Annotated in this window: 50 protein-coding genes, 8 tRNA genes and 1 other RNA gene (1 of these 59 only partly in view); 30 read left to right on the top strand and 29 right to left on the bottom strand. The window is 72.0% G+C overall.

Annotated elements, in window-relative coordinates; translation table 11 throughout:
- Positions 1 to 913: the 5' portion of a universal stress protein gene (locus tag NLX94_RS08220; protein ID WP_254381951.1), read on the bottom strand. Its footprint begins 47 nt before the window's first position; only the first 913 of its 960 coding nucleotides appear in the window; it begins with the start codon at positions 911 to 913; its stop codon lies beyond the left edge, outside the window.
- Between the two features lie 193 nt (positions 914 to 1,106).
- Between NLX94_RS08220 and upp the strand changes: the two genes are divergently transcribed.
- On the top strand, positions 1,107 to 1,742 hold the full coding sequence (gene upp, locus NLX94_RS08215) for a uracil phosphoribosyltransferase (protein WP_254381950.1): 636 nt from the start codon (positions 1,107 to 1,109) through the stop codon (positions 1,740 to 1,742).
- A 101-nt stretch (positions 1,743 to 1,843) separates the two neighbouring features.
- Here the strand turns inward: upp and NLX94_RS08210 are convergent, their stop codons facing one another.
- A complete protein-coding gene (locus NLX94_RS08210) occupies positions 1,844 to 2,494 on the bottom strand; it encodes a LytR C-terminal domain-containing protein (protein WP_254381949.1) in 651 nt (216 codons plus the stop codon).
- A 132-nt stretch (positions 2,495 to 2,626) separates the two neighbouring features.
- Complete coding sequence (locus NLX94_RS08205) at positions 2,627 to 2,923, bottom strand: type II toxin-antitoxin system VapB family antitoxin (RefSeq protein ID WP_112446725.1); 297 nt, start codon at positions 2,921 to 2,923, stop codon at positions 2,627 to 2,629.
- 88 nt (positions 2,924 to 3,011) lie between these two features.
- Here NLX94_RS08205 and NLX94_RS08200 point away from each other — a divergent pair, with 88 nt between their 5' ends.
- Positions 3,012 to 4,604: a helicase HerA-like domain-containing protein gene (locus NLX94_RS08200; protein WP_254381948.1), complete on the top strand. Its 1,593-nt coding sequence runs from the start codon at positions 3,012 to 3,014 to the stop codon at positions 4,602 to 4,604.
- Positions 4,605 to 4,685: 81 nt separating this feature from the next.
- Entirely contained in the window at positions 4,686 to 5,621 is a 936-nt protein-coding gene (opcA, locus tag NLX94_RS08195) for a glucose-6-phosphate dehydrogenase assembly protein OpcA (protein ID WP_254381947.1), read from the top strand.
- On the opposite strand, the gene NLX94_RS08190 is transcribed toward opcA, so the two are convergent.
- Both NLX94_RS08190 and NLX94_RS08185 read right to left on the bottom strand, forming a co-directional pair.
- Positions 5,567 to 6,043: a cupin domain-containing protein gene (locus tag NLX94_RS08190; protein ID WP_254381946.1), complete on the bottom strand. Its 477-nt coding sequence runs from the start codon at positions 6,041 to 6,043 to the stop codon at positions 5,567 to 5,569. The two genes, opcA and NLX94_RS08190, sit on opposite strands and share 55 nt — an antisense overlap.
- A gap of 54 nt (positions 6,044 to 6,097) precedes the next feature.
- A complete protein-coding gene (locus tag NLX94_RS08185; RefSeq protein ID WP_254381945.1) occupies positions 6,098 to 6,748 on the bottom strand; it encodes an HhH-GPD-type base excision DNA repair protein in 651 nt (216 codons plus the stop codon).
- Between the two features lie 108 nt (positions 6,749 to 6,856).
- Between NLX94_RS08185 and NLX94_RS08180 the strand changes: the two genes are divergently transcribed.
- On the top strand, positions 6,857 to 7,669 hold the full coding sequence (locus tag NLX94_RS08180; protein WP_254381944.1) for a VOC family protein: 813 nt from the start codon (positions 6,857 to 6,859) through the stop codon (positions 7,667 to 7,669).
- Positions 7,670 to 7,691: 22 nt separating this feature from the next.
- On the opposite strand, the gene NLX94_RS08175 is transcribed toward NLX94_RS08180, so the two are convergent.
- Entirely contained in the window at positions 7,692 to 8,039 is a 348-nt protein-coding gene (locus NLX94_RS08175; protein ID WP_254381943.1) for a DoxX family protein, read from the bottom strand.
- 270 nt (positions 8,040 to 8,309) lie between these two features.
- Here NLX94_RS08175 and NLX94_RS08170 point away from each other — a divergent pair, with 270 nt between their 5' ends.
- Entirely contained in the window at positions 8,310 to 8,729 is a 420-nt protein-coding gene (locus tag NLX94_RS08170) for a molybdopterin-binding protein (protein ID WP_254381942.1), read from the top strand.
- A 10-nt stretch (positions 8,730 to 8,739) separates the two neighbouring features.
- Here NLX94_RS08170 and NLX94_RS08165 read toward each other — a convergent pair whose 3' ends face one another.
- The 3 genes from NLX94_RS08165 to NLX94_RS08155 form a co-directional block, all read right to left on the bottom strand.
- Entirely contained in the window at positions 8,740 to 9,186 is a 447-nt protein-coding gene (locus tag NLX94_RS08165) for a molybdopterin-dependent oxidoreductase (RefSeq protein ID WP_254381941.1), read from the bottom strand.
- Positions 9,187 to 9,302: 116 nt separating this feature from the next.
- Positions 9,303 to 12,104, bottom strand: coding sequence for a molybdopterin-dependent oxidoreductase (locus tag NLX94_RS08160; protein WP_254381940.1), 2,802 nt, complete (start codon positions 12,102 to 12,104; stop codon positions 9,303 to 9,305).
- Entirely contained in the window at positions 12,101 to 12,949 is an 849-nt protein-coding gene (locus NLX94_RS08155; protein ID WP_254381939.1) for a xanthine dehydrogenase family protein subunit M, read from the bottom strand. The genes NLX94_RS08160 and NLX94_RS08155 overlap by 4 nt, the downstream gene beginning before the upstream one ends.
- Positions 12,950 to 13,205: 256 nt before the next feature.
- Here NLX94_RS08155 and NLX94_RS08150 point away from each other — a divergent pair, with 256 nt between their 5' ends.
- Both NLX94_RS08150 and NLX94_RS08145 read left to right on the top strand, forming a co-directional pair.
- Complete coding sequence (locus tag NLX94_RS08150; protein ID WP_254381938.1) at positions 13,206 to 14,684, top strand: PucR family transcriptional regulator; 1,479 nt, start codon at positions 13,206 to 13,208, stop codon at positions 14,682 to 14,684.
- A 147-nt stretch (positions 14,685 to 14,831) separates the two neighbouring features.
- Complete coding sequence (locus NLX94_RS08145; RefSeq protein WP_254381937.1) at positions 14,832 to 15,668, top strand: universal stress protein; 837 nt, start codon at positions 14,832 to 14,834, stop codon at positions 15,666 to 15,668.
- A gap of 5 nt (positions 15,669 to 15,673) precedes the next feature.
- Here the strand turns inward: NLX94_RS08145 and NLX94_RS08140 are convergent, their stop codons facing one another.
- From NLX94_RS08140 to NLX94_RS08125, 4 genes are all read right to left on the bottom strand, one after another.
- On the bottom strand, positions 15,674 to 16,435 hold the full coding sequence (locus NLX94_RS08140; RefSeq protein ID WP_254381936.1) for an ATP-grasp domain-containing protein: 762 nt from the start codon (positions 16,433 to 16,435) through the stop codon (positions 15,674 to 15,676).
- A gap of 50 nt (positions 16,436 to 16,485) precedes the next feature.
- Entirely contained in the window at positions 16,486 to 18,186 is a 1,701-nt protein-coding gene (aspT, locus tag NLX94_RS08135) for an aspartate-alanine antiporter (protein ID WP_254381935.1), read from the bottom strand.
- A gap of 110 nt (positions 18,187 to 18,296) precedes the next feature.
- Positions 18,297 to 19,190 (bottom strand): RNA polymerase sigma-70 factor, encoded by an 894-nt coding sequence (locus NLX94_RS08130; RefSeq protein ID WP_254381934.1) that lies wholly within the window; start codon positions 19,188 to 19,190, stop codon positions 18,297 to 18,299.
- 110 nt (positions 19,191 to 19,300) lie between these two features.
- A tRNA-Ser gene (locus NLX94_RS08125) sits at positions 19,301 to 19,388 on the bottom strand.
- Positions 19,389 to 19,495: 107 nt separating this feature from the next.
- Here NLX94_RS08125 and ffs point away from each other — a divergent pair.
- From ffs to NLX94_RS08095, 6 genes are all read left to right on the top strand, one after another.
- Positions 19,496 to 19,594, top strand: an RNA gene (ffs, locus tag NLX94_RS08120) — signal recognition particle sRNA small type.
- A gap of 65 nt (positions 19,595 to 19,659) precedes the next feature.
- Positions 19,660 to 21,909 carry a DNA polymerase III subunit gamma and tau gene (locus NLX94_RS08115; RefSeq protein WP_254381933.1) on the top strand — a complete coding sequence of 750 codons (2,250 nt, stop codon included), beginning with the start codon at positions 19,660 to 19,662 and terminating at the stop codon, positions 21,907 to 21,909.
- Between the two features lie 60 nt (positions 21,910 to 21,969).
- A complete protein-coding gene (gene purD, locus NLX94_RS08110) occupies positions 21,970 to 23,223 on the top strand; it encodes a phosphoribosylamine--glycine ligase (RefSeq protein WP_254381932.1) in 1,254 nt (417 codons plus the stop codon).
- A gap of 309 nt (positions 23,224 to 23,532) precedes the next feature.
- The gene (locus NLX94_RS08105) at positions 23,533 to 25,140 is read left to right on the top strand and encodes a hypothetical protein (protein ID WP_254381931.1); all 1,608 of its coding nucleotides are present in this window, start codon (positions 23,533 to 23,535) and stop codon (positions 25,138 to 25,140) included.
- Between the two features lie 155 nt (positions 25,141 to 25,295).
- A complete protein-coding gene (locus NLX94_RS08100) occupies positions 25,296 to 26,783 on the top strand; it encodes a N,N-dimethylformamidase beta subunit family domain-containing protein (protein WP_254381930.1) in 1,488 nt (495 codons plus the stop codon).
- Positions 26,784 to 26,882: 99 nt separating this feature from the next.
- Entirely contained in the window at positions 26,883 to 27,785 is a 903-nt protein-coding gene (locus NLX94_RS08095; protein ID WP_254381929.1) for a phosphoribosylaminoimidazolesuccinocarboxamide synthase, read from the top strand.
- Positions 27,786 to 27,893: 108 nt separating this feature from the next.
- Here NLX94_RS08095 and NLX94_RS08090 read toward each other — a convergent pair.
- From NLX94_RS08090 to NLX94_RS08065, 6 genes are all read right to left on the bottom strand, one after another.
- Positions 27,894 to 27,966: transfer RNA gene (locus tag NLX94_RS08090), tRNA-Gly, on the bottom strand.
- Positions 27,967 to 27,990: 24 nt separating this feature from the next.
- Positions 27,991 to 28,602, bottom strand: a complete 612-nt coding sequence (locus NLX94_RS08085) for a response regulator transcription factor (protein ID WP_254381928.1) — start codon at positions 28,600 to 28,602, stop codon at positions 27,991 to 27,993.
- On the bottom strand, positions 28,599 to 29,843 hold the full coding sequence (locus NLX94_RS08080; RefSeq protein ID WP_254381927.1) for a sensor histidine kinase: 1,245 nt from the start codon (positions 29,841 to 29,843) through the stop codon (positions 28,599 to 28,601). Before NLX94_RS08080 ends, NLX94_RS08085 begins: the two co-directional genes overlap by 4 nt.
- 138 nt (positions 29,844 to 29,981) lie before the next feature.
- Positions 29,982 to 30,054 (bottom strand) — tRNA-Gly (locus NLX94_RS08075).
- 78 nt (positions 30,055 to 30,132) lie between these two features.
- Positions 30,133 to 30,204: transfer RNA gene (locus tag NLX94_RS08070), tRNA-Gly, on the bottom strand.
- Positions 30,205 to 30,290: 86 nt separating this feature from the next.
- Positions 30,291 to 30,608, bottom strand: coding sequence for an Lsr2 family protein (locus NLX94_RS08065; RefSeq protein ID WP_254381926.1), 318 nt, complete (start codon positions 30,606 to 30,608; stop codon positions 30,291 to 30,293).
- Between the two features lie 355 nt (positions 30,609 to 30,963).
- Here NLX94_RS08065 and purS point away from each other — a divergent pair, with 355 nt between their 5' ends.
- From purS to NLX94_RS08035, 6 genes are all read left to right on the top strand, one after another.
- A complete protein-coding gene (purS, locus tag NLX94_RS08060; protein ID WP_008740952.1) occupies positions 30,964 to 31,215 on the top strand; it encodes a phosphoribosylformylglycinamidine synthase subunit PurS in 252 nt (83 codons plus the stop codon).
- A 2-nt stretch (positions 31,216 to 31,217) separates the two neighbouring features.
- Positions 31,218 to 31,898 (top strand): phosphoribosylformylglycinamidine synthase subunit PurQ, encoded by a 681-nt coding sequence (gene purQ, locus NLX94_RS08055; protein WP_254381925.1) that lies wholly within the window; start codon positions 31,218 to 31,220, stop codon positions 31,896 to 31,898.
- Positions 31,895 to 34,144, top strand: a complete 2,250-nt coding sequence (purL, locus tag NLX94_RS08050) for a phosphoribosylformylglycinamidine synthase subunit PurL (protein ID WP_254381924.1) — start codon at positions 31,895 to 31,897, stop codon at positions 34,142 to 34,144. The genes purQ and purL overlap by 4 nt, the downstream gene beginning before the upstream one ends.
- Before the next feature lie 123 nt (positions 34,145 to 34,267).
- Positions 34,268 to 34,807, top strand: coding sequence for a hypothetical protein (locus tag NLX94_RS08045; RefSeq protein ID WP_254381923.1), 540 nt, complete (start codon positions 34,268 to 34,270; stop codon positions 34,805 to 34,807).
- 35 nt (positions 34,808 to 34,842) lie between these two features.
- Positions 34,843 to 35,634: a maleylpyruvate isomerase family mycothiol-dependent enzyme gene (locus NLX94_RS08040; protein ID WP_254381922.1), complete on the top strand. Its 792-nt coding sequence runs from the start codon at positions 34,843 to 34,845 to the stop codon at positions 35,632 to 35,634.
- Between the two features lie 72 nt (positions 35,635 to 35,706).
- Complete coding sequence (locus tag NLX94_RS08035) at positions 35,707 to 36,531, top strand: META domain-containing protein (protein ID WP_254381921.1); 825 nt, start codon at positions 35,707 to 35,709, stop codon at positions 36,529 to 36,531.
- A gap of 55 nt (positions 36,532 to 36,586) precedes the next feature.
- Here NLX94_RS08035 and NLX94_RS08030 read toward each other — a convergent pair whose 3' ends face one another.
- Both NLX94_RS08030 and NLX94_RS39590 read right to left on the bottom strand, forming a co-directional pair.
- A complete protein-coding gene (locus NLX94_RS08030; protein WP_254381920.1) occupies positions 36,587 to 38,023 on the bottom strand; it encodes a sulfatase-like hydrolase/transferase in 1,437 nt (478 codons plus the stop codon).
- 141 nt (positions 38,024 to 38,164) lie between these two features.
- Entirely contained in the window at positions 38,165 to 38,260 is a 96-nt protein-coding gene (locus NLX94_RS39590; protein ID WP_323187867.1) for a putative leader peptide, read from the bottom strand.
- A 159-nt stretch (positions 38,261 to 38,419) separates the two neighbouring features.
- Between NLX94_RS39590 and purF the strand changes: the two genes are divergently transcribed.
- Together purF and purM are read left to right on the top strand one after the other, a co-directional pair.
- Complete coding sequence (purF, locus tag NLX94_RS08025) at positions 38,420 to 39,937, top strand: amidophosphoribosyltransferase (RefSeq protein WP_254381919.1); 1,518 nt, start codon at positions 38,420 to 38,422, stop codon at positions 39,935 to 39,937.
- A 153-nt stretch (positions 39,938 to 40,090) separates the two neighbouring features.
- Positions 40,091 to 41,161: a phosphoribosylformylglycinamidine cyclo-ligase gene (gene purM / locus NLX94_RS08020; RefSeq protein WP_254381918.1), complete on the top strand. Its 1,071-nt coding sequence runs from the start codon at positions 40,091 to 40,093 to the stop codon at positions 41,159 to 41,161.
- A 163-nt stretch (positions 41,162 to 41,324) separates the two neighbouring features.
- Here the strand turns inward: purM and NLX94_RS08015 are convergent, their stop codons facing one another.
- Positions 41,325 to 41,588, bottom strand: a complete 264-nt coding sequence (locus tag NLX94_RS08015) for a DUF3073 domain-containing protein (RefSeq protein WP_250751938.1) — start codon at positions 41,586 to 41,588, stop codon at positions 41,325 to 41,327.
- Between the two features lie 298 nt (positions 41,589 to 41,886).
- A complete protein-coding gene (locus tag NLX94_RS08010; RefSeq protein WP_308402404.1) occupies positions 41,887 to 42,984 on the bottom strand; it encodes a Glu/Leu/Phe/Val dehydrogenase dimerization domain-containing protein in 1,098 nt (365 codons plus the stop codon).
- Positions 42,985 to 43,216: 232 nt separating this feature from the next.
- On the opposite strand from NLX94_RS08010, the gene NLX94_RS08005 reads away from it, so the two are divergent.
- On the top strand, positions 43,217 to 44,047 hold the full coding sequence (locus NLX94_RS08005) for a hypothetical protein (protein ID WP_254382404.1): 831 nt from the start codon (positions 43,217 to 43,219) through the stop codon (positions 44,045 to 44,047).
- A gap of 588 nt (positions 44,048 to 44,635) precedes the next feature.
- Positions 44,636 to 44,842 (top strand): developmental transcriptional regulator BldC, encoded by a 207-nt coding sequence (bldC, locus tag NLX94_RS08000; protein ID WP_003949541.1) that lies wholly within the window; start codon positions 44,636 to 44,638, stop codon positions 44,840 to 44,842.
- Positions 44,843 to 45,481: 639 nt separating this feature from the next.
- Here the strand turns inward: bldC and NLX94_RS07995 are convergent.
- Positions 45,482 to 45,555 (bottom strand) — tRNA-Asp (locus NLX94_RS07995).
- Between the two features lie 69 nt (positions 45,556 to 45,624).
- The gene (hrpA, locus tag NLX94_RS07990; RefSeq protein WP_254381916.1) at positions 45,625 to 49,560 is read right to left on the bottom strand and encodes an ATP-dependent RNA helicase HrpA; all 3,936 of its coding nucleotides are present in this window, start codon (positions 49,558 to 49,560) and stop codon (positions 45,625 to 45,627) included.
- Positions 49,561 to 49,768: 208 nt separating this feature from the next.
- Between hrpA and NLX94_RS07985 the strand changes: the two genes are divergently transcribed.
- From NLX94_RS07985 to NLX94_RS07975, 3 genes are all read left to right on the top strand, one after another.
- Positions 49,769 to 50,260 (top strand): hypothetical protein, encoded by a 492-nt coding sequence (locus NLX94_RS07985; RefSeq protein ID WP_254381915.1) that lies wholly within the window; start codon positions 49,769 to 49,771, stop codon positions 50,258 to 50,260.
- Positions 50,261 to 50,327: 67 nt separating this feature from the next.
- Positions 50,328 to 51,074 (top strand): thioredoxin domain-containing protein, encoded by a 747-nt coding sequence (locus NLX94_RS07980; protein ID WP_254381914.1) that lies wholly within the window; start codon positions 50,328 to 50,330, stop codon positions 51,072 to 51,074.
- The gene (locus NLX94_RS07975; RefSeq protein ID WP_254381913.1) at positions 51,071 to 51,910 is read left to right on the top strand and encodes a cytochrome c biogenesis CcdA family protein; all 840 of its coding nucleotides are present in this window, start codon (positions 51,071 to 51,073) and stop codon (positions 51,908 to 51,910) included. The genes NLX94_RS07980 and NLX94_RS07975 overlap by 4 nt, the downstream gene beginning before the upstream one ends.
- Before the next feature lie 42 nt (positions 51,911 to 51,952).
- On the opposite strand, the gene NLX94_RS07970 is transcribed toward NLX94_RS07975, so the two are convergent.
- The 4 genes from NLX94_RS07970 to NLX94_RS07955 all read right to left on the bottom strand — a co-directional run bounded on the left by NLX94_RS07970 (position 51,953) and on the right by NLX94_RS07955 (position 52,710).
- A tRNA-Phe gene (locus tag NLX94_RS07970) sits at positions 51,953 to 52,029 on the bottom strand.
- A gap of 22 nt (positions 52,030 to 52,051) precedes the next feature.
- Positions 52,052 to 52,125, bottom strand: a tRNA-Asp gene (locus NLX94_RS07965).
- 39 nt (positions 52,126 to 52,164) lie between these two features.
- A tRNA-Glu gene (locus tag NLX94_RS07960) sits at positions 52,165 to 52,237 on the bottom strand.
- Between the two features lie 122 nt (positions 52,238 to 52,359).
- Positions 52,360 to 52,710, bottom strand: a complete 351-nt coding sequence (locus NLX94_RS07955; protein ID WP_254381912.1) for a metallopeptidase family protein — start codon at positions 52,708 to 52,710, stop codon at positions 52,360 to 52,362.
- A gap of 80 nt (positions 52,711 to 52,790) precedes the next feature.
- Between NLX94_RS07955 and NLX94_RS07950 the strand changes: the two genes are divergently transcribed.
- From NLX94_RS07950 to NLX94_RS07935, 4 genes are all read left to right on the top strand, one after another.
- Positions 52,791 to 53,237 (top strand): CrcB family protein, encoded by a 447-nt coding sequence (locus tag NLX94_RS07950; RefSeq protein ID WP_254381911.1) that lies wholly within the window; start codon positions 52,791 to 52,793, stop codon positions 53,235 to 53,237.
- Positions 53,234 to 53,608, top strand: coding sequence for a CrcB family protein (locus NLX94_RS07945; RefSeq protein WP_254381910.1), 375 nt, complete (start codon positions 53,234 to 53,236; stop codon positions 53,606 to 53,608). Before NLX94_RS07950 ends, NLX94_RS07945 begins: the two co-directional genes overlap by 4 nt.
- 127 nt (positions 53,609 to 53,735) lie before the next feature.
- Positions 53,736 to 54,317, top strand: coding sequence for a hypothetical protein (locus tag NLX94_RS07940; protein ID WP_254382426.1), 582 nt, complete (start codon positions 53,736 to 53,738; stop codon positions 54,315 to 54,317).
- Positions 54,318 to 54,593: 276 nt separating this feature from the next.
- Positions 54,594 to 56,536 (top strand): DEAD/DEAH box helicase (locus tag NLX94_RS07935; protein ID WP_254381909.1); only part of this gene is annotated, 1,943 nt, incomplete at its 3' end.

The following is a 56,536-nucleotide window of genomic DNA, read 5'->3' as shown; positions in this document are numbered from 1 at the left end:
TCGCCACCGGCCCGTGCGCGTGCTGCAGCACGGCGTTCGCGACCGAGCCCATCATCAGGGACCGGATGTGCCGGCGCGGGTGGTGACGGCCCACGACGACCAGCGCCGCCGAGTTCGAGGTGGCGACGAGGCGCCCGGCCGCGTCCCCGGGCACCGCGGCCTGCTCGACGGGCACGGCCGGGTACTTCGCCCGGAACGGCGCGAGCCGCTCCGTCTGGGAGCGCAGCATCTCCCGCTCGGCCGGCACCGCGTCCTCGTCCTCCCCCGCCAGGGCCTCCGGCGGGATCACGGCGAAGGGGCTGTCGATCACCATCGTCGGCGAGGGCGGGATGCTGTACGCCGACACCACCTGCAGGGTGGTGCCCCGCGCGGCGGCCTCCGTGAACGCGAAGTCCAGGACGTTGTCGGGGGTCTCCGCGGCGTGCAGCCCCAGTACGACCCGCCCCGCCGATGCCTGGGAGGCCACGTCCACTCCGCGCGCCGCGTGCGCGACCACGACCACGGGGCAGGCGGCGCTGGTGGACACGGCGCGGCTGTTCGAGCCCAGCAGCAGTGCGGCGAAGCCGCCGCGGCCCCGGGAGCCCATCACCAGCATCCGGGCGCCCTCCCCGATGTCCCGCAGGGCCTCCGGGACGGAGCCCTCCAGGGTCTCGTAGCGGACTTCGGAGGGGAGCGGGCCGCCGGCGGCCAGGTGGGCCCGTATCCGTGTGCTGACGGGGTCCTCGGTCTCCTCGGGCTCGGTGCGGTCGTAGAGGGAGGAACGGCGTGCCGCGTACAGCTGGGCGCTGTCGGAGAGCACGTGGGCGACGACGAGCCCCGTGCCGTGGCGCACTGCTGCAGCCCTTGCCCACTCCAGGGCCTTGAGGCTGTGTTCGGATCCGTCGACGGCGGCGATCACCATTGCGTGAGTCATCAGTCCAGCGTGCTGGGGGTCCGGGCGGGTCGCATCTCCACGGGTTTCCGGGCGTGGCCGCCGCTTCGGGCGCGAAGGGGTGGGAGCAGCGCGTAGCCTTTTGGGTGTGGGTCGCGTGGTTGCGGCCGTTTTCGCAGGTAGCGGCGGTGCAGGTCGCAGCTTTTGCTGCGGCAGCCGAGTCTTGGAGGATGTTGTGCGTTTGCAGGTCGTGGATCACCCGTTGGTGGCGCACAAACTCACCACTCTGCGCGACAAGCGCACCGACTCCCCCACCTTCCGGCGCCTCGCCGACGAGCTGGTGACCCTGCTCGCGTACGAGGCGACCCGGGACGTGCGGACCGAGCAGGCCGACATCGTCACGCCGGTGGGTCCGACCACCGGCGTGAAGCTCTCCTACCCGCGGCCGCTGGTCGTACCGATCCTGCGCGCCGGTCTCGGCATGCTCGACGGCATGGTGCGGCTGCTGCCGACCGCCGAGGTCGGCTTCCTCGGCATGGTCCGCAACGAGGAGACCCTGGAGGCCTCCACGTACGCGACGCGCATGCCGGAGGACCTCTCGGGCCGCCAGGTCTACGTGGTGGACCCGATGCTCGCCACCGGCGGAACGCTCGTCGCGGCGATCAAGGAGCTCATCAAGCGCGGTGCGGACGACGTGACCGCGGTGGTGCTGCTGGCCGCGCCCGAGGGCGTCGAGATCATGGAGCGCGAGCTGGCGGGCACGCCGGTGACGGTGGTGACGGCCGCGGTGGACGAGCGGCTCAATGAGCAGGGCTACATCGTGCCCGGGCTGGGCGACGCGGGCGACCGCATGTACGGCTCCGCGGAGTAGCGGCGGGCCTTCCCGAGCGTCCGGCGAGCCGGAAGAAGCCCGGCCCCCTCGGGGTGCCGGGCTTCGTCACGTGGTCAGTGCCGCTTCAGCGCTTCAGCGCTTCAGCACTTCTTCGCGGGCGCGGCCGCGGGCTGGGGGTTGGCCAGGGCGGCCAGGGCCTTGTCCGCGTCGGCCTTCGGCGTGAGCTCCTTGAAGCCGTCGCCCAGGATCAGGTCGATGTCCGCGGTCTCGCGCGTGTCGGTCTGCTGGGTGGCGCCGGCGAGGTTGGTGCCGAGGACGGAGAAGGCGGCCTTGTCGGTCTTCGGGGAGCCGATCAGTATCCCGGCGCCCGGGACCTTCTTGTCGAAGTCGGCGGGGGCGTTGCCGACCTTGCCGACGGCGAAGCCGCGGAGCTTGAGCTCGTCGCCCACGGCCTTGGCGAGGCCCGCGCGCGGGGTCGCGTTGTAGACGTTGACGGTGATGCCGCCGGGCGGCGGGAGGACGACCTGTGGTGCGGCGGAGGAGGCGGAGCCCGCCTGGGGAGCGGCGGAGGCGCAGTCCTTGGCCGCGGCGGCCGTCTTGCGTTTGTCCTCGTCGTCGCCGAACACGTCGATGAGCTGCAGGGCCCCGTAGGCGATCAGGGCGAGCCCGATGACCGATCCGAGCACCATGAGGACGATCCTGCGACGGCGTCGAGGGCGGGTCATGCGGGGGTACGCCGCACCCGTGACCTTGTACTTTCCGCCCATGCCAGGGGGAGTGAGCATGCTCATGAGCGCAGCGTAATGCCGAGCGCTGCGGATGCCCACTGAATCATCTGTTGATAGGGCAAGCCTGACCCGAAAGGCGCAACCGGGAGCTATCCGGCACTCGGGAGGGTCTGCCGGGCCTCGGGGGCGGGCGGGTCAGCCCAGTTCGAGGACGCGCGCGTGCAGGACCTGGCGCTGCTGGAGCGCGGCGCGGACGGCGCGGTGCAGGCCGTCCTCCAGGTACAGGTCGCCCTGCCACTTCACGACGTGGGCGAAGAGGTCCCCGTAGAAGGTCGAATCCTCGGCGAGCAGCGTCTCGAGGTCGAGCTGGCCCTTGGTGGTCACAAGCTGATCGAGCCGGACCGGGCGCGGGGCGACGTCCGCCCACTGCCGGGTGGTTTCCCTGCCGTGGTCGGGGTACGGCCGCCTGTTTCCGATGCGCTTGAAGATCACACGGAAAGCCTACCGGGCGGGGGCCTGCGGGCGCAGCCTCGCGACGACGGTGCAAAGGTGGCACATAGTGCTATTTCGGGAGTGATACATGAGCCAGAGCACCGACTCCGCGTCCCCTGTCGCGTCCCCCGCCGGGCAGATCGCCGAGGGGTACGCCTTCACCGGTCCCGCGCTTGATCTGGGGGCCCTGCTCTGGGACGGGACCTGCCTGCCGGAGCACCAGATCCGCATCCCCCTGTCGATGCTCAACCGGCACGGACTGGTCGCGGGTGCCACCGGAACGGGCAAGACCAAGACCCTGCAGCTCATCGCCGAGCAGCTGTCCGCCAACGGCGTTCCGGTCTTCCTCGCGGACATCAAGGGCGATGTCTCGGGGATCTCGGCGCCCGGCGCGACCAACGACAAGATCGAGGAACGGGCCAAGGACGTGGCCCAGGAATGGGAGGGCACCGGATTCCCCAGCGAGTTCTACTCACTGGGCGGGATCGGCCCCGGAATCCCGCTCCGGTCCACCGTGACGAGCTTCGGCCCGGTCCTGATGTCCAAGGTGCTCCAGCTGAACCAGACCCAGGAACAGTCGCTGGGGCTGATCTTCCACTACGCCGACACCAAGGGCCTGGAGCTGATCGACCTCAAGGACCTGCGGGCGGTCGTCGCGTTCCTCGTCTCGGACAAGGGGAAGCCCGAACTCAAGGGCATCGGCGGACTGTCCACGGTGACCGCCGGAGTGATCCTGCGGGCGCTCACCGCCTTCGAACAGCAGGGGGCCGCGGAATTCTTCGGCGAGCCCGAATTCGACACCAGCGAATTCCTCCGTACGGCGGCGGACGGGCGCGGACTGGTCTCCGTACTGGAGCTCCCGGCGGTCCAGGACAAACCGCAGCTCTTCTCCACCTTCCTGATGTGGCTGCTGGCGGATCTCTACACCGATCTCCCGGAAGTCGGCGATCTGGAGAAGCCCAAGCTGGTCTTCTTCTTCGACGAGGCGCACCTGCTGTTCAACGGGGCCTCGAAGGCCTTCCTCGAAGCCATCACGCAGACGGTCCGGCTGATCCGCTCCAAGGGCGTCGGCGTCTTCTTCGTCACCCAGACCCCCAAGGACGTGCCGGCCGACGTGCTGGCGCAGCTCGGCAACCGGGTGCAGCACGCGCTGCGCGCCTTCACCCCGGACGACGCCAAGGCGCTGAAGGCCACGGTGAAGACCTTCCCGAACTCCGAGTACGACCTGGAGGAGCTGCTGACCCAGCTGGGGACGGGCGAGGCGGTGATCACGGTGCTCAGCGAGAAGGGCGCGCCGACCCCGGTGGCGGCGACCCGGCTGCGGGCCCCGCAGTCGCTGATGGGGCCGATCGACGCGGCCGCGCTCGACCAGGCGGTGAAGTCCTCGCTGCTCTGGTCGCGGTACGCGGAGCCCGTCGACCGCGAGTCGGCGTACGAGAAGATCAGCGCCGAGCAGGCGGCGGCGGAGGCGCAAGCCGAGGCAGCGGCCGCCGCGGCGGAGGCGGAGAAGCAGGCGAAGGAGGCCGCGAAGGCCGCGAAGGCCGCGCCCAAGCCGGATCCCTCGCTGGCGGAGCAGGTGGTGGGCAGCGGGCTGTTCCGCTCCCTGGCCAGGTCGATCGGTACGCAGCTGGGGCGCGAGATCTCCCGGTCCATCTTCGGCACGGCCAGGCGGCGCCGCTGAACCTGCCGGGCGGGCCGGTCGGGGGATTCCCGTAACCCGGAGCCGTACCCGGGGCCCCGTCCGGCCTGCGAGACTCGGAACATGCGGACCGAACTCACCGATACGACTTCCAGCAAGGTCAACCGGGCCCTGCTCGACGCACGACGGGCCGTCGGGAGCCCCGCGATGGGGCTGGTGCTCAACCTCCTCGTCGCCACCGACGAGGAGAACGCCTACGACGCCGTCCGCGCGGCCTCCGAGGCCTCGCGGGAGCACCCCTGCCGGATCATCGCGGTGATCAAGCGCACCGCGCGCGGATCCCACCGGCTGCGCCAGAACCGGCTCGACGCCGAGCTGCGGGTCGGCTCCGACGCCGGGTCCGGGGAGATCGTGCTGCTCCGGCTGCACGGGACGCTCACCGAGCACGCGGGCTCCGTGGTGCTCCCCCTGCTGGTGCCGGACGCGCCCGTGGTGGCCTGGTGGCCCGCCGACGCCCCGGACGCGCCCGCGCGGGATCCGCTGGGCGCCCTCGCGCAGCGCCGGATCACGGACGCCGAGGCGGCCGCCGACCCGGTCGGCGCGCTCGACGTCCGGGCCGGCACCTACGAGCCCGGGGACACCGATCTGGCCTGGACCCGCCTGACCCCGTGGCGGTCGCTGCTGGCCGCCGCCCTGGACCAGAAGCCGCTCCCGGTGACGGGCGCGGCCGTGGAGAGCGAGCCCGGGAACGCCAGCTCCGAGCTGCTGGCCCGCTGGCTGGAGGACCGGCTCGGGGTGCCCGTGGCGCGGGTGGCGACCGAGGGTCCGGTCATCACCCGGGTCCTGCTGACGACCACGGCCGGGGAGATCCGCGTGGACCGCCCCGACGGGGCCCTGGCCACCCTGCTGCTGCCGGGCAGCCCCGACCGCAAGGTGGCGCTGAAGATCCGCAGCAGTGCCGAGCTCATAGCGGAGGAGCTGCGAAGGCTCGACGCCGACGAGATCTACGCTTCGGCGCTGCGCTTCAGGCGGCCGGCCCAGGCCTCGCTCTCCGCGTAGTGGTTGTCGTAGACCGGCTGGCTGTCGATGATGTCCTGCACGGTGGCCTCGCCGGCCCGGACCCGGCCGAGCAGCCGGTAGTAGTCGAAGCGGCCCATGCCGGGGGTGAAGCCGACGAAGACCTCAGCGGTGCTGTCCGCGGCCGGGGCGAAGGCGTGCTTCACACCGGGGGGCACGGCGAGGAAGTCGCCCTTGGTCAGGGTGTGTATCTCGTCGCCGAGCAGGACGTCGAGCCTGCCCTCCGTGACGTGGAAGAACTCGGTCGCCTTGGTGTGGAAGTGCACCGGGGCACCCGCGGCGCCGACCTCGAAGGTGGCCGTGTTGCAGGTGAGCTCGGCGGTGTCCGTGAGCAGCGTGATCAGGCTGCCGGGGCCGTCGGAGATGATCTCGGCAGTGGCGGCGCGGGTCAGGTTCTCAGTCATGATCACGAGCTTAGGGGCGGGGTCTGACAACGGGCTCGACACTCGCCCGAACGGTCAATTCCGCTTACTGGAACCGCTGGTGGCCGCTTTCTCCGCCTTCGCGGCGGCCTTCGCCTCCTGCTTGTGCGCGCGCACCTTGGCCAGCGATTCCGGGCCGGTGATGTCCGCCGCCGACCGGTAGACGTGCGCCGGCCCGTACCCGCCGGCCGCCTCGCGCCAGCCGCGCGGCCGCACCCCGAACCGCTTGCCGAGCAGTGCCAGGAAGATCTGCGCCTTCTGCTCCCCGAAGCCGGGCAGTGCCCGCAGCCGCGCCAGCAGCTCGGCCCCGGTGCCCGCGTCGGCCCACACCGCCGCCGCGTCCCCTTCGTAGTGCTCCACCAGGTACGCGCACAGCTGCTGCACCCGCTTCGCCATCGACCCCGGGTAGCGGTGCACCGCCGGCTTCTCCGAGAGCAGGGCGGCGAACGCCTCCGGGTCGTAGGCGGCGATCGCGTGCGCGTCCAGGTCGTCGGAGCCGAGGCGCCGGGCGATCGTCCAGGGCCCCGCGAACGCCCATTCCATGGGGACCTGCTGGTCCAGCAGCATCCCGACCAGCGCGGCGAGCGGGCTGCGCCCGAGGAGCTCGTCGGCCTCCGGCTGCTGGGCGAGCCGGATGGTGACGCCCTTGTCCGTGTCGGGCTCGTGCTTGTCGTTCCTGTCGTCCATGTACCCAGGGTCCCGCGCGGAGGTGCTCCCCGCGCGATTGTCGGACCCCGCGCCTAGCGTGAGTACCGAGACGGGTCACGTCGTACACGACACAGGAGTCGATCGATCATGGCTGAGTTCACGGAAGGCGCGCCCTGCTGGGTGGACGCGATGTTCTCCGACCTGGAGGGCGCGAAGACCTTCTACGCCGATGTGCTGGGCTGGACCTTCGGAGAGTCCAGCAGCGAGTACGGGAACTACACGCAGGCCTACTCCGACGGCAAGGCCGTCGCGGCGGTGGTGCCGCCGATGCCGGGGGCGGAGGGCCATTCGCAATGGTGTCTCTACCTCTCCTCGCCCGATGCCGAGGCCACGGCCGCGAAGATCAAGGCGGCCGGTGGCGAGCTCCTGATGGAGCCGATGCAGGTCGGCTCCTTCGGCACGATGGCCATCGCGAAGGAGCCGAGCGGCGCCGTCTTCGGCGTCTGGCAGCCGGGCGACCACAAGGGCTTCGAGAAGACGGGCGAGCCGGGCGCGTACTGCTGGGCCGAGTTCTTCTCGCGCGACGTGGCCAAGGCGGACGCGTTCCTCCCGCAGGTCTTCCCGTACGGGTCCCAGCAGATGGACGCCGGCGACGACCCCGAGATGGCCGGCATGGACTTCAAGGTCTTCAGCCTGGGCGGCCCGGAGAACGCGGTGCTGGGCCGGATGAACATGGGCACCGACTTCCCGCCGGAGATCCCCTCCTACGTCCAGGTCTACTTCGCCGTCCCGGACTGCGACGAGGCGGTCGCCAAGACCCAGGCGCACGGAGGGAAGCTGCACTTCGGCCCGATGGACAGCCCCTTCGGCCGCTTCGCGGCGGTGACGGACCCGCAGGGCGCGGCGTTCGCCGTGATCGACGTGGCGAAGACGGTCGGCGAGATGCCGAAGTTCGGCTGACGGGCGGAGTTCGGCTGACGCCCTACGCGGCGAAGCCGAGGGTGAAGGCGGCGACGACCGGGGCCATGTAGATCACCGGGAAGGGGGCGTGGGCGTAGGCCCGGGCCCGGAGCACGGTGATCACGGCGCCGGTGTAGTAGAGGACCAGGCCGATGCCGGCCGCGATCCCGACGGCCGGGACGAAGAGCCCGGCCAACAGGCCCAGGGCTCCGGCCGCCTTGGCCGCACCGAGCGGGGTCCACCAGGCCCGGGGGACCCCGTACTGCTCCATGGCCTCCACCACCCAGGGGGCGCGGCGCAGGAGCGAGTACCCCGAGAAGCCCGACATGGCGGCGGCGAGGACGGCGACGACGGTGGCGGCGATCTGCATGAGGGGCTCCTCGGTAGGCGGTGCGGTGCGGTGATTTCTCTTCCTCACCGCACTGACCCGCGCCGCCCCGCGTGTGTGACAGGAACCCGGGAGAAACTCCGGAGATTCTTCTTCCCGCGCATCGGCCAGCCGCCCGGGTGGTTCCGGGTGGCGGATGCGACGGGTCGTCAGCAAGCCGGCGCCGGGCCGCATAGCGTCGATCCCGTACGGCTCGCGGATCCCCCCGGGCCGTGCGCACGGAACCGTCTACTGCAAGAGGTCGTACCACTCATGAGCCTGAGCATCCGCAACCAGATCGCCGGCACCGTCACCTCCGTCACCTCGGGCGAGGCCATGACGACGGTCAAGGTCCGCCTGGAAGGCGGCCAGGACATCACCGCGGCGATCACCACCGACGCCGTCAAGGACCTCGGCCTCGCCGCGGGCTCCTCCGTGAAGGCGCTGGTCAAGGCCACCGAAGTCGCCCTGGCCACCGGCGCCGTCGACGGCATCTCCATCCGCAACCAGATCGCCGGCACCGTGGTCGACGTCTCCGCCGGCGGCGCCATGGCGTCCGTCCGGGTGGACGTGAACGGCGGCGGGCTGACCGCCGCCATCACCAAGGACGCCGTCGAGGCGCTCGGCCTGACCGCCGGGTCCTCCGTCGTCGCGCTGATCAAGTCGACCGAGATCTCCCTCGCGACGGCCTGAGGCCCCCGCCCTACAGGCCCAGGCTCGGCGGCGACAGCGCGCCGAACCACACGTGCGTGACCGCGCTGACGTAGCGCGCCCCGCACCGGTCCGAGGGGACCACCAGCTGCGCACCCGCCCCGTCGAGGTCCTCACCGTCGAGGCGGGTCGCCAGCAGCACCGGGCTCCCGCCGAAGTCGGCGTCCAACTCGGCCCAGGACAGCATCGAATGGTGTCCGTCCCCGCCGGTCACCGCGAGCAGGAATCGCGAACGGTCCTTGCGGCGGCGGGCGTCGAAGGCCGGACCGGCGTCCGAGACGACCTCCCGGAGCAACGCCCCCTCGAACACGTGGTGTTGCGGACCGTTGGTCGCGCAGTCGAACGTGACCGCGGCCCGGTGCTGTGCCCAGTCCCGCAGGTCCGCGACGCTGAGCGTGGCCGGGTGGTCCAGGTCTCCGTGCAGCATGAGTTTGGCCATGGGTCAGTCATGCCCGGCGCCGCGGCCCGCAGAACCTCATCTGCGAGGTTGGTCTCATGATATGAGCCGCAACTGTACGGGACTTCGTCGAATCCGCCTGGCAAATCTGACTGTTGTCAGCGCCCGCCCCCGGCTTCGTGGATCTTCTGCCAGACCACGTCCCGCGTCACCGGCATCTCCGTGAACCGGACCCCCGTCGCGTCCCGCAGCGCGTTGGCGAAGGCGGGGCCCACCGGGTTGAAGGGGCTCTCGGACATGGACTTGGCGCCGAGGGGGCCGATCGAGTCCGAGGTCTCCATGAAGTGGACCTCGGTGCGCGGGACGTCCGCGTACTGCGGGAGGCGGTAGCGGCGGAAGGCGGCCGTGGTGACCTCCCCGCGCTCGTCCACCCGTACGGTCTCGAAGAGGGTGGCGCCCAGGGCCTGGGCCACCCCGCCCTCGACCTGGCCGCGGCACTGCATCGGATTCATGACCTTGCCCGCGTCCGCCGCGTGGACGCTGCGCAGGATCTTCATCTCGCCCGTTCCGGGGTCGACCGCGAGGCGGAACCACTGGGCGTTGAAGGCCACCGAGCGCGGGGAGCCGCCCCAGTGCCCGTCGGCCGCGATCTCGTCGAGCCTGCCCTTCTCGTACGCGGCCTCGTACAGCTCCTTGAGGGTGACGACGCGGCCCGCGCAGTCGAAGGCCTCGGCCCCGAGCTTGCACAGGTGCCGGGCCACGCCCGTGTGGCGGGCGGCGAAGGTCTTGAGGCGCTCCGCGAGGGAGTCGGCGGCCAGCATCACCGCCTTTCCCGCTACCACGGTGCCGGCCGAGCCGAAGGCGCCGGTGTCGTGGCGGACCACGTCCGTGTCCGACTGGCGGACCGCGATCCGGTCGACCGTGGTGTTCAGCGCGCCCGCGGTGATCTGCTGGTGGACGGTGGTGGTGCCGTTGCCGAACTCCGCCGTGCCCACCGCGATGTCGTACGTGCCGTCGCGCAGCAGGCTGACCCGTGCGTCGGCGAAGTGGCCGCCGGGCGGCCCGGTCGCGATCATCGCGACCGCCGAGCCCGTCCCGGTGAGCCAGCCCTCGGGGACGTCCTCGTGGCTGCGGTCCTCGGCGATGGCCTTGCGGACGACGTCCATGCACTGCTTCATCCCGTACGAGGCGATGAAGAGGTCCTCCTCGTGGCCGATGGGGGTCACCATGGGGTCGCCGGGGCCGATGACGTTCTTCTCGCGCAGGACGAGCGGGTCCATATCGAGCCGGATCGCGAGCTCGTCCATCACCGATTCGAGGGCGAAGAGGACCTGGCCCAGGCCGTAGCCGCGGAAGGCGCCCGCCGGTACGCCGTTGGTGTAGACGGAGTACGCCTCCACCTCCTTGTTCGGCGCCTTGTAGACGGCGAAGGACTCGCCGACGCTGTGGAACATGACCGCGGGGCCGTGGTTGCCGTAGGCGCCGGTGTTGGAGAGCACGCGGATGCGCAGCGCGGTGAGGGTGCCGTCCTTCTTGGCGCCGATCTTGATGGTGATCTTGAAGGGGTGGCGGGTGGTGGCGCCGTAGAACTGCTCGGCCCGGGTGAATTCGAGTTTCACCGGGCGCCGCAGCTTCAGGGCGGCGAGGACGACGATGTCCTCGGTCAGCATCTCCTGCTTGCCGCCGAACCCGCCGCCCACGCGGCCCGCGACGACGCGGACCTCGTCCTCGTTCAGGTCGTAGAGGGCGCACAGCGCCCGCCGGGTCAGGAAGGGGGCCTGGGTGGAGGAGCGGACGGTGATGCGCTCGCCGTCGCCGTCCTCCCTGGGCTCGAAGTACGCGACGCTGCCGTGGGTCTCCAGGCTGGCGTGCTGCACGCGCTGGGTCAGATAAGTCTCCTCGTGGACGACGTCCGCCTCCGCATACCCCTTCTCCATGTCGCCGAGGGTGTTGTGGACCTCGCCGCACACGTTGTTCTCGGCGCGGAAGATCCCCGACTCGGGGCCCTTGGGGTGCAGGACGGGGGCGCCCGGCAGCATGGCCTCCTCCGGGTCGGTCACGTACGGCAGTTCCTCGTACGTGACCACCACGCGGCGGCAGCCCTCCTCGGCGGCCTGCTCGCTGTCGGCGACCACGGCGGCCACGCGCTGCCCGACGAAGCGGACCACGTCGTCCAGGACCCGGGTGTCCATCGGGTCCTCGGTGGGGTGCTCGTGACGGGCCGAGGAGTACAGCCGGTCCGGGGCGTCGTGATGGGTGAACACCGCGTGGACCCCGGGCACTTGGAGGGCATCGGTGGTGTCGATGGAGACGATGCGGGCGTGCGGGTGCGGGGAGCGCAGCAGCTTCATGTGGAGCAGGCCGGGGACGGCGACGTCGAAGGTGTAGCGGGCGGTGCCGGTGACGACCTGGGGGCCGGCGGGGGCGCCCGGGGACTTGCCGACGGCCTGCCCGGCCCCGGGGGCCTCGGTGTGCTTGACCCCGCGCACGGCGTCCTCGATGGCGCGGTACCCGGTGCAGCGGCAGATGTTGCCCTTGAAGGCGCGGGGGAGGTCGTCGAGCTTGCCGTCGTCGTGGGCGGTGCCCTGCTCGGCCTGGAGGGCGGAGGTGGTCATCAGGAAGCCGGCGGTGCAGAAACCGCACTGGAAGCCCTGGGCGTCGAGGAACTGCTGCTGGACGGGGTGGAGTTCCCCGCCGGGCGAGCACAGTCCCTCGACGGTGGTGACGGAGCGGCCCCCGGCGCGGACGGCCGGGTAGAGGCAGCTGTGGACCGGCTGCCCGTCGACGTGGACGGTGCAGGCCCCGCAGTCGCCCTGGTCGCAGCCCTTCTTCACGCCGAACCAGCCGCGGTCGCGGAGGTAGGTGCGCAGGCACTGGCCGGGGCGGGGCTCCTCGGTGAAGTGCTGCTTGTTGATGTCGATCCCGTAGCCGCTGTCGCCGCCGCTGCTGCTGCTGGTCATCGCAGTCCCTCCGGAGCGCCGTCGCCGTCACAGTCGGCCGTCAGTTCGCGGCGGACCTCCTCCGCCAGGCGCAGGCCCATGTGGCGCCGCCAGGCGGGCAGTCCGTGGATGTCGTCGTACCACTCGTCGGGCCGGACGGTGTCGTCGATCGTCCGGCGCAGTTCGGCCGCCGTGGGCGGCAGTGCGAACCAGAAGCGGAAGGGGCGGGTGGTGGCGGCCGAGACCGTGACGGCGAGGGAGCCGTCCTGGGGGTCGTAGGCGCCGATGACGAGGGCGCCGGAGCGGCCGAGACCGTAGAGGGAGGCCTGCCGGAAGGCGGTACGGGAGTCCAGGGCGCGGGCGGGCAGCCGCACCGAGCGCAGCAGCTCGCCGTCGCGCAGGTCCTTGACGCCGGCTCCGCGGATGAAGTCGGTGACGGGCAGGCGGCGGGTGGAGCCGTCCTGGCCCTGGAGGAGCGCGGTGCCGTCGAGGGCGGCGGTCAGGGAGATCACCGGGCCGGCGGGCAGGCCGTTGCAGAGGTTGCCGCCGACGGTCGCCATGTTCCAGATCTTGAAGCTGGCGAGGAAGGCCCGGCAGCACTGTTCGAAGAGCGGCGCGGCCGTGGCGGGCAGGGTCCGGCCGAAGCGGGACAGCTCGGTGATGGTGCAGGTGGCGGCGATGTCCAGGGAGCCGTCGGGGTGCCAGGACAGCGGGGGCCAGCCCATCCGGGAGAGGTCGACGAGACGGCGGAGGTGGGGCTGGGGCTCGGAGAAGAGGTACGTCCCGCCACCGAGCCAGGCGTCACCCGGACGCCAGGGTTCGCGGCGGCGTGCGTCGCGTACGTCGAGCACCGTGTTGAGGTCCATTTCCCGCCATCCTTTCCGTCGTCGTCTCGTCGGCCGAGCCGTCGGCCGTGTCGCTCTTTTCGGCCTTTCGTCAGTGAAACAACGGGCCGGGGGTCGGGACGACTGGTCCCCGACACGGAAAAACACCAGGGCCGCCAGGGTGTCTCTGGTGAATCATCCAAGAGGCTGTTCGGATAGTTGCCCTTGCATTTACCATGACAACTCTCATATTCGCCTCGCGATTGTGGGCTGCCACCCGCCGCAAGGAGTCCCCGTCATGCACGTCCTCGACCTGCTCCAGTCCGACAACCTCGGCCTCACCCTGCTGTGGGGCGAGCAGTCCCTTCTCGGCCAGGAGGTCAGCGGGGTGACCGCCACCGACCTGGAGGAGCCGGGCCGGTTCCTGGGCCCCGGAGAGCTCGTGCTCAGCGGCCTCGTGTGGTGGCGCCCGGGGGCGTCGGCCGCCGCCAGGACCGACCGCTTCGTCGCCGCCCTCGCCGACGCCGGGGCGCGGGCGCTGCTGGCCGGCGAGGAGACCCACGGAGGAGTGCCCGAGGAACTCGTCGCCGCCTGCCGGGCCCACCGGGTGCCGCTGGTGGCCGTGCCCGCCCGGACCAGCTTCCGGGCCGTCACCGAAGCGGTGTACCTGCGCCAGTGGGGCGACCTCAGCCGGCGCCCCACCCGGCACTTCGCGCTTCCCGAGAACGTGCGCAGCGAGCTCAGCCGGCTCCTGGAGGGCGGGGCCGGACCGGCGGAGCTGCTGGACCGGGCCTGTGCGCACCTGGGCCGGCTGCCCTGCTACCTGCTGACCGCCAGCGGCCGCACGGTGGCCCGTACCCCGTCCGCGCCCGCGATCCCGGCGCAGCGGGCCGCCTCCGCCGCGAAGGGCGGGGTCTCGCTGGGCGTCGAGGCCGAGAGCTCCCCGTACGACGCCTGGCTGCTGCACGTCCCGGACCCGGACGCGGCGCCGCCGCGGGTGCTCCACGAGATCGCCGGGGTCTTCGCGCAGTACCGCGACGGCCGGGCCCGCCCGGAGGCCGCGCGCCGGGCCGCCGGAGGGGAGCTGCTCGCCCTGGTGGCGGCCGGGGCCGAACCGGACCTGCTCGGCGCCGCGCTCCAGGCGGCCGGACTGCCCGCGGGGGGCCCGTACCGCGTGCTGACGGCGACCGACGGGGACGCGCTGGCGGAGGCACTGGGCCACCTGGAGGGCGCCCGGTGGGCGGCGGGGCCGGGCGGGGCGGTGCTGTACGAGGGGCCGGAGGAGGGTGCCTCCCCCGAAGCGGAGGCCGCCACCACCGGGCTCGCCGACCAACTGCGCACCGTGTGGCCGCTGCTCCAGGCGTGCGCCGGCCCGGACACCGACCTGCGGCTCGGTGTCGGCGCGCAGACGGCCTCGGCCGAGGGGCTACGCGCGTCACTCGGCCAGGCGCGCTTCGCGCTGACGGCGACGGACGGGGCGGTCGCGGTCCGCGGGGTCGAGCAGCTGGACACCCTGGCGGAACTGCTGTCGGGGGTCCCGCCGGAGGTCCGCGGGGTGTTCGGGGCGCGGACGCTGGGCGCGCTCGGGGACGGGATGCTGCGCGAGACCCTGGAGGTGTTCCTCGCGAACAACTGCTCGTGGACGCGCACCGCGGAGGCGCTGCACCTGCACGTGAACACGGTCCACTACCGGATCGAGCGCGTGGAGGCCCTCACCGGCCGCGACCTGTCGCGCCTCGACCACAAGCTGGACCTGTACGCGGCACTGCGCTGCTAGCAGGCCGGGCCGATCAGAAAGCCGGCTCGATGGCATGCGCGCAGCCCAGTGGGGAGAAAAACCTCCCATCCGCACCTTTAACCGGGTAAAAGGTGCGAAGGGCGTAGCGTCGTAGGAGCGACCGTGCAAGAAGGAAGGGTGCCGCCCATGTCCGTCCCGCCCACCCCGCCCGTGCTCCCCGTGGCCCCCGTTCTCGTCGGGTTCGACGGGTCGCCCCGCAGCCTCTCCGCCGCCCGGTGGGCCGCCCGTGAGGCCCTGGCGGCCGGGGCTCCGCTCCGGCTGCTCCACGTGGGCCAGGCCTGGCCGACGATCCAGCCGATCTCCCCGGAGTTCCAGCCCGTGCTCGGCGCGAACGAGTCCGCGGCCCGGGTCGTCCTGTCCTCCCTCGCCGAGGAACTCCGCGCCGCCCACCCCGGCCTGACCGTCGAGACGGCCACCGCCGAGGGCGGACCCGGCAACGAGATCCCGCGGGCGGCCGCCCAGTCGCACGCCGGGCTGATCGTGCTCGGCGCGAGCGGCGAGGAACGCCACGTGGTGCCGCTGCTCGGCTCCACCGCCCTGCACGTGGCGGGGCGGGCCGGGGTCCCGGTCGTCCTGGTACGGGAGCCCGCCGGCAGCGCGCCGCACGGACGCGGGGTCGTCGTCGGGGTGGACCCGGCGGGCGACCACGGCGCGGTCCTCGACTTCGCGTACGCCTGGGCGGCACGGCACGGCCTCCCGCTGTGCGCGGTGCACGCCGGCCCGTCGGACCCGGAGCCGCTCCGCGCGGCGGTGGCCGCCGCCGGCGCCCCGTACCCGGGGGTGCCTGCGGAGTGCGTGACCCGCCCCGGCGACCCGGCGGAGGTCCTGCTCGCCGAGTCCGCCGAGGCGGACCTCCTGGTCGTGGGCCGCCGCCGCCACCGCCCCCTCCACGGCATGGGCCCCACGGACCACGCGGCGGCCCACCACGCCCACAGCCCGGTGGCCCTGATCCCCCACGGCTAGGCCGTTCAGCCGCGGACGAACCGGAGGTCGGCCTCCGCGACCCGCTCCCGGGGGCCGGCCGAGCGGAGCACCACGTCGAGCACGCGTTCCGGATCGGCGGCATAGCAGTTCGAGAACCACGCCATGTTGGCCTCCACGACCACCACGGTGCCGCCGGCGAAGCCGACGTCGACGGTTACGGCGGTCGGCAGGCCCGCACCCGCCGCCGTGAGCAGCCGGCCCGCGAAGGCCCGTACGTCCGCGGCCCGCGGGTCCTCCTCCAGCGGGGCGGGGTCCAGCCGGCCGTGGACGGCGTAGCGGCTTCCCGCGGCGATCTCCCCGTCCAGCAGGAACAGCCGGTACTCGGCGGCGAAGTCGACCACCTCGGAGACCAGCACCGGGGTGCCGGGCGGGAGTTCGGGCAGGGCGGAGCCGTCCGCGTACACGGAGGGCGGGAAGGACTTCTCCCGCGGCGGCTTCACGAAGGCGGGCCCCCGCAGCGATTCCCGGGCCTCGCCCAGGCTGGTCAGCCGGATCCCGCGGCCGGTGGCCCACTCCGGCAGCCCGGCCAGCCAGTCGTCCGGCGGCTCCAGCAGCCCGATCCCGAGCGCCGGGGCCACCCGCGCCCCGGCCGCCGGCCCACCGCGCCAGTGCACACGGCGTCCGGCCAGGTCCTCGGCACCGTCATCGAGCCCCCGCACCTCCATCCCCCGCCGCGCGGCCGCCCCGGCGAGCAGCCCGGCCGTCGTGGTCCGCCGTCCGGGCACCAGGAACACCGCGTTGTCCATGGGGCCATGGTGATCGCCGACGGGGCGGACAGGAAGGCCGGGCGGCCCGCTCACCGCCGCAGCAGCACGATCACCGACCCCCACATCGTCAGCAGCACGTTGCCCAGGGCGTACGGGACCGTCGTCCCCAGGGCCGGGATCTGGCTGCGCGCGCGTTCCGTCAGGGCGCCCAGCGCGGCCGTCGTGGTCTGGGCTCCGGCGAGGGCGCCGAGCAGGATCGGGAGGGGGAGCCGCTGCACGAAGTGCCCGTAGGCGAATCCGGCCAGCAGCGGCACGGTCGTCACGACCGCGCCCCAGAGCAGCAGCGGCCAGCCGGCCTCGCGCAGGCCCGGGACGAAGCTCGGGCCGGCGTTGAGGCCGACGACCGTGACGAACACGCACAGCCCGAGCGTGCCCATCAGCCACTGCGCCGCCGACGGCAGGTTCCCGTAGGTGGGGTACTTGCTCCGGATCCAGCCGAAGACCAGCCCCATCAGCAGCGCCCCGGTGGAGGTGGACAGCGACAGCGGCGCGCCGGCCGCGTGCAGCGCCGGGATGCCGAGGCAGCCGCCGAGGAAGAGCCCGAGCGCGATCCACACCATGTCGGTCGCGAAGCTGGTCGGCACCGGCTTGCCCAGCTCCGCCGCGGCCGCCTCCACCCGGCTGCGCGGCCCCGTGAGGACCAGGGTGTCGCCCCGCTCGACGGTGCTGTCGAGCCGCACCCGCAGGTCGGCGCCGGCCCGCCAGTGCTCGTCGACGAAGACCCCCGGCATGAACTCCTCGTGCCGCAGGGTGCGGATGGTGCGGCCGCTGAGGTTCCGGTCGGTGATGACCACGTGCAGGGTCTCGGTGCGGTAGGCGAGGAGCTCGAAGTCGTCCGTCTCCATGCCGATGTGGGTGCGCGCGTCGTACGCCACGAGGTCGCCGCGGACGGCGCTGACGGCCAGGATGTCGCCGAGCTCGATCCGGGTGCCCGTGTCGTGCTCCAGGATCTCCCCGGCGCGGCGCAGCCGGGTGATGTAGAGCCGCCGCCCGGCGGCCTTCTGCTCCGCCTCGAAGTCCCCGATCGTCCGCCCGGCGAAGGCGGCCACGTCGACGGCGTACGCGCGCAGCACGTGCTTGTAGTAGCCCTCCCCGGCGTCGGGGTCGTCCTCGGCGGCCTCCAGGTCGGCGGCGAGCACGGCGCTCTCCTCCGCGAGGTCCCGGCGCAGCAGGCGGGGCAGGATCCCGGCGAGGAGCAGCGCGGGCAGCACCGTACCGAGGGGGTACGTGACCGCGTAGGCGACGGCGATCAGATGCGACTGGTCCCGGGCCTCGGCCGCACTGACCCCGGGCAGGTGGGCGATGGCGTCGGAGCCGACGCCGATGACGGCGGACTGGGTGAGGCCGCCGCCCAGCAGCCCGGCGGAGAGCCCGGTCCCGTAACCGGCGAGGGTGGCGCAGGCCCAGGCGGCGGCGAGTCCGGTGACGCAGACGATGAGGGCGAGGACGACCTGGGGGAGGCCGTCCTTGCGCAGGGCGCGGAAGAACTGCGGGCCGACGTCGTAGCCGAGGGCGAAGAGGAACATCAGGAAGAAGACGGACTTGATCGGACCGTCGATCTCCACCTTCGCCTGGGAGCCGATGACCAGGCCGGCGACGAGGCATCCGGTGACCGCGCCCAGCGCGATGGACTTGTACCGGACGCGGCCGAGCAGGAAGCCGGCGGCGATGGTCAGGAAGATCAGCAGCTCGGGGTAGGGCTGGAAGACCTCCGCCCGGAGCCAGTCCATCCACGCCACCCGCGCTCACCCGCCTCCGGCCCGCTTCCGGCCCGCCTCCGTCCCGTGAAACGGTATGTGCGGGTATCTCCCCCCGCACGTCCAGCGTCGGCAGCCCTCGCTCACGCGTCCTGCGAAGGCTCCCGGAGCTGGGTCGCGAGGAAGGCGAGCTTGTCCGGGTTCAGGACGAGCCGGATGCCGGTGATCCCGCCCTCGCCGATTTCCAGCGCCCCGAACGCGGTCAGCTCGCCGTCCGCCCAGCTGACCACCGCGGGAACGCCGTTCGCCTCGGTGAAGGAGATCCGCGCGCCGTTGACCCACCGGGAGAAGAGGCCGGCCAGGAAACGGGCCGCGTTGTCCCGCCCGGACACCGGCCGGCTCGCCGCGCTCGCCTTGCCGCCGCCGTCCGACCAGACGACCACCTGGTCGGAGAGCAGCTGCTCCAGCTGGGCCAGTGCGCCCTCCGACGCGGCGGCCAGGAACCGGGACAGGAGCTCGTCGTCCTGCTCCCGCGAGGTGGTGAACCGCGGCCGGCCGTCGGCCAGGTGCTGTTTGGCCCGGCGGTAGAGCTGGCGCGCGTTCGCCTCCGAGCAGTCCAGGACGCCCGCGATGTCCCGGTGGCTGTAGTCGAAGGCATCGCGCAGCACCACCGCGGCCCGCTCGGGCGGCGACAGCTGCTCCATCATCGTCAGCACGGCGAAGGACACCGAGTCCCGCTGCTCCGCCGTCTCCATCGGCCCCAGCATCCCGGCGGCGGTCTCCACCGGCTCGGGGATCCAGGGCCCGAAGTACTCCTCGCGCTTGACCCGCGCGGAGGTGAGCCGGTTCAGGCACAGGTTGGTGACCACCTTGGCCAGCCACGCCCCCGGCGCCTCCACCTGGTCGTGATCGGCCCCGTGCCAGCGCAGGTACGCGTCCTGCACCGCGTCCTCGGCCTCGGCCGCCGACCCGAGCATCCGGTACGCCAGCGAGAACATCCGCGATCGGTGGGCCTCGAACTCCTGTGCCGTGTCCATGCCCACAAGCTAGCGCCGCACCCCCGCCGCTTCCCGGGCTCTTCGCGCACAACGCGAAGAGCCCCGCTGCAAGCAGCGGGGCTCTTCGACATATTGCCCGGTGAGAGCAATGGCGGAGGATACGAGATTCGAACTCGTGAGGGGTTGCCCCCAACACGCTTTCCAAGCGTGCGCCCTAGGCCACTAGGCGAATCCTCCGCGGCAAACAATACAAGACGTTGAGGGGTGCTCGCGAACGTGATCGTCGCGGGGAGCTCCCGCCGGGGTCCGGCTCGATTCCGGGGCCCTCCATCCGCTAGGGTGGGGCCAGCCCCTCACGTGGCGCTATCTCACCCAACTCCCCCAGGGCCGGAAGGCAGCAAGGGTAAGTGGGCTCTGGCGGGTGCGTGGGGGGCGCTTTGCGTTCCGGGGCGGGCTCGCGGGCAGCACGGGGCCGCCGTTGTCGGTGGGCCCGGATAACCTCGTAGACGTGTCGTCCCTTGCGCTGTACCGCCGCTACCGCCCCGAGTCGTTCGCCGAGGTCATCGGGCAGGAGCATGTCACTGACCCGCTGATGCAGGCCCTGCGCAACAACCGGGTCAATCACGCGTACCTGTTCAGCGGGCCGCGCGGCTGCGGCAAGACCACCAGCGCGCGCATCCTCGCCCGCTGCCTCAACTGTGAGCAGGGTCCCACTCCCACGCCCTGCGGGGAGTGCCAGTCCTGCCGGGACCTCGCGCGCAACGGGCCGGGCTCCATCGACGTCATCGAGATCGACGCCGCCTCGCACGGTGGTGTGGACGACGCCCGTGACCTGCGCGAGAAGGCCTTCTTCGGGCCCGCCTCCAGCCGGTACAAGATCTACATCATCGACGAGGCGCACATGGTCACCCCGGCGGGCTTCAACGCCCTGCTGAAGGTGGTCGAGGAGCCGCCGGAGCACCTCAAGTTCATCTTCGCCACGACCGAGCCCGAGAAGGTCATCGGGACCATCCGGTCCCGTACGCACCACTACCCCTTCCGGCTCGTTCCCCCCGGCACCCTGCGGGACTACCTCGGCGAGGTCTGCGGCCGTGAGGGCGCCCACGTCGAGGAGGGCGTGCTCCCGCTCGTCGTGCGCGCCGGAGCCGGTTCCGTCCGTGACTCCATGTCCGTCATGGACCAGCTCCTGGCCGGCGCCGCCGAGCAGGGTGTGACGTACGCCATGGCCACCTCGCTCCTCGGGTACACCGACGGGACCCTCCTCGACGCCGTCGTGGACGCCTTCGCCGCCGGGGACGGGGCCGCCGCCTTCGAGATCGTGGACCGGGTGGTGGAGGGCGGCAACGACCCGCGCCGCTTCGTCGCCGACCTGCTGGAGCGGCTGCGCGACCTGGTGATCCTGGCGGCCGTGCCCGACGCCCGGGAGAAGGGGCTCATCGACGCCCCGAACGACGTGGTCGAGCGGATGCAGGCCCAGGCCTCCGTCTTCGGGGCCGCCGAGCTGTCCCGGGCCGCCGACCTGGTCAACACGGGGCTCACCGAGATGCGCGGGGCCACCTCGCCCCGGCTGCAGCTCGAGCTGATCTGCGCCCGCGTGCTGCTGCCCGCCGCCTTCGACGACGAGCGTTCCGTGCAGGCGCGGCTCGACCGGCTGGAGCGCGGCGGCGCGGCCTCCGCCGCTGCCGCCGCCTTCGCCCCGGCCGCCCCCGCCATGGGCTACGTACCCGGGCCGGAGGCCCACGCCATGGCCCCCGCGGCGGTACGGGCCCCCGCGCAGCCGGCGCCGGCGCAGCAGGCTCCCGCGCAGCAGGTCCCGGCACCGGTGCACCAGGCCCCCGCCCCGGCCCCCGTGGCTCCGCCCCAGCCGGTGGCCCCGGCCGCCGCTCCTGCGGCCGCAGCCCCCGCGCCCGGAGCCTGGCCCGGCGCGGCCACCCCCGGAGCCCCCGCGGCCCCGGTCCCGGCCGCGGCTCCGGCCGCCGGTGCCTGGCCCGGTGCTGCGCAGCCCGGCGGCGGAGCCCCCGGAGCCTGGCCCGGCGCGGCCACGCCCGGCGCCCCGGCGGCTCCCGCAGCCGCCCCCGCGGCACCTGCCCAGGCGCCCGCGGCCCCGCCCGCCGCCCCGGACCCCGGCATGGCTGCCGGCGCCGGGCAGGTCCAGGCGATGTGGCCGGCCGTGCTGGACGCCGTCAAGAACCGCCGCCGCTTCACCTGGATCCTGCTCAGCCAGAACGCCCAGGTCGCCGGCTTCGACGGCACCACGCTGCAGCTCGGCTTCCCCAACGCCGGAGCCCGCGACAACTTCGCGAGCAGCGGCAGCGAGGACGTCCTCAAGGCGGCGCTCACCGAGCAGTTCCAGGTCACCTGGAAGATCGAGGCCGTGGTCGGCGGGGGAGCCCAGCCCATGGCCCCCGTGTCCGCGTCCTCCTACGGAGCTCCGCCCGCGCCCGCCTACAACCAGCCGCCGGCCCAGCAGACCTACCAGCAGCCGCAGCAGCAACAGCAGTCCCAGCCGTCGCAGCAGCCCCAGCAGGCGTACCAGCAGCAGCCGCAGCAGTCCCAGGCGCCGCAGCAGTCGTACCAGCCCCAGCAGCCCCCGCAGCAGCACCAGCCGCCCACCCACCAGGCACCCCCGCCGGTCGCCCCCGAGGATGACATCGCGGAGGCCGACGACCCCGACCTCGTCGACACCGCGCTCAGCGGACACGACCTGATCGTGCGCGAGCTCGGAGCCACCGTTGTAGAGGAATATACGAACGAATAGGGGGCCCCGCTTGGGTGCCCGCACGAAGGGCACCCGGGAACGCGGGCTAGTCTTCATCGCGTGAAGGTCCTCGTCATCGGCGGCGGCGCCCGCGAACATGCCCTGTGCCGCTCTCTGTCCCTCGATTCCGACGTCAACGCGCTGTACTGCGCTCCCGGCAACGCCGGCATCGCCGAGGTGGCCGAGCTCCGCCCCGTCGACCAGCTCGACGGCGAAGCCGTCGCCCGCCTCGCCACCGAGCTCCACGCCGACCTGGTCGTCGTCGGCCCGGAGGCCCCGCTCGTCGCCGGGGTCGCCGACGCCGTGCGCGCGGCCGGCATCCCGGTCTTCGGCCCGTCCGGCGAAGCCGCGCAGCTGGAGGGTTCCAAGGCCTTCGCCAAGGACGTGATGGCCGCCGCCGGCGTCCCGACGGCCCGCAGCTACGTGTGCACCACCCCGGAAGAGGTGGACGAGGCCCTCGACGCCTTCGGCGCCCCGTACGTGGTCAAGGACGACGGCCTCGCCGCCGGCAAGGGCGTCGTGGTCACCGACGACCGGGAGGCCGCCCGCGCCCACGCGCTGGGCTGCGACCGCGTGGTCATCGAGGAGTTCCTCGACGGCCCCGAGGTCTCCCTCTTCGCCATCACCGACGGCGTCACCGTGCTCCCCCTCCAGCCCGCGCAGGACTTCAAGCGAGCGCTCGACGGAGACGCGGGCCCCAACACCGGCGGCATGGGCGCGTACTCCCCCCTCCCCTGGGCCGACCCGAAGCTCGTCGACGAGGTCATGGCCTCCGTCCTGCAGCCGACCGTGGACGAACTGCGCCACCGCGGCACCCCCTTCTCCGGGCTGCTCTACGCCGGCCTCGCGATCACCTCGCGCGGAACGCGGGTCATCGAGTTCAACGCCCGCTTCGGCGACCCCGAGACCCAGGTGGTCCTGGCCCGGCTGCGCACCCCGCTCGCGAGCGTGCTGCTGGGCGCCGCCAACGGCACGCTGGACTCGCTGCCGCCGCTCAGCTGGCGCGAGGACGCGGCCGTCACCGTGGTCATCGCCTCCCACAACTACCCGGAGACCCCGCGCACCGGGGACCCCATCACGGGCCTGGCCGAGGTGGCCGCGCAGGACGCCCCGCACGCGTACGTGCTGCACGCCGGGACCCGCGCCGAGGGCGACGCCGTCGTCAGTGCGGGGGGACGGGTGCTGTCGGTGACGGCGACCGGTTCCGATCTGGCGGAGGCCCGTGATCGGGCGTATAAGGCCGTCGCGCGGATCGGGCTCGACGGCTCGCAGTACCGCACGGACATCGCGGCGAAGGCGGCGGAATCCCGCTGACCGGCGGCGTTCAGCGGGATCTGACGGACGCGGGCCCGGTACGCACTCGGTGCGGCCGGGCCCGCGCGCATGTCCGCGTGCGAGTGCATCCGGCCGCGTTCGAACGCACCCAGCTTTACCCAAAGCCATTCCATCGGGTGATCGTCACCCGGTCTGCCTGACGTCCGCCCGCGCCCCAACTATGGTGCGGCGCAAGCATTCCGGCTCTCATTCCGGCACATGGCCCACCGGCATTGCGATGTCAGTGGGCGGTGTCACAGTGGGGGAGTGAGCAACGCCGCCGCATGGCAGAGGGGGTGAGGTCCGGCCGTGTCCGGAACCGGTTCGATCGCTGAAGTGGGTACGCCGTCCGCGCGTTCCCGTGCCTTGGCCGTACTGCGTGTGCGCAGCAGGGCACTGGCCGTCGGGCTGCTGCCCGCCGCCCTGGCCGTGGTGCTGGTGAGCGCCCGTACGACGGGCCGGCTCGCCGGTGACCCCTGGCCGGCCGTGACCCTCGCCGTGTGCGCCGTCGCCGCGTTCGTCCTGCTCGTCGGCGGGATCTTCGCCGCCGTCGTGCTGCGGGCGAGCCCCGCCATGACCCCGACCGTGCCGCTGTCGGAGTCCGCCGCCCCCGATCTCTACCGGCTCGTGCGGGACCTGGCGGACCGGATGGACGTTCCGGCACCCTCCGCCATAGCCCTGACCCCCGACTGCGACAGCTGGCTGGAGGACCGCACGCACGCGGCGCACCGCCGGGCCCGCGGCCGCACGCTCATATCGGGCGGGGCCGGCGGCCCGGAGACCGAGCCCGGCGCCGCCCCGGTGCTGGTGATCGGCTCGCCGTTCCTGTGGTGGATGAGGGTCGCCGAGCTGCGGGCCGTCCTCGCCCCCGTCGTCGCCGGTACGGGCCCCTCCGCGCACCCGGACATAGCCGACGCGCGCGGATTCGTACGGGGCCTCGACGCCGCCGTGGACGTGGGCGGCCGGCGCTTCCTCGGCTGGATCGGCGTCCCCGCCCGGCTGCTGCTGCGGCTGTGCAGGGTGGACGCCGCCGAGATGGAGCGCGGGGTCGCCGCCGCCGCCTCGGACCGTGCACAGGGTGTGGACTACGCGCTGCGCATCGCCGCCCAGGAGCAGGTCGGGCTGGCGTACGCGGGCTGGGACCGGCTGCTGACCCGGGTCGCCCTGCCCGCCTGGCGGATGGGCCGCTGGCCCGCGCACCTGGACGCCGGAGTCGTCTCCGCGCTGACCGAGCTGTCCCGCCGCGACCGGCTGGCCGACGGGTTCACCTCACGCCTCGGCGAGCGCCCGGCCTGCGATCTGCTGGACCAGCCGGGCGCGGTGGACGAGGCCGCCTCGCTGCTGGCCGCGCGGCTGTTCCACGGCGGACCGGCCGAGCCCGGTCCGGACTGGTCGCCGGTGGACTGGGCGGCCTATCCGGAGGAGGTCGTCGACCGCAAGTGGCGCACGGAGGCGGCCCGCCTGCTGGCCGCCCTGGACGCGCTGTCGGCTCCGTCGGCGCCCGCCGCCTCCACGGTGGAGCGGGTCCTGACCCACCTCGCCGACGCCGACGCCGACGCCCTGGCGGGCCGGCTCAGCGGTGACCTGGCACGGGAGTCGGTGCCCGCCGTGGCGGCCGCCGCCGCGGGCCGCGGGTCCGACGCGCTGCCGCTGTTCCCGCTGGAGGCTCCGCGCAGCGGGCGGGACCTGCTGGCGGACCACGTCGTGGCGCTGGTGTGCTGCGCCGCGGTCGACTCCGCCGGAGGCGAACCGGGACTGGACTGGCTGGACGGGCCGGTCCTGCTGGTCGCCGGGGTGCGGCGGGCCGATCTCGCCGGACCGGTGCTGTCGCTGGTGGAGGACCGGGACCCCGGCCCGCTCCGCGACTGGCTCGCGGAGGTCGGCGTACGCCCGGAGAAGCCGGTCCGCCTGGTCTAGGCCCCAGGGCCCCCGCAGCCCCTGGGCCCCCGCGGTCGGGCGCGCCCGGATCCCCGTTGAACTTTTCGCGACGAACGGTGACGGAGTGCGTGCGTTATGTGATGTGCTGGGGTCCGGTCGCGGCGTTCGGGGGAGCGAGGGAGGGGAGCAGCGGTATGGGTGCGGAGCAGATCAGGCGTTGGGAGTCGGGTGCGCTCGCGCACGCGGTGACCGATCCCTTCGGCCAGGGCCCCCTGCCGTGGTTCCGGGGGAGCGAGCTCTACTACGACGACAACGGACAGGTCGTGCCCTGGTACGTGGACCCGGCCGTCGCCGCCGGACCCGGCCAGCAGATTCCCCGTGCCCGCGGCGCGGGCGGCCCCCGCACCGCCGACGACGTGCACCGGCAGATCAAGGGGTTCACCTCCACCGGAGCCGTCGCACCCGGTGAGGCCATCGACTTCCACATCACCGTGGACCCGCCCCAGCAGTTCTCCGTGGACGTCTACCGCATCGGGCACTACGGCGGCGACGGCGCCTCCAAGATCACCACCAGTCCCCGGCTCTCCGGCATCGTCCAGCCCGCGCCGCTGACCGCCGACCGCACCGTCTCCTGCCACCACTGGTGGCTCTCGTGGCGGCTCCAGGTCCCCTCGTACTGGAGCATCGGCGCCTACGTGGCGGTCCTGACGACCGCCGACGGGTACCGCTCGCACATCCCCTTCACGGTGCGCGACGACCACCCGGCCGACCTGCTGCTCCTGCTCCCCGACATCACCTGGCAGGCCTACAACCTCTACCCGGAGGACGGCAGAACGGGCGCGAGCCTCTACCACGCCTGGGACGAGGAGGGCCGGCTGCTCGGCGAGCGCGACGCCGCCATCACCGTCTCCTTCGACCGCCCCTACGCCGGCGCGGGCCTCCCCCTGCACGTGGGCCACGCCTACGACTTCATCCGCTGGGCCGAGCGCTACGGCTACGACCTCGCCTACGCCGACGCCCGCGACCTGCACGCCGGCCGCGTCGACCCCACCCGCTACCGCGGCCTGGTCTTCCCCGGCCACGACGAGTACTGGTCCGGCCCGATGCGCCGCACCGTGGAGCGCGCCCGCGACCACGGGACCTCGCTCGTCTTCCTCTCCGCCAACACCATGTACTGGCAGGTCGAGCTCTCCCCCTCGCCCTCCGGGGTCGACGACCGGCTCCTCACCTGCCGAAAACGCCGCGGCCCCGGCCGCCCCAGCCTCTGGCGCGAGGTGGACCGCCCCGAGCAGCAACTGCTCGGCATCCAGTACGCGGGACGGGTCCCCGAGCCCGCCCCCCTCATCGTGCGCAACGCCACGCACTGGCTCTGGGACTCCACCGGAGCCGCCGAGAACGACGAACTGCCCGGCCTGGTCGCGGGCGAGGCCGACCGGTACTTCCCGCGCACGCAGCTCCCCGAGCACCAGAGCCGGATCCTGCTCGCGCACTCCCCGTACGAGGACGGCGACGGCCACCTCCGCCACCAGGAGACCTCCCTCTACCGGGCCCCCAGCGGCGCGCTCGTCTTCGCGTCCGGCACCTTCGCCTGGTCCCCGGCCCTGGACCGCCCCGGACACGTGGACGAGCGGGTCCAGCGGGCCACCGCCAACCTCCTCGACCGGATCTGCAAGAGGGACTGACCGGCGCCGACCGGCCCCGACCGCAGCCCCGTGGTCCGCGCCCGCGGACCGGTGCGGGAGAATGGGCCGCGCGCTCGTACAGAACCACAGGGAGACTCCGTGCCCGGATTCGTCGAAAAGCCCGAGCCGGTCCAGGTGCCCGGCCTCGTCCACCTCCACACCGGCAAGGTCCGCGACCTCTACCGCGACGAGGACGGAAATCTCGTCATGGTCGCCAGCGACCGCATCTCCGCCGCCGACTGGGTCCTGCCCACGGAGATCCCGGACAAGGGCCGGATCCTGACCCAGCTCTCCCTGTGGTGGTTCGACCAGCTCGCGGACCTCGTCCCGAACCACGTCATCAGCACCGAGCTGCCCGCCGGCGCCCCCGCCGACTGGGCCGGCCGCGCCCTGGTCTGCCGGAACCTCTCCATGGTCCCCGTCGAGTGCGTGGCCCGCGGCTACCTGACCGGCTCGGGCCTCGCCGAGTACGAGAAGACCCGTACGGTCTGCGGACTGGCTCTGCCCGAGGGCCTGGTCGACGGCTCCGAGCTGCCCGCCCCGATCTTCACCCCGGCCGCCAAGGCCGAGGTCGGCGAGCACGACGAGAACGTCTCCTACGAGGAGGTCGCGCGCACCCAGGGCGCCGATACGGCCGCCCTGCTGCGCCAGACCACCCTCGCCGTGTACGGCCGGGCCCGGGACATCGCCCGCGACCGCGGGATCATCCTGGCGGACACCAAGTTCGAGTTCGGCTTCGACCCGGACGGCAACCTGGTCGCCGCCGACGAGGTTCTGACCCCGGACTCCTCCCGCTTCTGGCCGGCCGACCTGTGGGAGCCGGGCCACAGCCAGCCGTCCTTCGACAAGCAGTACGTCCGCGACTGGCTGTCCTCCCCGGCCTCCGGCTGGGACTCCAAGGGCGAACTCCCGCCGCCGGCCCTCCCGCAGGAGGTCGTGGAGCAGACCCGCTCCCGCTACGTCGAGGCCTACGAGCGCCTCACCGGCCACACCTGGGCCTGAGCCCGCAACGAGGTGAGGGGCCCCGGAAACGGGTCCCCTCACCTCGCGCCTTTCGTTCCCGGGAACGAAAGAAGCCCCGGTCCGAGGACCGGGGCTTCTTCACTACTGAGCGGACAACGCGACTCGAACGCGCGACATCCACCTTGGCAAGGTGGTGCTCTACCAACTGAGCTATGTCCGCAGGTGCGCCGTAGCGCGAGAACTACTATACCCAACCCCGGGACCGCGCGAGACGCACTGCCGTGTGCCGGTTCTCGGCGCCCAGCTTCGTGGCCGCCGAGGACAGGTAGTTCCGCACCGTCCCCGGGGACAGCGAGGCCCGCTCCGCGATCTCCGCGATCGGCGCCCCGTCCCCGGCCAGTTCCAGCACCTCGGCCTCGCGGGCGGTCAGCGGGGAGTCCCCCGCGCTGATCGCGTCGGCCGCCAACTCCGGGTCCACATAGCGGCCTCCGGCGTGCACCGTCCGGATCAGCTCGGCCAGCCGCTGCGCCGAGACGGTCTTCGGCGCGAAGGCCCGTACGCCCGCGGCCAGCGCCCGCTTCAGGTGCCCGGGCCGGCCGTGGCTGGTCACGATCATGGTCTTGCAGTCGGGCAGTTCGGCCCGCAGGGATGTGGCCACGCTCACACCGTCGGCCCCCGGCATCTGCAGGTCCAGCACGGCCACGTCCGGCCGGTGCGCCCGCGCCATCGCGAGCGCCTCCGGTCCCGAGGCGGCCTCGGCGACGACCAGCAGATCGTCCTCCAGCCCCAGCAGCGCGGCCAGCGCGCCCCGGATCAGGTGCTCGTCATCGGCCAGCAGTACGCGTACGGGGGTCATGCCCGTGCCTCCAGTTCTCGGATCGGACCGGCCGCCGGGCCGGGGATCTGCGCCCGCAGCCGGAACCGGCCGCCGTCCACCGGGCCGGCCTCCAGCGTGCCGTCCAGCACCGCGAGCCGTTCCCGCAGGCCCGCGAGCCCCGAGCCCGGCGGCCCGGCCGGGGTCCTGGGGGCCCCGTCGTTCTCCACCACCAGCGTGAGCGCGCCCGAGGGGCCCGCCGTCAGCCGGATCACGCAGCTGCGGGCGTCGCCGTGCCGCAGTACGTTCGTCGTCGCCTCGCGCACCACCCAGCCGAGCGCCGACTGGGCCTCGGCGGGCAGCTCGCGGCCCTCTTCGTACTCGACCAGGCAGTCCATCCCGGCCGCGTGCAGGACTCCGCGCGCACCCTCCAGCTCCACCGCGAGGTTCGCCTCGCGGTAGCCGCGGACCACGTCGCGGACCTCCTTCTGGGACTCCCGGGCGATCCGCTGCACCTCGATCATCTGGTCGACGGCTTCGGGGCGTTCGCGCCGGGCGAGCTGCACGGCCAGCTCGCTCTTGAGGGCGATCACCGCCAGATTGCGCCCCATCACGTCGTGCAGGTCCCGGCCGAACCGCAGCCGCTCCTCGGCCACCGCGAGCTGCGCCTGCACCTCGCGGGCCCGGTCCAGCTCGTACACGGCGTCGAGCAGCCAGCCGGAGAACCCGCAGGCCGCGCTGATCAGGGCGCAGGTCAGCAGTACCCCGACGGCCAGCCCCGCGGACTCGGCGGCCGGGACGCCGAAGGCGAGGTACGCCAGGCCGGCGAAGACGGCCGCGGCCGGGGCCACGTAGCGCATCTGCCGGACCTTGCGCAGGCACAGGACCAGCGTGCCGCCGGCGAAGCAGGTCATACCGGCGACGAGAGCCGGGGCCGCCGCGGGGTCGCCGGTGAGGCCGGCCGCGCGCAGGCCGAGCACCCCCAGGGAGGTGGCGGCGGTCAGGGAGGCCACGGCGACCGCGAGCCGCACGGGGCGCTCGCGCCGGCCCAGGATCCAGTCGAGCGACCGCGAGGAGAGGAAGCCGACGAGCACGGAGTGCGCGACCACCGTCAGGAAGAGGACGGCCGGTACCCACGCCGAGCCCTCCCCGGTCCCCGCCCCGAGCGCGGCCAGGCCGATCGACATGATCTCGAGGAGCACGAAGAAGTGGAACGACCAGCGCGTGTACAGCTCGACCTTCCCCGCGCTGCTGCGGTTCTTCCACCAGCCGCTGAGTTTCATGGCCCCAGTCTCGCGGCCGCCGGGCCGGGCATGCCATGACACCTGTCATGGATCTCCGATAACCCGGGGCGGCCGGGCGAAGGGGCGGCCGGGCATACGACAAAGGCCCCGGTCAATGACCGGGGCCTTCATGCGCTGAGCGGACGACGCGACTCGAACGCGCGACATCCACCTTGGCAAGGTGGTGCTCTACCAACTGAGCTACGTCCGCATGCTTCTCACGACAAACTGCCGTGCGATGCGTGCATCACTCTACCTGATCCACAACCGTGGTCGGTAAAGCGAGCAGAGCGGGTGACAGGGATCGCACACTGCGCCTTCCCCCTGGAAGGGGGATGTTCTGCTACTGAACTACACCCGCACGACTTCGGGGTCCGACCTGCGGCCGCGCCCCTTGGCGTGATCCACACACTAGCGGACCGGTAGGGGTGGATGGCAAATCGGCGCTCAGTGAGCGGCGTTGTACTCCTCGTAGACCTTCTTGGGGATGCGTCCGCGGGGCGGGACGTCGAGCTGGTTGGAGCGGGCCCAGGCCCGGACGACCGCCGGGTCGGGGGCGATGGCGGTGTGCTTGAAGGTCTTCCCGGACCGGGCCTGCCGGCGGCCGGCCGCCACGAACGGGGCGAGGCTCTTCCGCAGTTTCTTTGCGTTGGCCACATTGAGGTCGATCTCGTACGACTTACCGTCCAGCCCGAAGACGACCGTTTCCGATGCTTCTCCGCCATCGATGTCGTCGGAGATCGTGACTACTACGCGCTGCGCCACGGATATCGGTCCCTTCGCGCGACGCCGCTCCCCGCTGACGTGCGCGGACGGAGCGGTGATGTCGCCTGTGTGGATGTTTCGGAAGAATGCATCTTTCTGGCGTCGCCGCGCACCGAAAAATGCCGGTGCGGCGGAGGATTCCTTTGTACCCCGATTCTCATTGCATTGCGAAGCCCAGTTAATTGTCTCCGCGTGTCCCGCCGCAATGCCGGACGCGTGGTTTTCCGGGGGATTTTGCGAAGCGTTGGTGAAGCAGAATCCCCCGGAGGATCCTACAAGAGAGATATCTACCCGCGTAGAAATTTCCTCCAGGTACGCTGAGGGAACCGCCTTCGCACCAACCACCTCATCGGGAGTGCCAGTGGCACGCGTCGTAGTCGACGTCATGCTCAAGCCGGAGATCCTCGACCCCCAGGGCCAGGCGGTGCAGCGTGCACTGCCGCGCCTGGGCTTCGAAGGGATCGCCGACGTCCGCCAGGGGAAGCGCTTCGAACTGGAGGTGGAGGGACCGGTCGACCAGGCCGCCCTCGACCGCATCCACAAGATGGCCGAAACCTTCCTCGCCAACACCGTCATCGAAGACTTCACCGTGAAGGTCGAGGCCTGACGGTGACCACTCGCATCGGAGTCGTCACGTTCCCCGGAACGCTCGACGACCGTGACTCGCTGCGCGCCGTGCGCCTCGCGGGAGCCGAGCCCGTATCGCTCTGGCACCGCGACAAGGACCTGCACCAGGTCGACGCGGTCGTCCTCGCGGGCGGCTTCTCCTACGGGGACTACCTGCGCGCCGGAGCCATCTCCCGCTTCTCGCCGGTGATGGAGAGCATCATCGAGCAGGCCAAGGGCGGCATGCCCGTCCTCGGCATCTGCAACGGCTTCCAGATCCTCACCGAGGCCCACCTGCTGCCGGGGGCGATGCTCCGCAACAACCACCTCCACTTCATCTGCCGCGACCAGAAGCTGCGGGTGGAGAACGCGGAGACCGCCTGGACCGGCGACTACACCGTCGGCGAGGAGATCTCCGTACCGCTCAAGAACATGGACGGCCGCTACGTGGCCGACGAGCGCGTGCTGGACGAACTGGAGGCCGAAGGCCGAGTGGCCTTCCGGTACCTCGACGTCAACCCCAACGGCTCGCTGCGCGACATCGCCGGCATCACCAACGCCGCGGGCAACGTCGTCGGCCTCATGCCGCACCCCGAGCACGCGGTCGAGCCGCTGATCGGGACGGGCCGCACCGACGGCCTCCCGTTCTTCACCTCGGTCCTGAAGAAGCTGGTCAGCGCATGAGCCTCGACACCGTCAAGAACGCCACCGAGACCCCGGACGCCTCCCAGCCCTGGAAGGAACTCGGCCTCAAGGAGGACGAGTACGCCCGGATCCGCGAGATCCTCGGCCGCCGTCCCACCGGTGCCGAGCTCGCCATGTACTCCGTCATGTGGTCCGAGCACTGCTCGTACAAGAGCAGCAAGGTCCACCTGAAGCAGTTCGGCGAGAAGGTCCCGCAGAACGACGCCATGCTCGTCGGCATCGGCGAGAACGCCGGAGTCGTCGACGTCGGCCAGGGCTACGCGGTCACCTTCAAGGTCGAGTCGCACAACCACCCGTCGTACATCGAGCCCTACCAGGGCGCGGCCACCGGCATCGGCGGCATCGTCCGCGACATCCTCGCCATGGGCGCCCGCCCGGTCGCCGTCGTCGACCCGCTCCGCTTCGGCGCGGCCGACCACCCCGACACCAAGCGCGTCCTGCCGGGCGTCGTCGCGGGCATCGGCGGCTACGGCAACTGCCTGGGCCTGCCCAACATCGGCGGCGAGGTCGTCTTCGACGCCTGCTACCAGGGCAACCCGCTCGTCAACGCCGGCTGCATCGGCGTCATGAAGCACGAGGACATCCACCTCGCCAAGGCCTCCGGCCCCGGCAACAAGGTCATCCTCTACGGCGCCCGCACCGGCGGCGACGGCATCGGCGGCGTCTCGGTCCTCGCGTCCGAGACCTTCGACGACACCAAGCCCACCAAGCGCCCCGCGGTGCAGGTCGGCGACCCCTTCCAGGAGAAGCTCCTCATCGAGTGCACCCTGGAGATCTTCAAGGAGAAGCTGGTCGCGGGCATCCAGGACCTCGGCGGCGCCGGGCTCTCCTGCGCCACGAGCGAGCTGGCCTCCGCCGGTTCCGGCGGCATGCGCGTGGACCTCGACACCGTCCCGCTGCGCGACGCGACGCTCTCGCCCGAGGAAATCCTCATGAGCGAGTCGCAGGAGCGCATGTGCGCGATCGTCGAGCCGCAGTACGTGGACCGCTTCATGGAGATCTGCGAGAAGTGGGACGTCATCGCCACCGTCATCGGTGAGGTGACCGAGGGCGACCACCTCGAGATCTTCTGGCACGGCGAGCAGATCGTGGACGTGCCCCCGGGCACCGTCGCCCACGAGGGCCCCGTCTACAACCGCCCCTACGCGCGCCCCTCCTGGCAGGACGCCCTGCAGGCGGACGACGCGGGCAAGCTGCCCCGCCCGCAGACCGGCGAGGAGCTGCGCGCGCAGGTCCTGGCCCTGGTCTCGTCGCCGAACCAGGCCTCCAAGTCCTGGATCACCGACCAGTACGACCGCTTCGTCCAGGGCAACACGGTGCTCTCGCAGCCCGAGGACGCCGGCATGGTCCGCATCGACGAGGAGACCAACCTCGGCGTCGCCATGTCCACCGACGGCAACGGCCGCTACGCGAAGCTCGACCCCTACACGGGCGCGCAGCTCGCGCTGGCCGAGTCGTACCGCAACGTGGCCGCGACCGGCGCCAAGCCCCTCGCGATCTCCGACTGCCTGAACTTCGGCTCCCCCGAGGACCCGGACGTCATGTGGCAGTTCGCCGAGGCCACCCGCGGTCTCGCGGACGGCTGCCTGGAGCTGGGCACCCCGGTGACCGGCGGCAACGTCTCGCTGTACAACCAGACGGGCGACATCGCGATCCACCCGACCCCGGTCGTGGCGGTCCTCGGTGTGATCGACGACGTCAACCGCCGTACGCCGATGGCGTTCGCGGAGGCCGGCCAGCTCCTGTACCTGCTCGGCGACACCGCCGAGGAGTTCGGCGGCTCGGCCTGGTCCGAGGTGGTCCACCAGCACCTCGGCGGCATGCCGCCCAAGGTGGACCTGGGCCGCGAGAAGCTCCTCGCGGAGATCCTCATCTCGGCCTCGCGCGACGGCATGATCGACGCCGCGCACGACCTGTCCGACGGCGGCGTGATCCAGGCGCTCACCGAGTCCTGCCTCAAGGGCGGCAACGGTGCGCGGATCGTGGTGCCCGAGGCGCTGGACGCCTTCACCTTCCTGTTCTCCGAGTCCGCGGGCCGGGCCATCGTGGCCGTCCCGCGCAGCGAGGAGCTCCGCTTCACCGACATGTGCGGTGCGCGGGGCCTGCCGGCGACCCGGATCGGTGTGGTCGACGGCGAGGAGATCGAGATCCAGGGCGAGTTCACGCTCCCGCTGGCGGAGCTCCGTACCGCCCACGAGGCGACGATCCCGGCGCTGCTCGCCTGATCCGCAGCCGCTCTTCGTGAGCCGAGCCCCCGCCTGGAACCGTTTCCGGGCGGGGGCTCGTCCGTTCCTGCAAGGAGCCCGCGCCGACGGCGGTGGCGGGGCCGGCGGGGGAACGGGGTTCGGATGGCGCAGAGTTGGGGCCGATGGCTCATCGGGGTCGGAGCGCCGGTGATCGTGGCCGCCGCGGGGGTGGGCGGCTGGCTCCTCTACGACAACACCGGGGAGCGCGCACGGAGCCGGGCGGAGATCATCGAGAACTGCCAGGGACTGGTCGACCCGGACGCGGTGATGGGGTTCGGCATGTCCAGGGTCGAGGCGGGCGCCTCGGCGGAGAACGCGTGCGTACTGCTGCGCGAGGTGACCTTCGAGGGTGAGGAACACATGCAGGAGTTCGCCTCCCTCACGGTGGAGACCTTCAAGGACCCCCAACCGGGCGAGAGCCGGTTCGAGTGGGACCTGCGCAGCGTCACGGCGACCGTGAAGTGCGCCGACCCGGCCAAGTCCGGTGGAGTGACCTTCCTGCGGGCGACCGCCGCCAACGTGAGCGACGGCGGGGGCCGCGGCGAGCCCGGCTTCCTGTCCGGGCTGGCCCGCGAGGGAGCCCTGCGCGCCGCGGCGAAGGCGGGCTGCGAGACCGGGCTGCCCGCCGTCCCGGATATCTGACGGCGCCCGCGGCCCGCTCGGCGTAGGGTCGGCCCATGCCGCCCGCCAAGAAGAAGCCGCGCACCTACGATCCCGCCCGGACCCGTACGGCCGTCCTCGCACAGTTCGGCCATGTACGCGACGCCGTGCGGGAGTTGGACGCCGAGCAGCTCGCCCGGCCGAGCGGGGTCGGCGACTGGTCCGTCGCCGAGCTGGCCGCGCACATCGCGTGGATCGCCGACTCGCTGGCGGCCGGTCTGGCCCGGCCGCCCGCCGCCGTCGCCGAGCTGCCCGCCGTCGAGTGGCCCTTCGCGACGGCCTCGCTCGCAGGGAAGATCGCCGAGGCGGCCAAGGAGACCCTGGAGGGGGCTCCGCTCGCCGAGCTCTACGACCGGACCGGCGCCCGCCTGGCGGAGGCACTGGAGGCGAACCCGGGCAGCCGCGTGCTGGACCTGTGGATCGGGGCCATGACCCTGGCCGACTTCCTGGTCACCCGGACCGTCGAGCTCGTCGTCCACACCGATGACCTGAGCCGTGCCACCGGAGTGGACATCCCCGTGGACCGGCAGGCCCTGGCGGCCTGCACCCGGCTGCTCTCCGACGCCCTCGCGCTCAAGGCTCCGGGCGGGGCGGTGGAGTTCCGCGTCCCGCCGTTCGCCGTGGTGCAGTGCGTCGAGGGGCCCCGGCACACCCGCGGCACCCCGCCGAACGTGGTGGAGACCGACCCGCTGACCTGGATCCGGCTCGCCACCGGCCGCACGAGCTGGGCCGAGGCGCTGGACGGGGCCCTGGTGCGGGCCAGCGGGGAGCGCGCCGACCTCTCGGGGCTGCTCCCCCTGATGAGCTGATCGCCCGGGTGAGCTGCTCCCCCGGATGAACCGATCCGGGAACCGGTTCGCGGCCGGCCGCGTCCCACCGGCATGCGTACGCTGCCGCTCCTCCCCGCCGCCCTGGTCACCGTACTCGCGCTGTCCGCCACCGCCACCGCCTGCGGTGACGGCGGGGGCACGCCGGGGACGTCCCCCGGCCGCGGGTTCTCCGGATCCTGGTCGGTCGAGAGCCTCACCGAGGGGGGCCGGACGCTGACGGCCCCCACCACCGCCCGGCTGGCCGTGGAACCCGGCAAGGGCCACGAGGCCAAGGCCGACGGGAACTACGGCTGCAACGGCTTCACCGCCGCCGTGGTCTTCGACTCGGCGGCCACCATGACCGTGACGCCCGGCGCCCACACCGACATGGCCTGCCCCGACCTGCCGTTCGAGACGGCCTTCGCCCGGCTGTTCCGGGGGGTGCTGACCATCGAACGGAGCCAGGACAGGGTGACGTTGAAGACCCCGGACGGGAACGTGATCACCCTGAGCTCGAAGCCCCCGGCCCCCGCCACCCCGCTCGTCGCCACGCAGTGGACCGTCGACTCCCTGATCCAGGGCGGGACCGCCTCCTCGGTCCCGGCCGACGCCGAGGGCCGGGCCCGCTTCACCCTGGCCGCGGACGGGACGGCGAGCGGCACCCTCGGCTGCAACCGCTTCAACGCGAAGGCCGCGGTCGAGGGGGACCGGCTCACCTTCGGCCCCCTCACCACCACCCGGATGGCCTGCGAGGGCGGCCCGGGAGAGCTCGAGCGGACCCTCACCGAGCTGTTCGGCAGCGGCCCGCTCACCTGGAAGGTCACCGGAGACACGCTCACCCTCACGGGCGCCGACGGCCGCGCCGTGACCGCGAAGGCGGCCTCCGCCGTCGAGTGACCGGGCCCGGCGTCCACAGGCTGTGGATGCCGGGCCGGATCGCCGGGGCGCGGGGTCAGCCCGGGTACGGCAGCAGGCCCGCGTCCGTCTTCTCCCAGGCCGCCCGCAGGTTGGCCAGCCGGGCCGGTTCCAGGCCCGCCTTGTCGGCCTGCTCGCGGATGTCCCCGGCCAGGTTGAAGAGCTGGTCGCGGCCGGACTTGCCGCGGTAGTACTTCCAGTCTCCGCGGCGCAGCGCGCGCTCCCCGCGGACCCGCCAGAACAGGTCGCGCTCGGCGGGCTTCTCGCCGCGCAGCAGGTATCCGGCGAGGCTGACCCCGTCCAGCGGGTACGCCGGGTTCGCGCGGGCGCCGGCCAGTTCCAGCAGGGTGGCCGTCCAGTCCGGGGTGAAGACCGGCACGTGGCTGACCTGGCCGCCGTCGAGCCGGGCGGGCCAGCGGACGATGTTCGGGACGCGGATGCCGCCCTCCTGGAGGGAGGCCTTGTTGCCGGCGAGCGGCCAGTTGTGGGAGAAGCGCTCGCCGCCGTTGTCGCTGGAGAAGAAGACCAGGGTGTCCTCCTCCTGCCCGGAGCGCTTCAGCGCCTTCAGCACCTCGCCGACCGAGCGGTCGAGGTCCTCGACCATCTGCTTGTACTTCTCGATCGAGCCGCCGTCCTGGTGCCACAGGGCCCGTCCGTCGCCGGCCTTGATCCGCCGCGTGACCTCGGCGCTCGCCTCGGTGTCCCCGTCGGCGATCCACGGCCAGTGCGGGGTGGTGAAGTTGAGGTTCAGCAGCCACGGCTTGCCACCGTGGTCGCGGGAGACGTACTCGCTCGCCCGCTCGGTCAGGATCCGCGTGTAGTAGCGCAGGTCCTTGTACTCGGCGTCGCCCTCGTAGAGGTCGTACTCCCCGCCCAGGCCGAGCTTGGAGTAGTACTCCAGGGCGCCGCCGAAGTTGCCGAAGAACTCGTCCCAACCGGACTTGGTGGGGCTGTAGTCGGGCAGGTAGCCGCAGTGCCACTTGCCTATGAGCGCGGTCGCGTACCCGGAGCCGCGCAGCAGCGAGGCGAGCGTCGGGTGGGTGGGCTCCAGGCCCACCGTCTTGTCGGCGATCGGCTCGGCGAGCCCGCCCTTGGCGCGGCCCGGGTAGCGGCCGGTGTACAGGCTGAAGCGGGTCGGGGAGCAGGTCGCGGAGCCCGAGTAGGCGTCGGTGAAGCGGACGCCCTGGCGGGCGAGCCGGTCCAGGTTCGGGGTCTTGATGTTCGGGGAGTCGTAGGAGGACAGGTCGGCCCAGCCGAGGTCGTCCCCGAGGATGAACAGGATGTTCGGGCGGCGGGAGCGGCGTCCCCGGTCGGCCCGGAACTCCCGTTCCTGCGGGCCCGCGTCGCGGTCTTCGGCGCTGGGGGCGGCGTGGGCCGGGGCGGCGGCGCCCAGCCCCACCGCCGCGGCGGCCGCGGTCGCGCCGACCGCGCCGCCGAAGGCGCGCCGGGACAGGTTGGGTTCGTACGAGGTCACGGGTACTCCAGAGCAGGGCCCGCCGGCCGTCCGGCAGGGGCCGGCTCCGGGCAGCGCGGGACGGCGCAGGGCACGGCGGAGCAGGCTCGGGCGGAAAGCGGCGGGAAAAAGAGAAAAAGGAAAGGGAAATGCGGCGTGTGACTACGCAGAACAGCGACAGATGGCGCTGGCGACACGGACGAGGTCCACGTGTCGGCGCGCGACGAGGGTGACGGTGCGGTCACCGAGAGGCTGCATGGGCCGGAGCTTGTACGAAACGACAGGCAGCTGTCAACCAGGGCAATCCGGATATTGAGACGACCGGCTTCCGAACAGGTTCCGTCACCCTGCGTGCTGTGACATTTCCCGGGCATCCCCAATTCGGACCAGTGGTCGATCTCGCCTACACTCGGGGGCGTGCCTCGTGGTGATGGACGACTCAACCACGACCTGCTCCCCGGCGAAAAGGGCCCCCAGGACGCTTGCGGCGTCTTCGGTGTCTGGGCTCCGGGTGAAGAGGTCGCCAAGCTCACCTACTTCGGACTGTATGCATTGCAGCACCGTGGACAAGAGTCCGCGGGTATCGCTGTGAGCAACGGTTCCCAGATCCTCGTCTTCAAGGACATGGGCCTCGTTTCCCAAGTCTTCGACGAAACCTCTCTCGGCTCGCTCCAGGGTCATATCGCGGTCGGTCACGCCCGCTACTCGACCACTGGTGCCTCCGTCTGGGAGAACGCCCAGCCGACCTTCCGTGCGACCGCCCACGGCTCCATTGCCCTGGGTCACAACGGCAACCTGGTGAACACCGCCGAGTTGGCCGAGATGGTCGCCGACCTCCCCCGTCAGGACGGCCGTGCCACCCAGGTGGCGGCCACCAACGACACCGACCTGGTCACCGCCCTGCTGGCCGGCCAGACGGACGACGACGGCAAGCCCCTGACCATCGAGGAGTCGGCCACCAAGGTCCTCCCGAAGGTGAAGGGCGCCTTCTCGCTCGTCTTCATGGACGAGGGCACGCTCTACACCGCCCGCGACCCGCAGGGCATCCGCCCGCTGGTCCTCGGCCGCCTGGAGCGCGGCTGGGTGGTGGCGAGCGAGACCGCCGCCCTGGACATCTGCGGCGCCAGCTTCGTCCGCGAGGTCGAGCCGGGCGAGCTCATCGCGATCGACGAGAACGGCCTTCGGACCTCTCGCTTCGCGGAAGCAAAGCCCAAGGGCTGTGTCTTCGAGTACGTCTACCTGGCGCGCCCGGACACCGACATCGCCGGCCGGAACGTCTACCTCTCGCGTGTCGAGATGGGACGGCGCCTGGCCAAGGAAGCCCCGGCCGAGGCCGACCTGGTGATATCGACGCCGGAGTCGGGCACGCCCGCCGCCGTCGGCTACGCCGAGGCCAGCGGGATCCCGTACGGCGTCGGCCTGGTCAAGAACGCCTACGTCGGCCGGACCTTCATCCAGCCCTCGCAGACGATCCGCCAGCTCGGCATCCGCCTCAAGCTCAACCCCCTCAAGGAAGTCATCCGGGGCAAGCGCCTGGTGGTCGTGGACGACTCGATCGTCCGCGGCAACACCCAGCGGGCCCTGGTCAAGATGCTCCGCGAGGCCGGCGCGGCGGAGGTCCACATCCGGATCTCCTCGCCGCCGGTGAAGTGGCCGTGCTTCTTCGGCATCGACTTCGCCACCCGGGCCGAGCTGATCGCCAACGGCATGACGGTCGACGAGATCGCCACGTCGCTGGGCGCGGACTCGCTCTCGTACATCTCGCTCGACTCGATGATCGAGGCGACGACCATCCAGAAGCCCAACCTCTGCCGTGCCTGCTTCGACGGCGTGTACCCCATGGAACTGCCCGACCCGCAGCTCCTGGGCAAGCAGCTCCTGGAGACGGAGCTGGCCGGCGGCACCGACGCCGCCGACGCGCTCCGGCGCCCGTAGGGACCTGGAACCGCGTACGGTCCGCGGGCTCGCCCGAGCCCGCGGACCCGTAGGCCCGGTTCATCCTGCTCAACCTGCGCGGGGGCCTGTCTTTCAGGCTTTTCCGGGGTCCCCGCACCACACGCAGCAACGACACGAAAGCTCATCCCTGTCATGACAGAGAAGACCACCGGTGCCAGCTACGCAGCCGCGGGCGTGGACATCGACGCGGGAGACCGTGCCGTCGAGCTGATGAAGGAGTGGGTGAAGAAGACGCAGCGCCCCGAGGTCCTCGGCGGCCTCGGCGGCTTCGCCGGCCTCTTCGACGCCTCCGCCCTCAAGCGGTACGAGCGCCCCCTGCTCGCCTCGGCCACCGACGGGGTCGGCACCAAGGTGGACGTCGCCCGCCGCATGGGCGTCTACGACACCATCGGCCACGACCTCGTCGCGATGGTGATGGACGACATCGTCGTCTGCGGTGCCGAGCCGCTCTTCATGACCGACTACATCTGCGTCGGCAAGGTCCACCCCGAGCGCGTCGCGGCCATCGTCAAGGGCATCGCCGAGGGCTGCGTCCTGGCCGGCTGCGCCCTCGTCGGCGGCGAGACCGCCGAGCACCCGGGTCTGCTGGGTCCGGACGACTTCGACGTGGCCGGCGCCGGCACCGGCGTGGTCGAGTACGACCAGCTGCTCGGCGCGGACCGCATCCGTACGGGCGACGCCGTCATCGCGATGGCGTCCTCCGGTCTTCACTCGAACGGGTACTCGCTGGTCCGCCACGTCCTCTTCGACCGGGCCGGAATGTCCCTGGAGGGCCACGTCGAGGAGCTCGGCCGGACCCTCGGCGAGGAACTGCTGGAGCCCACCAAGATCTACTCGCTGGACTGCATGGCCCTCACCCGTACGGCCGAGGTCCACGCCTACTCCCACATCACGGGCGGCGGCCTCGCGGCCAACCTGGCCCGGGTGATCCCGGACCACCTGCACGCCACGGTCGACCGCTCGACCTGGACCCCGGGCGCGATCTTCGACCTGGTCGGCAAGGCCGGTCAGGTGGAGCGCCTGGAGCTGGAGAAGACCCTGAACATGGGCGTCGGCATGATGGCCGTGGTCCCGCAGGAGTCGGTGGACGTGGCCCTGACCGCGCTGGCCGACCGGGGTGTCGAGGCCTGGGTCGCGGGAGAGATCCTGGACCGCGGCGAGCACACCGAGGGCGCGACGCTGACCGGCGACTACGCGAACTGACCGGCCGGGTGGGAGCAGGGCACCTGCTCCCACCCGCGCAAACTTTCGCGAACAGCACGGAAACCCGGCCCGGGGCGATGCCCTGGACCGGGTTTCCGTGCATGTGAAGCTGTGTGCCGCTGCTGAGGATCAGCGCACCGCGAGACCGACGCCGACTGGCGCGTCAAGCACCGCGACGGTAGACGGACGGACCGGACTCTTCGTCCTCGTCCTCGTCATCGCTGTTGTAGCGCTCCGCGTACTTGGCGTACGGGTCGTCCTCGTCATCATCAAGCTCGTCATCGACGACCGGCTCGCTGACAGGCAGCGGTTCCGTGTGCGATGCGCCCAGCTCATTGGCCAGACGCGACAAGTCAGTCCCGCCGCTGCTGTACTTCAGCTGGCGGGCGACCTTCGTCTGCTTGGCCTTTGCCCGGCCGCGCCCCATGGCTCGACCCCCTCGGTGACGGGGCTCGACGGCCCCAGAGTCTGACACGCGTTCATGGTTCGGAGCGGGCTCTCCGTGGAGAGACCGTCCGTAGGGGTTTAACGGTACCTGCTTCCGCGGCCATACGGTACGCCGCCCGCATGACGCGCCCCGGTGCAGTACCAGCAAAGCGCCCCGTCCTCGCTGGTCAGCTGCGATTTTAGCCGTTTCCTGACGGGCGACCCGCCGAAGCGCAGTGAGTTCCGTCTCGCTGCGCCCCGGAGGGCCGCCCAGAAGCCCCGTAAGGGCCTCGTGAGGGTCAGACGGTGCGGGCCGCGCTGCGGGCGTCCGCCATCCGCTGCTCGGCGATGCGGTCGGCGGCCGCGGCCGGCGGAATCCCGTCCGCCTTCGCACGTGCGAAGATCTCCAGCGTGGTGTCGAAGATCTTCGCGGCCTTCGCCTTGCAGCGGTCGAAGTCGAAGCCGCGCAGCTCGTCGGCGACCTGGATGACCCCGCCCGCGTTGACCACGTAGTCCGGCGCGTAGAGGATCCCGCGGTCCGCGAGGTCCTTCTCCACACCCGGGTGCGCGAGCTGGTTGTTCGCCGCGCCGCACACCACCTTCGCGGTCAGGACCGGCACGGAGGTGTCGTTCAGGGCCCCGCCGAGCGCGCAGGGGGCGTAGATGTCCAGGCCCTCCACGCGGATCAGCGCCTCGGTGTCGGCGACGGCGGTCACCTTGCCCGGGTGCTTGTCGAGGATCCTCTGCACGGACTCCGCGCGGACGTCGGTGATCACGACCTCGGCGCCGTCCTCGAGCAGGTGCTCGACCAGGTGGTGGCCGACCTTGCCGACGCCCGCGACGCCGACCTTGCGGCCGCGCAGCGTCGGGTCGCCCCACAGGTGCTGGGCGCTGGCGCGCATGCCCTGGAAGACGCCGTAGGCGGTGAGGACCGAGGAGTCGCCGGCGCCGCCGTTCTCGGGGGAGCGGCCGGTCGCCCAGCGGGTCTCGCGGGCCACGACGTCCATGTCGGCGACGTAGGTGCCGACGTCGCAGGCGGTCACGTAACGGCCGCCGAGGGACTCCACGAACCGGCCGTAGGCCAGCAGCAGTTCCTCGGACTTCAGGACGTCCGGGTCGCCGATGATCACGGCCTTGCCGCCGCCGAGGTCGAGCCCGGCGAGCGCGTTCTTGTACGACATGCCGCGCGAGAGGTTCAGCGCGTCGAGGACGGCCTCCTCGTCGGAGGCGTACGCGTGGAACCGGGTACCACCGAGGGCCGGGCCCAGGGCGGTGGAGTGGATCGCGATGACGGCCTTCAGGCCGGAGGCTCGGTCCTGGCACAGCACGACTTGCTCGTGGCCGCCCTGTTCGCTGCGGAACAGGGTGTGCAGGACGCCGTCGGTCATTTCGGTCACGGTGGTGACTCCCATGGATGAGATGCGGCGGGAAAGACGCCCACCCTGCGGGTGGGGGAGGGCGTGCTGGGAGCAGCGTAAGACCTCCGGGGCCCGGTGGTGCTCCCTGTCCGGAGATCGGAACGTTCCGGGGTCGCGGCCCGCCGCGCGGCCGGGGTGCGGGGCCTTCGCCGGAGTAGCGCCGGGCGGGGTGGGGGAGTACGAGAGCGTGAGTGAATCCCCCGATCCCCGGCTGCCGTCCGCACGCTCGGCCCCCGTCGTCCCGTACGCCTCCTACCTGCGCGTCTACGAGCCGCTGGCGGCCTTCCCGGAGCCCGAGCGCACCCACTGGGCCGACTACGCCCGGCGCGGGGCCACCCCGACGGCCCAGGACGAACTGCGCCGCTCGCTGGTGGATTTGGTGCGGGTGCCCGTGGTGGGCGTCCCGGCGCACGAGAGCGCGGACGCCTTCACCGCCGAGGTCGAGGGGGTCCTGCTGGTCTGCCCCTGGCGTACGCGGCTGCGCGGCTGGCTCGCGCTGGAGGAGCTGGCGGCCGAGTTCCCGCTCCCGGTGCTGGACGCCGCCCTGCCCGCGGCCGCCCGCCGCCGCGCGGCCGAGGAGTACGAGGCCTGGCGCGGGCGCAATCCGGATGCGCGGCCGTGGATCCGCACGGCGGTCTGGCAGGTGCCCCTGCGCTGGTTCGTGCTGGTCTCCGACGAGGAGCGGGAGTACGTCCCGGGCGAGGGGCTGCGCTACCGGACGCCGATGGTGCAGGCCCGCCGCCGGCTCGCGCGCGGGCTGCGGACCCTGCGGGCGGCGGAGGGGTACGAGATGCTCGCCGAGGGGCTGGTGGAGGTCGGGAGCTGGCTGGAGGAGTTCCACCCCCGCTCGATGGTGGAGCTGGACTACGGCGGGCTGCCGCACGCCCTGCCGGCGGACCGGCTCGACGCCGACCACTCGGCCGCGGACCTGGCGGCGGGGCTCGCCGCCCTGCGGACCGGGGACCGGGAGGCGGCGGCGCGGACGTACGGGGCCCTGGCGGAGCGGTGGCGGGCGGTCCGGGAGAGACTCTTCGCCAATTGATCCGTTCGGTTCCGTTTTCGATCCGGGTGACCTGTGCGACTCGAGTAGCGACTCGGGGCGCGGTTGTCCATCCGTCGATCGGCCGAGCACGGAAGAGAACGGCCAGCTCAAGGCCGTGATGCCCTCTTTTGGGTCTTTGTTCCGGGACCTTCGTCCCGATACGGGCCATTGGCCCAAGCGTGACGGACCGCACTTTCTACACCCTTGCGCCCTTCCCCTACCCTCGTGCCAAAATAGGACAAGGAGTCCGGGGAGGGTTCCTTCCGTCCAACTAAGGGCGGAATGCTCGGTATTGCACTCTACGGGGGGTCTGACGACTCCTGATCGCTCTGTGACTGATCGTCACAGTGGGGTGACTGTCCGTTATGGGACGGTCCATCGGCTTCCGCCGCTGATGAACACCTCGGAGGGCAATTCCATCGGTTTGGCCGTCGAGGCTGGACGGATGGTGTAGTTGTAGTGCCGAGGACAAGCCGTTCGTCCTATAACCGACTCGGCCCGCGTATGTCCATTTCGGGCAACGTGGGCCAAGGTGCAGAATTTAGAGGAAAGAACCGAGATGGTTCGGTTCTCCCGAGGAGGCCGCTCATGACCGCTCGCACCCCTGATGCCGAGCCGCTGCTGACCCCGGCTGAGGTTGCCACGATGTTCCGCGTGGACCCGAAGACGGTCACCCGTTGGGCCAAGGCTGGCAAGCTCACGTCCATCCGCACCCTGGGTGGACACCGCCGCTACCGCGAGGCTGAGGTCCGCGCACTGCTTGCGGGAATTCCGCAGCAGCGCAGCGAGGCCTGAGGTTCCGCAGCACCACTTATTGCCGGGTCTTTATCGGGTCCCCCAATCCGATGAGCCCCACAGAGCTTCAAACGACCGGACCTGCCCCAACAGGTTCATCAGTCGTTCGATCGCGCTGGACTCCGCCGGGTCCAGCGCGATCTTTTTTTATGCCCAGGTCAGGGGGTTATCGCGCTGATGTGCGGGGCCGGCGAAGGTAGGTGCAATTGCACATATTAAATCGAGCAGGCGTATGGGCGCGATAAAAGCGTGCGTCTCAAAAACACATGGGGTGACTCCCGTCACAGATGATCACTCTTGTGCATCCGCCAATGCGCCCGTAAAGGGACGTCCCGCGCAGAGCGCATCATCCGGACGGGCGATTTCCCGGGCGGCGGGCCGGCCGTCAGTGGCGGAGATCCCGGGAGGGCCCCGGGAGCCACTCGGAGGCCTTCTGGAGGCCCCCAGGGCGCCCGTAGAGGGCCGAATGGGATCACAGGGGCACAGGAGGCCCAATCGGGGCCGTGGGGCGGGCTGGTGGGGTGTTCGGGGCGTGCGGGGCGCTCGGGGGTGTCGGCACTCCGCACCGAGTCCTCGGCGTCGGAGACCGGAAACGCGTCAGGGCCCGCATCCCTGAGGATGCGGGCCCTGACGATCTTGCGAACCTGACGGGACTTGAACCCGCGACCTCCACCTTGACAGGGTGGCGAGCTAACCAACTGCTCCACAGGTCCTTGATTTGCGGCCGCTGGGCGGCTGCGAATCAGACTGTACCGCAGCTCAGGGGGTGCAGTCGAACCCGATCACCGAGCAGGTCCCGGGGCCGCCGCGTCCACCGCCTTCACGATGCGCTTGTCGGAGATCGGATAGGCCGTTCCGAGGGCGTGCGCGAAGTAGCTGACCCGCAGTTCCTCGATCATCCAGCGGATCTCGGTGACCTCCGCCGGGACCGGCCTGCCCTTCGGCAGCTGCTCCAGCAGCCACAGGTACTCGTCCCGCATCTCGTGGACCTTCTCCATGCGCGTGGTGTCGCGCTGGACGCCCGTGGGCATCTGCTGGAGCCGCCGGTCCACGGCCACCAGGTAGCGCATCAGGTCCGGCAGTCGGCGCAGGCCCGTCAGCGTGACGAACCCGGCCGGCATGAGCGCCGCGAGCTGGGTCCTGGCGTCCTGGACGTTGGCCACCAGGGCGAGGCTGGCCGTGGTCTTCAGGCGGCGCTCGCAGGCCTGCCAGGCGGCCAGCACCTGCTGCACCTGCGTGATCGCCCGTACGGTCGTGTCCACCAGGTCGGTCCGCACGGCCTCGTAGAGCTTGCGGAAGCCGGCCTCGTCCCAGGCCGGGCCGCCGTGCCGCTCGATCAGCTGGTCGGCCGCGGCGGTGGCGCAGTCGTCGAACAGCGCCTGGATGGAGCCGTGCGGATTGCGCGACAGCGCCAGCTTCTGCTGGTTGCTCAGGTGGTCCGAGGCGAACTTCGCCGGGTTCACCGTGATGTTGAGCAGGATGAGCCGCCGGGTGCCGAGCCGCATCGCCTGCTGCTGCTCGGCCTCCGTGTCGAAGAGCCGTACGGAGACGCTCGTGCCCTCGTCCACGAGCGCCGGGTACGCCTTCACCGGCTGGCCGGCCCGGCGGGTCTCGAAGACCTTGGCCAGCGTGCCGATCGTCCAGTCGGTGAGCCCGGTCTTCTCCACCGACTCCCCGCCCTCGCGCTCGGCGCTGGCCGCGGCGGCCCGGGAGAGGGCCTGGCGGGCCCTGGGCTTGAGCTGGAGCCGCAGCGCCTCCAGGTCCTTGGCCTCGGCGAGGTTCTTGCGGCGTTCGTCGACGATCCGGAAGGTGATCTTCAGGTGGTCGGGGATGCGGGTCAGGTCGAAGTCCTCGGCGCTGACCGGGACCCCGACCATCCGCTGGAGCTCCCGGGCCAGCGTCACGTGCAGGGGCTCCTGCAGCGGGTGCGAGGTGGCCAGGAAGCGGGTCGCGAAGTTCGGCGCGGGCACGTAGTGCCGGCGGATCGGCTTCGGGAGGGACCGGATCAGCTCCGTGACCACCTCCTCGCGCAGACCCGGGATCTGCCAGTCGAAGCCCTCGTCCGTGACCTGGTTCAGCACCTGGAGCGGGATGTGGACGGTCACGCCGTCCGCGTCCGCGCCCGGCTCGAACTGGTAGGTCACCCGGAACTTCAGCCGGCCCTGGGTCCAGGAGTCCGGATAGTCGGCCTTGGTGACCCCGGCCGCCTTCTCCGTCAGGAGCATCTCGCGCTCGAAGTCGAGCAGCTCGGGCTCGTCGCGCTTCTTGTGCTTCCACCAGGAGTCGAAGTGCGCCCCGGAGACCACGTGTTCGGGGATCCGCTGGTCGTAGAAGTCGAAGAGCGTCTCGTCGTCGACCACGATGTCGCGGCGCCGGGCCCGGTTCTCCAGCTCCTCCACCTCGGTGAGGAGCTTGCGGTTGTCCGCGTAGAACTTGTGGTGGGTCCGCCAGTCGCCCTCGACCAGGGCGTTGCGAATGAACAGGTCGCGCGAGACCTCGGGGTCGATCCGGCCGTAGTTGATCTTCCGCTGGGCGACGATCGGCACGCCGTACAGCGTGACCTTCTCGTACGCCATCACGGCCGCCTGGTCCTTCTCCCAGTGCGGCTCGCTGTACGTGCGCTTGATCAGGTGCTGGGCGAGCGGCTCCACCCACTCCGGCTCGACCTTGGCGTTCACCCGGGCCCACAGCCGCGAGGTCTCCACCAGCTCCGCCGACATCAGGAACTTGGGCTGCTTCTTGAACAGCGAGGAGCCGGGGAAGATCGCGAACTTGGCGGACCGGGCCCCCAGGTACTCGTTCTTGTCGGTGTCCTTCAGCCCGATGTGCGACAGCAGGCCGGCCAGCAGCGAGATGTGCACGCTCGTCTCGGGGGCGTCGGCCTCGTTGACGTGGATCCCCATGGACTTGGCGACCGTACGCAGCTGCGAATAGATGTCCTGCCATTCGCGGATCCGCAGGAAGTTCAGGTACTCCTGCTTGCACATGCGGCGGAAGGAGGAGGAGCCGCGTTCCTTCTGCTGCTCGCGGACGTAGCGCCACATGTTCAGGAACGAGAGGAAGTCGCTCGTCTCGTCCTTGAACCGGGCGTGGTTCTGGTCGGCCTGCGTCTGCTTGTCCGAGGGCCGCTCGCGCGGGTCCTGGATGGACAGGGCCGCCGCGATGACCATGACCTCGCGGACGCAGTTGTTCTTGTCCGCCTCCACCACCATGCGGGCGAGGCGCGGGTCCACCGGGAGCTGGGAGAGCTGGCGGCCCATCGGGGTGAGCCGCTTCTTGTGGTCCTTCTCCGCCGGGTCGAGCGCGCCCAGCTCCTGGAGGAGCTGCACGCCGTCGCGGATGTTGCGGTGGTCCGGCGGGTCGATGAAGGGGAACTTCTCGATCTCGCCGAGGCCGGCCGCGGTCATCTGGAGGATGACGGAAGCGAGGTTGGTGCGCAGGATCTCCGCGTCCGTGAACTCCGGACGGGTCAGGAAGTCGTCCTCCGAGTACAGCCGGATGCAGATGCCGTCCGAGGTACGGCCGCAGCGGCCCTTGCGCTGGTTGGCGCTGGCCTGCGAGATCCGCTCGATGGGCAGCCGCTGGACCTTGGTGCGGTGGCTGTAGCGGGAGATGCGGGCGGTGCCCGGGTCGATCACGTACTTGATGCCCGGAACGGTCAGCGAGGTCTCGGCGACGTTCGTCGCGAGGACGATCCGGCGGCCGGTGTGCTGCTGGAACACCCGGTGCTGCTCGGCGTGCGAGAGGCGCGCGTAGAGGGGGAGGACCTCGGTCAGGCGGAGCTTGCGCTTCTCCAGCGCGTCCGCGGTGTCGCGGATCTCGCGCTCGCCGGAGAGGAAGACGAGGATGTCGCCCGGGCCCTCGGACTGGAGCTCGTCGACGGCCTCGCAGATCGCGGTGATCTGGTCCCGGTCGCTGTCCTCGGAGTCCTCTTCGAGGAGCGGGCGGTAGCGGACCTCCACCGGATAGGTCCGGCCGCTGACCTCGACGATCGGGGCCTCGCCGAAGTGCCGGGAGAAGCGCTCCGGGTCGATGGTCGCCGAGGTGATGATCACCTTGAGGTCGGGGCGCTTGGGCAGCAGCGTGGCGAGGTAGCCGAGCAGGAAGTCGATGTTCAGCGACCGCTCGTGGGCCTCGTCGATGATGATCGTGTCGTACGCGCGCAGCTCGCGGTCCGTCTGGATCTCGGCGAGCAGGATGCCGTCCGTCATCAGCTTCACGAAGGTCGCGTCCTGGTCCACCTGGTCGGTGAACCGGACCTTCCAGCCGACGGTCTGGCCGATCTCGGACTTCAGCTCCTCCGCGATGCGCTCCGCGACCGTGCGGGCCGCGATCCGGCGGGGCTGGGTGTGCCCGATCATGCCCCGGACCCCGCGCCCCAGCTCCATGCAGATCTTGGGGATCTGCGTGGTCTTGCCGGAGCCGGTCTCGCCCGCGACGATCACGACCTGGTGGTCGCGTATCGCCTCGGCGATCTCGTCCTTCTTCTGGCTGACGGGCAGGTTCTCGGGATACGTGACCTCGGGCATCCGCGAGGCGCGCCCGGCCAGCCGGGCGGCGGCCTTTTCGGCCTCCGCCCGGATCTCGTCGAGTACGGCCTGCTTGGCCTCGGGCTTGCGGATGCGGCGGGCGCCTTCGAGGCGGCGGCCGAGGCGGTGCGCGTCACGGAGGGAGATCTCACCGAGAAGCGTCTGCAGGGCGGCGAAGGAAGTAGACATACCTGGTCGAGGATCTCACCCGTAGGTGCCGGGTGGCGAACGCATTTGTGGGGCCGACCCGTACCATTTCGGGACGACTCCCCCGAGCGTTACCCCGACGTGTCCCTGGCGACGTTCGGGTGCGCTCCCCAGGATTTCCCCCCTACGTCCCCCACGACGCCCCAGCGAGAGGCCGCCCACGATGTCCCGCAGCCGCCGCCTCCGGTGCGTGTTCGCGGTACTGCTGGGCTGGGCCCTGCTGGCGGGCACCCTCCAGGCGGCTGCCGCCCAGGCGGCCACCGCGAGTGCGGCGGGAGCGGCCGTCGCCCCCGTCCAGGGCGTCCTGGCGGGCCCGGCCATCGCGGCCATCCCGGCCCAGGCAGCTCCGGGGGGCTCCGGAATCCCCGCCGCAGGGCAGGGGGCCGTGGGGGCGTTGGCCTCCGGGGCCCGGGCCCCGGCTGCCCGGGACTCCGCCACCCCGGCCCCGGCCGCCTTCGGGGCCCCCGCCGGGCCCGCCTGTGCGCCGGGGGGCAAGGGGCGGGACGGCCTGCCCGCTCTGCCCGTGCGGGCCGGGGGTGATCAGGGGCAGGCTCAGGTGCCGTCCGTGCGGCCCGGGGTCGAGGGGGCGGCCGGGGCGCCGGTGATACCCGTACGGGTCCTCGTACGCGGGCCGGGCCCCTCGGCGCCGTCCCTGCTGGAGCTGTCCGTGATGCGGGTCTAGGAGGACCGGCCGCACAGGCCGCCCGGTCCTCACCTCCCACCCGCACAGCCAGCTCTGGAGCACCCGCATGCCCGCTTCCGCTTCCCCCTCCTCCTCCCGCAAGCCCCTGCTGATCTCCGCCGGGGTCGCCCTCGCGGCCGTCACCCTCGGCCTCGTCTCCTGGCAGGCGACCAAACCCGATCACCGCGCCGACGCCTCCGCCCCGTCATCGGCGGCCTCCGCTCCGGAGACGGGATCCGCCTCGGATCCCACCGCGCAGCTGAAGGCGCTGGCCCGCCGCGAGGCCGGCGACAAGCTCGCCGCCGGCCGGGCCGACGCCCCCGTCGTCCTGATCGAGTACTCCGACTTCAAGTGCGGCTACTGCGGAAAGTTCGCCCGCGACACCGAGCCCGCGCTCGTGAAGAAGTACGTGGAGGACGGCACCCTGCGCATCGAGTGGCGCAACTTCCCGATCTTCGGCGCCGACTCCGAGGCCGCCGCCAAGGCCGCCTGGGCGGCCGGCCAGCAGGACCGCTTCGCGCAGTTCCACGCCGCCGCGTACGCCGAGGGCGCCAAGGAGAAGGGCTTCGGCGCGGAGCGGCTGACCGAGCTGGCCCGGGAGGCCGGGGTCCCGGACCTGGAGCGGTTCAAGGCGGACATGGCCGGTGAGCAGGCCGCCGCGGCCCTGGCGAAGGACCAGGAGGAGGGCTACCGGATCGGCGTCACCTCCACCCCGTCCTTCCTCGTCAACGGGCAGCCCATCGCGGGAGCCCAGCCCCCGGCCGCCTTCGACGCCGCCATCGCCAAGGCCAAGGCGCGGGCGGACGCGAAGTGACCGACGCCGGATACCTGGCCGCCCTGCTCGGCGGCCTGCTCGCGCTGCTCAGCCCGTGCAGCGCACTGCTGCTGCCCGCCTTCTTCGCGTACTCGATCGACTCCACGTCCCGGCTGCTCGCGCGCACCGGGATCTTCTACGCGGGCCTCGCGACCACCCTCGTACCGCTGGGGGCGGCCGGTTCGTACGCCGGCCGGTTCTTCCACGGCAACCGCGACGCCCTCGTGCTGGCCGGCGGCTGGCTGATCATCGGGCTCGGCCTCGCCCAGATCCTGGGCCTGGGCTTCGCCTCGAAGCGGATCTCGGAGCTGTCGGGGAAGATCCGGCCGACCACCGCCCTGTCGGTGTACGCGCTCGGCGCCGTCTACGGGCTGGCCGGCTTCTGCGCCGGGCCCATCCTCGGCAGCATCCTCACGGTGGCGGCGGTCAGCGGCAGTCCGGTCTACGGGGGCCTGCTGCTCGCGGTGTACGCCCTGGGCATGGCCGTGCCGCTGTTCGTGCTGGCCCTGCTCTGGGACCGCTTCGACCTGGGCCGCCGGCGCTGGCTGCGCGGCCGCGCCTTCCGGGTCGGCCGCCTCGAACTGCACACGACCTCGCTCGCCTCGGGCCTCTTCTTCGTCCTGCTCGGCGTGCTGTTCCTGGCCTACGACGGGGCGAGCGCCCTGCCGGGGCTGCTGGACGTGGACGATTCCTTCGCGGTGGAGCAGCGGGTGCAGGCGGTGGCGGACGCGGTCCCGGACGCGGCGCTGCTCGGGCTGGTGGCCGTGGCGGCTGCGGGCGCGGGCCTCGTGCAGTGGCGCCGACGGACGCGGGCGGCGGAGGCCGGCGAGGAATGACGAAGAAGGCCCCGTCCGATGGACGGGGCCTTCTTCGTTCTCTGGTGGCTGGGGCCGGGGTCGAACCGGCGACCTATCGCTTTTCAGGCGATCGCTCGTACCAACTGAGCTACCCAGCCACGAAACCGTTTCCGGCTTCAGCGAACCTGACGGGACTTGAACCCGCGACCTCCACCTTGACAGGGTGGCGAGCTAACCAACTGCTCCACAGGTCCTTGCAATGTGCGAGAACAAGTCTCGCACACGGTAATGCGTACCCCCAACGGGATTCGAACCCGTGCTACCGCCTTGAAAGGGCGGCGTCCTGGGCCACTAGACGATGAGGGCTAAAGGCCCGCCGGGCACTTTCCAGCGCGTCGGGGACGTGAGAAGCATATGGGATCCCGGCGGCGATCGCCAAAACGGTTTCCGCGGGCGCCACAGCGGTGGGTCGGACGGGACCCGGGAGATCAGCCCCAGCCGAGTTCGTGGAGCCGCTCGTCCTCGATGCCGAAGTGGTGGGCGATCTCGTGGACCACCGTCACGGCGACCTCGTGGACCACCTCTTCCGTGCTCTCGCACATCCGCAGGGTCGGCCCCATGTAGATCGAGATCCGGTCGGGCAGCACCCCGGCGTACCACTCGCCGCGCTCCGTGAGCGGGGTCCCCTCGTAGAGGCCGAGCAGTTCGGGGTCGTCGGCGGCGGGCTCGTCCTCCACGAAGACGGCCACGTTGTCCATGACCCGGGTCAGCTCCTCGGGGATCGAGTCCAGCGCTTCGGCCACCAGCTCTTCGAACGCGTCACGCGTCATCTCCAGCACGGGGCCATTCTCGCGTGCCGGGCCGCGATTGCGGCGGCCCGTTTCCGGCGGGCCGGGACCCGGCGGGCCAGAATGGCCCGGTGGCGACAGTCGAAGCGCAGCGCATCGAACCCCAGCGGCGGGTGCTCGCGGCCGTGGCGGCGGGCGGCGCGGTGGGCGCCGCGGCGCGGTACGGGGTCGGGCTGCTGTGGCCGGCCGCGCCCGGGGCCTTCCCGTGGGGGACCTTCTGGGTCAACGTGGCGGGCTGCGCGCTCATCGGCGTCCTCATGGTGCTGATCGGCGAGGGCGGCCGCTCGGCGCATCCCCTCGTACGGCCCTTCCTCGGGGTCGGGGTGCTCGGCGGGTTCACCACCTTCTCCACCTACGCCGTGGACCTCGCGCGGCTCCTCGACGCCGGCGAGGCGGGCACTGCGCTGGCGTACGCCGGGCTCACGGTGGCCGGGGCGCTGGGCGCGGTGTGGGCGGCGGCCGTGCTCACCCGGCGCGCGGTCGGCACCGGCCATGGGCGAAGGGCGCAGCACCGGTGAACTGGCTGATCGTCATGGTGGGCGGGGCCCTCGGGGCACCCCTGCGGTACCTGACCGACCGCGCGGTGCAGGCGCGGCACGACTCGGTCTTCCCCTGGGGGACCTTCGTGGCGAACGCGGCCGCCTGCCTGGTCCTGGGGGCGCTGACCGGGGCGGTGCTGGACGGGGCCGCCTCCTCGCGGCTGAACCTGCTGCTCGGTACGGGGCTCTGCGGGGCGCTGAGCACCTACTCGACGTTCTCGTACGAGACGCTGCGCCTTGCCGAGCGGGGCTGGACGTTCCTGGCGGCGGCGAACGTGACGGCCTCGGTGCTGGTCGGGCTGGGCGGGGTCACGCTCGGTCACCAGGTGGCGGGACAGCTGTTCGCCTGACGGCGCGCCACCCGCCTGCCCCGGGCCGCGGTTGGGGCCCGTTCGGGCGTGTCCCTTACGGGGCGGAGGTAGTTGGGCACACTGACCCGCTCACCGCGGACCAGTGCCAGCGTTCCGGAGGTGCCCCGTGCGCCAGTTGTCGGCCTCCCGCAGATCCCTCGGATCCTCCCGCTCCTTCCGCCTCGCCCTCGCCGCGCTCGCGGTGGCGGTGACCGCGGGCTGCATGAGCGTCGGGGAGGACAGCGCGAAGCCCGGGCCCGCCGCGCCGACGGGCCTCCAGGGCGGCACCTCCGGTGGCGGCGCCCCGGCCGGGAAGAGCGCCGGGACCCAGGGCGGCGGCCACGGCTCGAAGGGCGGTACGGGGAACCAGGACGGCAAGGCCGGAGGTCCCGGCACCACCTCCGGCGCGGCCGGGGCCTCCCCCAGCCCGGGCGCCCCGGCCGGTCCGCCCGGGGCCCCCTCCCCGTCGGCCGGTCCGGGTGGCGGCGCGGGCGGCCAGGGCCCCCAGCAGCCCCCGGCGGGCGGCTCCGGTTCCGGGTCGGGCTCCGGCGGGGGCAGCGCCTCCGGGGGCGGCCAGCCGGCCTCCCCGAGCCCGGAGCCGCCCAGCCCGGCCCCGCCGGTCTCCCCTCCGCCCGTGACGGAACCCACACCGGCTCCGGAGTCCCCGAAGCCGGAGCCGACTCCGGGCGAAGCGGGCGGCCAGTCCTAGGCCGGACGGGGCGGGACCGGCGCGATCCGCCCGGTGGGGTGTGCCGGGCGGATGGCGTTTTCGCAGGTCAGCGCCTTCTTTGGGGGAGTGACTTGCCAGACCCCGGGGAGGGTGCGTATGGTTATAGATCGTTTGATCCCATTGCCCGGCGCCGACTCCGAAGAGCGCCGTGTGGCGCGTACTCTCCCCAACCGTGGCTGACCGCATTGAGGCGGTCGATTTGCGATTCACGGAGTTTGGGCGCGTGCCGAGACTCCGGAAGGTTTCGCATTTCGCATGTCCATTTCCAGTTCTGACCGTTCCGTCATGCCCGAGAACGACTCCAACGAGATCGTCGACGCCGAGACCCTTGCGGTCACCGAGGCCCTTGAGGCCGTAGTCGCCGACGAGATCATCGAGGCTCTTGAGGCCGACGTGACGTCCGGCGAGTCCTTCGAGGACTCCACCAACGACTTCGACGACACGGCCGACGAGGCCGACGACGCCGACGCCGAGCCCACCCTGACCTTCGGCGACCTCGGTCTGCCGGACGGCATCGTGCGCAAGCTCGCGCAGAACGGTGTCACGGCGCCCTTCCCGATCCAGGCCGCGACCATCCCGGACGCCCTGGCCGGCAAGGACATCCTCGGCCGCGGCCGCACCGGCTCCGGCAAGACCCTCTCCTTCGGTCTGCCGACCCTGGCCCGCCTGGCCGGTGGCCACACCGAGAAGAAGAAGCCCCGCGCGATCATCCTGACGCCGACGCGTGAGCTCGCGATGCAGGTCGCGGACGCCCTCCAGCCCTACGGCGACGTGCTCGGCCTCAAGATGAAGGTCGTCTGCGGCGGTACCTCCATGAGCAACCAGATCTTCGCTCTGGAGCGCGGTGTCGACATCCTCGTCGCCACCCCCGGCCGTCTGCGCGACATCATCAACCGCGGCGCCTGCTCCCTGGCGAACGTCGAGGTCGCGGTCCTCGACGAGGCCGACCAGATGGCGGACCTGGGCTTCCTGCCCGAGGTCACCGAGCTGCTCGACCAGATCCCCGGCGGCGGCCAGCGCATGCTCTTCTCCGCCACCATGGAGAACGAGATCGGCACCCTGGTCAAGCGCTACCTGACCAACCCCGTCACGCACGAGGTCGACAGCGCGCAGGGCAACGTCTCGACCATGACGCACCACGTCCTCGTCGTGAAGCCGAAGGACAAGGCGCCGGTCACGGCCGCCATCGCCGCCCGCAAGGGCCGCACCATCATCTTCGTCCGCACCCAGCTGGGCGCCGACCGCATCGCCGAGCAGCTCATCGAGTCCGGCGTGAAGGCCGACGCGCTGCACGGCGGCATGACGCAGGGTGCCCGTACCCGCGTCCTCGCCGACTTCAAGGACGGCTACGTCAACGCGCTCGTCGCCACCGACGTCGCCGCCCGCGGCATCCACGTCGACGGCATCGACCTGGTCCTGAACGTGGACCCGGCCGGCGACCACAAGGACTACCTGCACCGCTCGGGCCGTACCGCCCGCGCCGGCAAGTCGGGCGTGGTCGTCTCCCTGGCGCTCCCGCACCAGCGCCGCCAGATCTTCCGCCTGATGGAGGACGCGGGCGTCGACGCCTCGCGCCACATCGTCCAGGGCGTCGGCGCCTTCGACCCCGAGGTCGCCGAGATCACCGGTGCCCGCTCGCTGACCCAGGTCCAGGCCGACTCCGCGAACAACGCCGCGAAGCAGGCCGAGCGCGAGGTCGCCGACCTCACCAAGCAGCTGGAGCGCGCCACCCGCCGCGCCGGCGAGCTGCGCGAGGAGGCCGACCGCCTGGTCGCCCGTTCCGCGCGCGAGCGCGGCGAGGACCCGGAGGCCGCTGTCGCCGAGGTGGTCGAGGCCGCCGAGGCCGAGGTCGCGGCCGCCGTGGCCGAGCCGGTCGCGGAGGAGCGCCCCGCGTTCCAGAGCCGTGACGACCGTGGCAACTACGAGCGCCGTGACAACCGTCGCGACGACCGCGGTGGCGACCGTGGCGGCTTCCGCCGTGACGACCGCGGCGACCGCGGTGGCGACCGTGGCGGCTTCCGCTCCGGCGGCGACCGTCCGTCCGGCGGCTTCCGCCGCGACGACCGTCCCTCGGGCGGCTTCAACCGTGACGACCGCGGTGGTGACCGTGGCGGCTTCCGCCGCGACGACCGTCCGTCCGGTGGCTTCCGTTCCGGTGGCGACCGTCCCGCCGGTGGTGGCTTCCGTCGTGACGACCG

Origin of the sequence: Streptomyces sp. TBY4 (genome assembly GCF_024213195.1) — a bacterium.
GTDB lineage: Bacteria > Actinomycetota > Actinomycetes > Streptomycetales > Streptomycetaceae > Streptomyces.
This window is presented reverse-complemented; position numbering and strand designations above follow the sequence as displayed.

Coding starts and splice junctions, on each gene's coding strand:
- NLX94_RS08210 (WP_254381949.1), bottom strand. CDS start 2,494: ATGAGCATGCTCACTCCCCCTGGCATGGGCGGAAAGTACAAGGTCACG.
- NLX94_RS08200 (WP_254381948.1), top strand. CDS start 3,012: ATGAGCCAGAGCACCGACTCCGCGTCCCCTGTCGCGTCCCCCGCCGGG.
- opcA (WP_254381947.1), top strand. CDS start 4,686: ATGCGGACCGAACTCACCGATACGACTTCCAGCAAGGTCAACCGGGCC.
- NLX94_RS08190 (WP_254381946.1), bottom strand. CDS start 6,043: ATGACTGAGAACCTGACCCGCGCCGCCACTGCCGAGATCATCTCCGAC.
- NLX94_RS08185 (WP_254381945.1), bottom strand. CDS start 6,748: ATGGACGACAGGAACGACAAGCACGAGCCCGACACGGACAAGGGCGTC.
- NLX94_RS08180 (WP_254381944.1), top strand. CDS start 6,857: ATGGCTGAGTTCACGGAAGGCGCGCCCTGCTGGGTGGACGCGATGTTC.
- NLX94_RS08175 (WP_254381943.1), bottom strand. CDS start 8,039: ATGCAGATCGCCGCCACCGTCGTCGCCGTCCTCGCCGCCGCCATGTCG.
- NLX94_RS08170 (WP_254381942.1), top strand. CDS start 8,310: ATGAGCCTGAGCATCCGCAACCAGATCGCCGGCACCGTCACCTCCGTC.
- NLX94_RS08165 (WP_254381941.1), bottom strand. CDS start 9,186: ATGGCCAAACTCATGCTGCACGGAGACCTGGACCACCCGGCCACGCTC.
- NLX94_RS08160 (WP_254381940.1), bottom strand. CDS start 12,104: ATGACCAGCAGCAGCAGCGGCGGCGACAGCGGCTACGGGATCGACATC.
- NLX94_RS08155 (WP_254381939.1), bottom strand. CDS start 12,949: ATGGACCTCAACACGGTGCTCGACGTACGCGACGCACGCCGCCGCGAA.
- NLX94_RS08150 (WP_254381938.1), top strand. CDS start 13,206: ATGCACGTCCTCGACCTGCTCCAGTCCGACAACCTCGGCCTCACCCTG.
- NLX94_RS08145 (WP_254381937.1), top strand. CDS start 14,832: ATGTCCGTCCCGCCCACCCCGCCCGTGCTCCCCGTGGCCCCCGTTCTC.
- NLX94_RS08140 (WP_254381936.1), bottom strand. CDS start 16,435: ATGGACAACGCGGTGTTCCTGGTGCCCGGACGGCGGACCACGACGGCC.
- aspT (WP_254381935.1), bottom strand. CDS start 18,186: ATGGACTGGCTCCGGGCGGAGGTCTTCCAGCCCTACCCCGAGCTGCTG.
- NLX94_RS08130 (WP_254381934.1), bottom strand. CDS start 19,190: ATGGACACGGCACAGGAGTTCGAGGCCCACCGATCGCGGATGTTCTCG.
- NLX94_RS08100 (WP_254381930.1), top strand. CDS start 25,296: ATGGGTGCGGAGCAGATCAGGCGTTGGGAGTCGGGTGCGCTCGCGCAC.
- NLX94_RS08085 (WP_254381928.1), bottom strand. CDS start 28,602: ATGACCCCCGTACGCGTACTGCTGGCCGATGACGAGCACCTGATCCGG.
- NLX94_RS08080 (WP_254381927.1), bottom strand. CDS start 29,843: ATGAAACTCAGCGGCTGGTGGAAGAACCGCAGCAGCGCGGGGAAGGTC.
- purL (WP_254381924.1), top strand. CDS start 31,895: ATGAGCCTCGACACCGTCAAGAACGCCACCGAGACCCCGGACGCCTCC.
- NLX94_RS08045 (WP_254381923.1), top strand. CDS start 34,268: ATGGCGCAGAGTTGGGGCCGATGGCTCATCGGGGTCGGAGCGCCGGTG.
- NLX94_RS08040 (WP_254381922.1), top strand. CDS start 34,843: ATGCCGCCCGCCAAGAAGAAGCCGCGCACCTACGATCCCGCCCGGACC.
- NLX94_RS08035 (WP_254381921.1), top strand. CDS start 35,707: ATGCGTACGCTGCCGCTCCTCCCCGCCGCCCTGGTCACCGTACTCGCG.
- NLX94_RS39590 (WP_323187867.1), bottom strand. CDS start 38,260: ATGCAGCCTCTCGGTGACCGCACCGTCACCCTCGTCGCGCGCCGACAC.
- purM (WP_254381918.1), top strand. CDS start 40,091: ATGACAGAGAAGACCACCGGTGCCAGCTACGCAGCCGCGGGCGTGGAC.
- NLX94_RS08015 (WP_250751938.1), bottom strand. CDS start 41,588: ATGGGGCGCGGCCGGGCAAAGGCCAAGCAGACGAAGGTCGCCCGCCAG.
- bldC (WP_003949541.1), top strand. CDS start 44,636: ATGACCGCTCGCACCCCTGATGCCGAGCCGCTGCTGACCCCGGCTGAG.
- hrpA (WP_254381916.1), bottom strand. CDS start 49,560: ATGTCTACTTCCTTCGCCGCCCTGCAGACGCTTCTCGGTGAGATCTCC.
- NLX94_RS07980 (WP_254381914.1), top strand. CDS start 50,328: ATGCCCGCTTCCGCTTCCCCCTCCTCCTCCCGCAAGCCCCTGCTGATC.